The following is a 56,486-nucleotide window of genomic DNA, read 5'->3' on the forward strand; positions in this document are numbered from 1 at the left end:
TCCGAAGCCTGCAGCACCACCGCCAGCCCGGCCGCCGCCAGGGCGATCATCAGGGCAAAGGCGGCCAGCCGCCCTACTCCCGCCAGGCAGGAAGCGCGGAAGCCATAGGTGGTGGCATTGCGGATCGACAGCAGGTTGTTCGGCCCTGGCGCCATGTTCAGGGCGAAACAGGCCGGGAGGAAGAGCATCAGGGTGGCAAGGTTCATGGAGGCGTCCGTCGGCTGATGGCTTGAGTTCCACAGCAGCCGACCGGGCTGCCGCAGACCCACAAGCCTGCCCAATCCAGCGCAGGCCGTCGAGATTTTTTGTCGATGCAGGATTCGCTCAGTCCTCGATGGCGGCAAGCCCGGGCAGCAGCTTGTCCAGGGTCAGCGGAAACTCGTACACCCGGATGCCGGTGGCGTTGTAGACGGCATTGGCCAAGGCCGCTCCCGCCCCGCACACGCCCAGTTCGCCCAGGCCCTTGACGCCCAGGGGGTTGGCCTTGGTGTCGGGTTCTTCGAGAAACACCACGTCCATCGCCGCGATATCGGCATTGACCGGCACCAGGTACTCGGCCAGGTCATGGTTGACGAAGTGTCCGTGGCGGGTGTCGAGCAGGGTCTGTTCCATCAGCGCCGCGCCGACGCCCCAGGTCATGCCGCCGAGGATCTGCGAGCGCGCGGTCTTGGGGTTGAGGATGCGCCCGGCGCCGATCACCGCGAGCATGCGCCGCAGACGGACTTCGCCGGTGTCGATATCCACCGCGACTTCGGCGAAATGCGCGCCATTGGAATGCTGGGAAAACTTCTTATAGTCCTCCCCCATCGGCCCGACGTTGCCTTCGGCCTGCAACCCCGCGGGAGCCACCCGCAGCAGCAGGTCGCTGAGGCGTTCCGAGCGCTCGCCGGTGCGGATACGGCCGTCGGCGAAGCGCACCTCCGCTTGGTTGTAAGGCGCGCCGGCAGCCTGGATGATCCGCTGCTTCAGGGCCTGGCAGGCGGCCTCCACCGCCGAACAGGAACTGGCCGCCCCCCAGGAACCGCCAGAGCCCGAGGTCTGCGGGAAGCGGCTGTCACCCAGCTGCACCTGCACTGCCGACATCGGCACCCCCAGGCTTTGGGCCGCAACCTGGGTCAGGATGGTGTAGGTGCCGGTGCCGATATCGGTCATGTCCAGGCGCACCAGCACCCTCCCGGTCGGGCCCAGGCTCACCAGGGCCCTGGACAGCCCCAGGTAGTTGGGCCGGATCGCCACGGCCATGCCCATGCCGATCAGCTTGCGGCCCTCGCGCAGGCTGCCGGGCTTGGGCTTGCGGCGGCTCCAGCCGAAGCGCTCGGCGCCGGTGCGCATGCAGGCCAGCAGATTGCGCGAGGCGAAGGGCACACCCAACTCGGGGTCCAGCTCCGGCTCATTGCGCACCCGCAGTTCAATGGGGTCCAGGCCCAGGCGTTCGGCCAGATCGTCCATGGCGCTTTCGAAGGCGAGCATGCCCGGCGCCTCGCCCGGCGAGCGCATCCACTCGCCGCGATTGAGGTCGACCGGTACCAGCCGATGGCGGGTCAGGCGATTCGGCGCGGCATACAGCGAGCGGGCAAACACCGCGGTCTGCTCGCAGTACTCTTCGAAACGCGAGGTGCTCGACCAGACGTCATGCCCCAGGGCCGTCAGCTTGCCGCTGCGGTCCGCCGCCAGCCGCACCCGATGCTGCATGGTCGGGCGATAACCGGCGTTGGCGAACATCTGCTGGCGGGTCAGGGCCACCTTCACCGGGCGCTTGAGCACCCGGGCGGCGAGCGCCGCCAGCACCGCGTCGGAATGAATGATCAGCTTGGAGCCGAAGCCGCCGCCGATATAAGGGCTGACGATGCGCACCCGCGCCGGCTCGATGCCCAGGGTACTGGCCAGGCCGGCGCGAAAGTTCGCCAGGGTTTGCGCCGAGGTATAGAGGGTCAGGTCGTCCCCGGACCAGACCGCGATGGACGCATGGGGCTCCATCGACACGTGGCTCTGGTATGGGGTGCTGTAGATGCTGTCGAGCTTGACCGGCGCATTGGCGAACCCCGATTCGAAATCGCCGATGGCGCTGTCGGTCTGGAGACCGGCGTTGGTCCGCGGCGGGATGTAGGCCTGGGCCAGGCGTGAAGCGAGCTCGAAGTCGCCCTGCTCGGGGGTGTAGCTCACGCGAATCAGGCGCGCCGCCGCTCGCGCGGCCTCGAAGGATGCAGCGACCACCAGCGCCACCGGTTCGTCGTAGTAACGCACAGCATCGGTCGCCAACACCGGGCGCGATCGGCTGAACACCTCGGCCGTGGTCGGCGTCACCGCGGGGCCGAATGCCACCTGGGCGGGGGCGTTGCGGTGGGTCATGACATAGAGCACGCCAGGCGTCCGTTCGGCCTCGCGGGTGTCGATCGCGCTGATGCGGCCCCGGGCGATGGTCGCCCCGAGGATGTAGCCATAGACGGTGTCGCCCATTTCCCGCTGCTCGTAAGCGTAGGTCGCGCGGCCGGTGACTTTCAGCCGACCGTCGACCCGGTCCAGCGGTTGGCCGATGGGACCATTGGCGGAGGATGGGGTGGGTCCTGATGTGCTCATGCCGATGCTCGCTCTTGGGTGGCGCTGGCCAGCAGCTGGCGCAGGGTGCGTTTGGCCAGGGGAATCTTGAAATCGTTGCCGCCCTGCCCGCGCGCACCGGCCAGGGCGGCGTCGGCAGCACGCTGGTAAACCCTCATATCGGACGGTTGGCCGAGCAGCGCCTGCTCCGCCGCCGTGGCCCGCCAGGGTTTGGGAGCGACACCGCCGAGGGCGATACGGGCCGTGCGGACCTGCCCCGCGCCGACTTCAATCACCAGCGCCACGGCGACCAGGGCAAAGGCATAGGAAGAGCGATCCCGTACCTTGCGATACAGCTGTCGGCCCGGCGGTGGTGGCGGCAGCGTGATGGCCTCGATCATCTCGCCATGGGCCAGCTGGGTTTCGACCTCGGGCGTGGTCCCGGGCAGGCGGTACAGCTGATCCAGGGCCAGGGAACGGCGCTTGCCGTCGGGCAGGATGGTCTCCACCCGCGCCTCCAGGGCGACCATGGCCACTGCCATATCCGAGGGATGCACCGCGATGCAGGCTTCGCTGACGCCGAGAATCCCAAGCATGCGGTTGTGCCCCTGCAGGGCCGAACAACCGCTGCCGGGCGCGCGCTTGTTGCAGGCCATGCCCGGGTCGTAAAAGTACGGGCAGCGCGTGCGTTGCAGCAGGTTGCCCGCGGCCGAGGCCTTGTTGCGGATCTGCCCCGAGGCACCGGCCAGCAAGGCCTGGGACAGCAATGGGTAGCGCTGGCGGACACGGCTGTCGGCGGCCAGGTCGCTGTTGCGCACCTGGGCGCCGATGCGCAGGCCGCCGTCGGTGCTGTCCTCGATCGCCGCCAGGGGCAAGCGGCTGATATCGATCAGATGGCTGGGCCGCTCGATGCCCAGCTTCATCAAGTCGATCAGGTTGGTACCGCCGGCGATGAAACGCGCCTGCGGCTGCGCGGCCATCAGGCTGACTGCCTGCTGTACATCGCTCGCACGCTCATAACTGAAAGGCAGCATGGGTTCAGGCCTCCTCGGCGGCGTCGCGGATGGCGGCGACGATATTCGGATAGGCGGCGCAGCGGCACAGGTTGCCGCTCATGCGCTCACGGATCTCCGCGTCGCTCAGGGCGACGGGCTGGGTCTGCAGGTCATCGGTGACATGGCTGGGCCAGCCGGCGCGCACCTCCTGGAGCATGCCGACCGCCGAGCAGATCTGCCCCGGCGTGCAGTAGCCGCACTGGAAGGCATCGCGGGCGATAAAAGCGGCTTGTATGGGGTGCAGCAGATCGCCATTGGCCAGCCCCTCGATGGTGGTGATTTCGTCGCCGTCATGCATCACCGCCAGGCTCAGGCAGGCGTTGATCCGGCGGCCATTCAGCAGCACCGTGCAGGCGCCGCACTGGCCGTGATCGCAGCCCTTCTTCGAGCCGGTCATGCCCAGTTGATGGCGCAGTGCGTCGAGCAACGTGGTGCGTGGGTCGAGGTCCAACTGCTGGTCGCTGGCGTTGATGCGCAGGGTGATCGCCTGGGACGGCAATGGACGAGCGGGTGCGGATGGCGCTGGAGCGGACTGGGGCTGGGCCCTGCCAACGCCTACCCACAACAGGCTGGCGGCGGCCCCGGCTTGCAGCAGCGCGCGGCGCGACGGGCGCGGTGAATCCAGGTCTTCCATGGTGCTCTCCTGAAATGAACGGCTGGACGCGAGTATCGCCAAGGGCGTGGCGCCGTTCTTTCAGGTATCAGGAGGACTTTGTCAGGATTCTGGAAGCTTGCTGCCGGTAGGTATTCGGGGTGGTCCCGGTGATCCGCCTGAAGGTCGAGGTGAAGTGGCTCTGGCTGGAGAACCCCAGCTCCAGGGCCATGGCGCTGATCGGCATGCTGCCGGCCCGCAGCAGGCTTTCGGCGCGGCGCACCCGGCGCTCGATCACATAGGCATAGGGTGCCATGCCGGTCTCCGCCTTGAAGTGACGGGCGAAGGTGTCGACAGGCATGCCAGCGATCCGCGCCAGCTCGGTCAGCGAGAGGCTGCCGTCGATTCGCGCATCGATGTAGTCGCTCAAGCGCTTGAGCAACTGCGGCCCCAGACGCCCGTTGCCGGCGCTGCCGATATCGACCCGCCCCAAACGCAGCCCCACCAGCGCCACCAGATGCTCTATATAGCTGGCTTCCAGGACCTGCCCGCTGACCATCTCGGCACTGAGGGCGGCGAGCAGCGAGTGGATCACCCCATCGCCGCTGTTGAGGCGCATGGGCAGCTCGGCCAATTGCGGACAGCCTGGGAAATCCAGGGCAGTGTCGATCCACAGGGCGGTGTAGATCAGGTCGGCCTCGCGAAAATAGCCCTGACGCTCGACGCCGGCCGGCACGAAGCTGATCGAACCGGGTCGATCGCAGCCCTCGTAATTGAGCGTCGAACTGCTGCGGATGTGGGTCCTGGCCGTAGCCCCGCGCTCGGTGAGGATCACCACGTGCTGCGGCGCGGTCCAGCTGAGTTCGGCCTCGCGGCAGGCCCAGCGGCGATGATCGATGGTCACCAGGCCATCGAACAGCGATGCCGACTGCAGTACCGCACCCTCGGCGCCCTGCGCACGGATGCAGCCCGCCCCGACCCGAGGTTGCAGCGACAGGTTTGCGGATTCCCTTGATACGCTCATAAGCCAGGCACCTCCCATGGGGTACAGCGAGCGGCCAGCCTACCCCAGGATCAGTGACAACTTCCAAGCGAAAAAGAAGCGGCCTGGGGCAATCCCCGGCCAAACCGAACTGATTTACAATGCGGTTCCTTTGCCTGAGGCTGGCGTTCCGTGGATCCTCTGTCGCTTGTCTATCAGCACCTGATCGAGTGGGTGATCGCGCCCGTTACCCAGCAGTTTCTCGGCATTTTCAATCTGAACGGCCGCCTCGGCCTGTTGTTCCTGTGCTTCTCCTACGGCGTCGCCTATGGCCTGTTCCGTTTCAGGAAGCGCCGCGGCCTGAGCGACGCCCGCTCGTTCTGGCAATTCATCGGCGGCGGCCGGGTGCACCTGCATCCCTCGGCGCTGCTGGATTACCGCTACTACTTCGTGCGCGCCGTCCTCAAGGTCGCACTGGTGCTGCCCATCGTCCATCTGGTCGACCCTTACATCCTGCGCTCCGGGGACTACCTGGCCTTTTTCAGCAACCTCTGGGGCGAGCGCCCGCGCCTGGGGCAGAACCTGGGGCTGGCGCTGCTCTACGGGCTGGGGGTGTTCCTGCTCAAGGACTTCATCCATTACTGGGCGCACCGGGCCTTTCACTCCCGCTGGCTGTGGGAATTCCACAAGGTCCATCACTCGGCGCCGGTGCTGGTTCCGGCGACGGCGAGCCGGGTGCACTTCGTGGAAAAGATCGTCGAGAAACTGAGCATCAGCCTGTGCCTGGGCCTCTACGCCGGTGGTTTCTGGTACGCCTGCGGCGGCGAGATCAGCCGCTACACCCTGTTCGGCGTGACCTACCTGGTGTTCATCTTCAACAGCCTGGCGGCCAACCTGCGGCACAGCCATGTCTGGCTGTCGTTCGGCCCGCTGCTGGAGCATGTGCTGAACAGCCCGGCCCAGCACCAGATCCATCACAGTGACGCGCCCCGCCACTTCAACCGCAACTTCGGCACCAACCTGTCCCTGTGGGACTGGATGTTCGGCACGCTCTACGTCACCCGCTCGACGCCCGAGCCGCTGCGCTTTGGCACCGGGGAACCGGACCCGCAGCGTTACCTGACGGTCTACAGCCTGATCGTCACGCCCTTCGTCGAGACCGCCCGCAAGCTCCTGGCGAAACGCCCGCGCGGGGTGGCGCCGCAAACGCCCTATTCATAACCGGAGCGCCCGCTATTCCTCGAAACGACTGCTGGCATCACGATCGCGCTCGTAGCGCCTGGCGAGTGGAAACGCCGGCAACCAGGACTCGCGCCGAATAGTCCAGCTTTCGTAGGTGGGCTTGAGTTGATCGGGAGCGTCCAGGGCGCCCAGGTTCACTTCGATTTCGTCGGCGCTGCGGGCAAACACCGACGAGCCGCAGCAGGGGCAGAAAAACCGCCCGGCGTAATCGCGGGTTTCACCCTCGATGGTCACCGCGCTCTCGGGGAATATCGCCGAGGCATGGAACAGCGCGCCATGGTGCTTGCGGCAATCGAGGCAGTGACACAGGCCGACCCGATACGGGCGCCCCGCCGCGACGATCCGCACCTTGCCGCACAGGCAACCGCCAGTGAATCGCTCCATGCCGCACCTCCTCTTGGGTCAAGCGTGGGTAGTGGCCAGCCAAGGCCGCGGTCAATCATGGGACGGCTGTTGAGCGGCGCCGGCCCGGCCTGGTTCTTTCAGCGCCTCACGCTGCACCTGATTGCGCCAGACCCGATAAGCACGAATGCCGGCACGTACCGAGGCGAACAACAATCGCTGCTCCAGCTCGCGCGCCAGGCCCGAACGCACCAGCATCCGCAGGAATGTCCCGTGCGGCCGGGCAATGGCCAGGACTATGCCCCGGGCCAGCAGGGTGTCGCGCACCTCCCTCAAGGCCACGATGCCGCTGACATCGATCGAGGTCACCGCCTCGGCGACGAACAGCACGGCACGAGGCTCGGGCTCGCGCTCGACCGCTTCCAGCAGGCGCGCCTTGAAGTAGTCGGCGTTGAAAAACAGGATCGCGTCATCGAAGCGATACACCACCAGCCCCGCCAGCGTGCGCGCCTGCGGGTATTGGCTGATATCGACCTGGCCTTCGATCCCGCGCACCCAGCCCAGCACCGCATCGGTGGGCTGATAGATGCTTTTGAGCAACCGCAGGATCGCCAGCAGCACCGCGACGATGATGCCCGGCAGCACCCCCACGCCAATCACCCCCAGGGTGGTCAGCACACACAGCCAGAACTCGAAACGGCTGAGCTTGCGGATGACCCGCATCGCCTGGATGTCGATCAGCCCCCAGCCCGCCATCAACAGCACCGCCCCCAGCGCCGCCTGGGGGATCCAGGCCATCGGCGCGGTGAAGAACAGCAGGATCAGGGCAATCACCAGGGCCGCGATAATCCCCACCAACTGGCTCTTGCCCCCCACCATGCTGTTGACCGCCGTGCGCGAATCGGCACCGCTGATGGCGAAACCGCTGGAAACCCCGGCGGCGATATTGGACACGCCCAGCGCCAGGAACTCATGGTTGGCGTTGATTGTGTAGCCGTTCCGGGCGGCGAAGCTGCGGGCCGTCAGCATCGCGCTGCAAAAACTCACCGTGGCGATACCCAGCGCGTCGCGCAGCAGGCTTTTCAATTCGGCCAGGTTGGTCTGGGGCCAGCTCAACTGCGGCATGCCCGAAGGGATCGGGCCCAGTACGGAGACCCCGCGGCTATCCAGGCCCAGCACCCCGACGCACAGGGTGGCGATGGCCACCGTCACCAGCGCCGCGGGCAGCCTGGCGAAGCGCCGCGGCAACCAGATCAGCAGCGCCAGGGCGCCCGCCCCAATGGCCAGGGTCGGCAAATGGGTTTCGCCAAGCCGCTGCAGCATGTTCAGCAGGCTGAGAATGAAACCCTCACCTTCGATTTTGTAACCCAGCACCTTGCCCAGTTGCCCGGCCAGCAGGCTCAAGCCGATACCGTTCAGATAACCGATCAGAATCGGCCGCGAGAAAAAGCTGGCAATGAACCCCGCCCGGGCAATGCCGGCGCCGATCAGCATCAGGCCAACCAGCACCGTGACGATCACGGCCAACTGCGCCAGGCGCTCGGGATCGCCCAGCGCCAGGGGAGCGATCGCGCCGGCGACCATGGCGCAGGTGGCCGCGTCCGGTCCGACCATCAACTGCCGCGAACTGCCCACCAGGGCATAGACCATCATCGGCAGCACACAGGCATACAAGCCGTACTGGGGCGGCAGCCCGACGATCTGCGCGTAGGCGATGGCAATCGGGATCTGCACGGCCGCCACCGACAACCCGGCCTGCAGGTCGTACCTGAACCATTCGCGGCGGTATTGCAGGAGATTGGCCAAGCCTGGCAGCCAGCGGGCGAGCAGCATGGAGGTACCTTCGAGGAACTTTGACGGCGATTGATGGCGAGCGCGAAATATCGTGCCCTGGATGAGAGATAAGCAGAGTCGGTTTTCTTTTCAATAAAATATCAGCGGATCGAGCCCCCTGGTTTAACAAGCACTGCGGTTGCCTCCTGGCGAAACGCTTGCGAGGGCAGGCGCCCTGCCATCTCCGGTATCCGATGATCGGGCCTGGCAGCCGGCAGGCTCCTTTACTAGGGTCTATCCAACAACAGCCGAACCGGTTTTAACTGGCCTGAGTTCACTGTCCAAGCCGTACTCCTTCTCGAACAGTAGCCTGCTCACCTACTCGTTCCCCCCGGTACTCAAGGAGAGAACCATCCAGGAAGTGCAAGTGGCACTTCTTGCCTGCCAAGGGACATTCTGAAACGCATCAGGCTTTCAGCTAGAGGGTTTTACACCCGAGCGCCGAGGTGAAAAGAGGCGCACTCATCGAAAGGAGATCGAAGATGGCTAGCATAATGAAAGTTTTGGACATCCACTTGTCACTGCTCAAGTCCAACCCACCACAGCTGCATATATTGGCCCATGGCCTGGTGGGCTCTCCGGGCTGGACCAACCCAAGATTGCAACCGCGGTTTTACATCGACTTCCCGAAAGACGGGATTCAAGACTTCGACTTCGTTGCTGACCCGCCTCAGGGAGTTTCCATACTCCCCGTCTACCCCATCACCGCATCAGAGCACTGGGAAAACCCACCACTCAAGAAGCTCAAAGGCGTAAGGGTTCACTCTGCCAACAACTTCGTTGAAGAGTATATCCAGGGTGCAAAATCCGTAGCCTGTTAACCATCAAGAGGGATATGTGTCAGGTCCTGACCTGACACATTTCAGAGCAAGCCCAGCCCGATGTTTATTCCAGCCATTGCCTATTTTTTGCTGTTCCTGGGGTCGTCCGCCGGGTTCAGATAGGTGATCCCCCAGGGCCCCGTGCCGTGCAGCTGGAGCACGGCTTCCTGTTTGCGGGTGGCGGCGTACATCGGCATGCCGACGGGAATGATCAGGGTGTCGCCCGGGTGATAGGCCTTGGCCTTGGCCGCATCGAAGCTGTCGCCGGTGGCGAAGTAGAAGGTGCCCGAGATCACGGTGACACGCTCGGTCACAGGGTGGGTATGCACCCCGACTTTCGTGTTGGCCGGCAGCATCAGGCGCAGCGTGAAAGGCTCTGGTTTTTTCAGGTCGCCTTCGATCACCGACATCATCACCCCGGGCCCTACCGCGGGCGCGGGTGTCCATTTCAGTTCGGCCGGGGTGGCGGCAATCAACCCTGTGCCCTCGGCCACAGCGGCAGAGGCCAGGAAGGCCGCGCTGAGCAAGGCCAGTGAAACAGCGACAGCTTTATGGGCGCTCATCGTGATGTCCTCGCGTTTGAGAGCTCTGTGTGAATCGCAGCAGCGGCCAACATAGCGTCAACGCAAAAGCACAGCGGCTGCGCGATCGAGTCATATAGGGTGACGATAGCCGAACGCCGATGCGTGGATATATCCATTGCGAACAGCCTTGATAGCGCAGGGGTATTGCCGCACAGGCAACCGTCGGCGAATCGCCTCACCTCTGGAATCGAACATCCGTTGCAGCTCGACAAGGCCATCCTCCCGAGCGCCACGTTGACGCAGCCTTGCCAGCGACCAGCATCGGTGGGGATAAACACCGACGCCCGTCGACCTGGCAAAGAAGCCAAATTGCCATGTGTTTCCTTCGTTCTTTCATACGTCGCAGTTCTCATTGCCCGTTCCCCACGCCTGGAGTTCCCCCCGATGCCCTCTTCCCATCCCCTGCCCTCTGCCTTGCTGGGCCTGGCCCTTGTCTGTCCGGCCATGGCCGAAGCCCAGGGCCTGGAGCTGGGGCAAGTGCTGATCGGCGCCGAGGAACGCGGCGGCGAAGACGCATCGATCGAGGAAGCCGAGGCCCGGCTGGCTCAGGTGCCCGGTGGCAGCAATGTGGTGGACCTGCGCCGCCCGCTGCAGGGCCGGGTGGCCAGCAACCAGGATGTGCTGGCGTACCAGCCGGGGGTCTATGCCCAGTCGGCGGGCAACGAAGGGGTGAAGATCTCGATCCGTGGTTCGGGCATCAACCGCGCGCCGGGCGCCCATGCCTCGGGGCTGTACGCGATGCTCGACGGCCTGCCGCTGACTGGCCCGGGCGGCACGCCCTATGAGTTGCTGGAGCCGCTGTGGCTGGACCGGGTGGAAGTGCTGCGCGGCGCCAACGGCTTCGACCGCGGCGCCCTGGCCCTGGGCGGCGCCATCGACTACATCAGCCACACCGGCTACGACGCCCCAAAGTTGCAGGTGCGCTACGCCACGGGCAGCCACGGTTATCAGCAGCGCCAGGTCAGCTCCGGGCAGGTGCTGGGCGACTTCGACTACTACCTGTCCATGACCGACGCGCGCTCCGATGGCTATCAGGACCACAGCGCCAGCGAGAGCCAGGGGGTGATCGCCAACTTCGGTTATCGCTTCAACCCGAACCTGGAAACCCGCTTCTACATTCGCCATCGCCAGACCGACAACGACCTCGCCGGGCGGGTCACCAAGCGTTCCATCGAGCACGACCCACGGGCGGCCAACCCGGCCTACGTGACGCGCAACGACAGCCGCGACCAGCCGGGCAGCACCTTTATCGGCAACAAGACCACCTGGTACATCGACGACGATTCGAGCCTCCAGACCGGCCTGGTCTACCACGACTACCCCATGGACCTGCGCGAGGGCCCCAACCGCCTCAAGGTGGCCTATACCGACGTCAGCGGCACCTTCGACTACAAGCGCCGCGACACCCTCTGGGGCCTGGAAAGCCACAGCACCCTGGGCCTGCGGGTGACCAAGCACCTGCCCAACTCAGGGGCCAGCGAGCTGGTGCGTATCCCCAGCGGCAACACCGCGGGTTTCGCGCCGGGCACCCACATGCGCAACTTCACCTACCAGGGTTCGGACAGCGTCCTGCATGTCGGCAATGACCTGGAGATCGCCGACGACCTGTGGCTGACCACCGGCCTGGCCGCCATCTACACTCGCCGCGAAAGCGCCGTGACCTACCCCGAAGGCGGCGGCAAGACCAGCCTCGGCGACTGGGACTACGCGCCGCGCCTGGGCCTGCGCTACCAGCTGACCCCCGGCCTGCAACTGTTCGGCAACCTCAGCCGCTCGGTCGAGGCGCCACACCCCTGGTCGCTGATCTACAGCTCCAACCTGCGCTTCCCGGCCGGCAGCGGCGCGGCCACCGGCACCCAGCGCGACCCGATCAAGCTGCAAAACCAGACCGCCACCACCCTGGAACTCGGCGGCCGTGGCGACAGCGCCATCGGCCAATGGAGCCTGGCCTGGTACTACGCCCAGGTGCGCCACGAACTGCTCTCGGTGTTGCCGGACGCCAACGCCACCACGCCCTACGAACTCAACGCCAGCCCCACGGTGCACCAGGGCGTGGAAGCCAGCCTGCAGAGCACCCTGTGGTCGCGGGACGACGGCGGCCAGTTGAGCCTGCGCCAGAGCTACACCTTCAGCGACTTCCATTACCGCGACGATGAGCGCTTCGGCGACAACCGCCTGCCGGGCCTGCCGATGCACTACTACCAGGGCGAGTTGCGCTACGACTGGCCCCAGGGCTTCTTCGCTGCGCTCAACACGCAACTGGTGTCCAAGGTGGCGGTGGACTACGCCAACAGCTACTACGCCGATCCCTACGCGCTGTTCGGCGCCACCCTGGGCTACAACGCGCCCAAGGGCGACTGGCAGACCTGGCTCGACCTGCGCAACCTGACCGACAAGCACTACGCCGCCACCGTCACCCCGGGCTATGACGACAAGGGAATGGACGCGGCGCGATCCACGCCGGGGGAAGGCATGGCGATGTATGTCGGGGTGTCGTGGAGTCTGCGTTAAGGGCCAGCAGTGGACACGCGGTCCCGCGCATCTACCAGCACGAAGCCCTGCAGAAAAAGAGCGATATCGATCAGCTCTCAGGGGAAAGGATTGGCTCGGGGTTGGTTTCAGCAGCCAGCTTCAATCGGTCGGCCTTGCTGATGTATTTGGGCTTGCTGCGCGGGGCCAGCTTGGCACTGGCCTTTTTCGCGTGAGCCTTCAATAGCTGGTTTATTTTTTTACGACGGTTCATGTTTTTCTGCTCGGCCGGTAAGGGTTCGAATGATATCAGCTAAGGATATCGGGCCACTCCCATGGTGCGCACTGAGTGCATGACCTTGGAGCCCCTGGGCTCCCATCAGCAATAACTTGTTGTAAGTGCTATTCGAAATCACCTTGCGCCGGCCGACCAAACCGCCGGTGATAGCGCCCGCAACCATAAGCTCGCCTGGGTTGCCATTGAAGTGCCCGATCAGGCCAGATGCGCGGCTACTTCAGGATAAACAGGTCCCCTTCCACACTCAGATCGCCCTGTTTACGACGCGGCGCGACAGCGTCGTAAACGATTAGCAGACCTTCCCCGGCCTCCTCACCCACGTCAAACAGACACATACCCTCGGCATGATCGTCACCTTGCCCGAAAGGCACCTCCAGCACCCTCTCCAATTGCTCCGCAAAGACCACAAGCTCCTCATCAGATGCGAAGCCGCCACGCCAACGGAACACCGTTACCGGTCCGTCCAGGTCCATGGTCGGCCCCGCCAGAATCAACAGATCGTCGCCGCTGACGCACAGGTCTCGCACCCCCAGGCCATTGAGCGCGAAGAAGTGCTTGCGGTAGCGCCGCCCCTGCGGCCCGATCTTCTTGAGCACCAACGTCTCGGTGGAGTCACCATTGAGTTCAGGCTCGATCTCCAGCAGCACGGCCCATCCGCGCAGGACCGGCCCACGCAGCCCCAACAACAGCCGCGAGCCAATGACCGCCATCCCTTCGATATCGAAACCGTTGTCTTTACCCGGGATGGGCAGGAAGTCCCGTAACTGATCGTCTTTGGCAATTTCCCAGGTCAGGTCGTTGCCAAGCGCGTTGCCACGCAGCTGCGCCGCCGTACGTCCATCGGCATCCACCGCCCTGGCAAGTTCATAGCTGTCGCTCTGCCGTACTACCGGAATGCGGGCCAACAAAAAGCGATTGCCGTCTGCCTCTACCGTCGATAGCCGCTTGATGTTCTTTTGCGCCGGCTTGTCGGGCTCGGCCTTCTTGCGCTTGAGGCTATGGGAGCCCACCACCCAGAGGTAACCATCGTCATAGGCCAACCCCTCGATATCGATCTCGGCGTCTGGCTCCGGTATGGGCAGGTCCAGGTATTCCATGAGCGAGAACGATTGGTGCTCAGCGCAGATCACGGCGCCGCCTGGTGCAGTGCCCTGGATTTTCAGACGTTCCAGGCTCGTGGCTTCGTCGTTGGCCACCCACAGTGTGTCGCCAATCCGCTGAGCGACCGAAAGGCCATCGCGCAACGCTGCAAACGCCGGGGCAAAGCTCAGTATCACTACATTGATTCGCTCGCTCATGAGCACTCTCCTGCCAGACGGGGTGAAGCGAACAGGCTGTTGTCGAGGCTAGTGGCTGCCCAACGACAAGCAAGGTTATTGTCTAGCACGTTTTTTCACAGGCGATAGAGCGGTGGCGCATAACATGAGAGAAGGCCTGACCAGACTCCTCGGCGAATGTGATGAGCGACTTGTATTCAGGGAGAGAAGATTGCGGATCTACATCACAGGCGCTTCGTGTGCAGGCGTGACGACATTGGGTCATACCCTCGTATCTTTGCTGGGGTAGCCGATGTCGATCTGGTCGTGTTCGTGATGACGGCAACGGCTGTTCGCCTTGAGAAGCTGGCCGCACGTGAAAAGGCGCGCTTTGGCGATCGCATCGCACCCGGTGGCAATATGCATGACATACCCGTGGTCTTTCGCGAATGGGCTTCGCAATATGACAACCCGGATTTCTCCGGACGCAGCAGGGCCCGACACGAGGCGTGGATAGCGGAGCAAACGGCGCAGGTTTTGCGCGTTGACGGAGGGCCATTACCCCGCCCTCAATCATTCAATCTCCACGCTGCGGGAGGCTAAAGCATGGGTGTCTGCTACCCTTTAGCGGAGTCATCGAGGTCGGCCGTTCTCACTCCCTGACATTGATCCAGTCCTCTCAAGCCTGCCTGACCACATGAGGTGGGGCGATGCGCATTTCATTACTTTACGCGGTGTCGGCTGTACTGGTTCTAAGTGGATTTTCTTGCCTGGCGCAGACCCAGAATGCGCCTGCAAACGCTGCGGCTACAGCGCCCCTGACGGCACCGGCCAAGGATGTCGTGTTTACCCAAGAGCAGCTGGATCAGATGCTGGCTCCCATTGCGCTATACCCGGACCCACTGTTGGCACAGGTATTGATGGCCAGTACCTACCCCGGGGAAATCGCCGAGGCGGTCACCTGGTCCAAAGCGCATCCGGGCGCCAAGGGCGATGATGCGGTCAAACAAGTGTCGAGCCAGACCTGGGACCCGAGCGTACAGGCGCTGGTTGCCTTCCCGCAGGTCCTGGCAACGCTGGGACAAGACCCGGTCTGGGTACAGCGTCTGGGCGATGCCTTTCTGGCGCAACCCGACGATGTCATGGACGGCGTACAACGCTTGCGGCATCAGGCGCAAGCAGCAGGCAACCTGCAGAGCAACCAATATCAGAACGTGACGGTTCAGACTGCACCGGCACCGACACCGGCAACCCCTGCCCCTGCCAACAGCTCCACTACCATCGTCATCGAGCCTGCCGACCCGCAAGTGGTCTACGTCCCCACCTACAATCCGACCACTACCTATGGCACCTGGGCCTACCCTGCTTCGCCGCCCGTCTACTATCCACCGCCCCCCGCCTATTACCCCGGATCGGCCTTGATGGCCGGGCTGGCGTTTGGGACCGGCGTGGCGATCGTCGCCTCGCTGTGGGGCGACTGTGACTGGGACAACAACGACATCGACATCGACGTCGACCGCTACAACAACATCAATCGCAACACCCAGATCAACAGGAACCAGAACAAGTGGCAGCACAACTCCCTTCATCGCGATGGCGTTCCCTATAGAGACAGCAGGAGCCGTGAACACTACGGTCGACAACTGGACGGTGCCAATCAGCGTGAGGCCTTTCGAGGGGATAATGCCCAACGCGCCCAGGCGCGTGAAAAAGCCCGCAGTTCAATGGACAGGCACGGTATCGAACGACCGGCCACCACCAATCTCCAGGCCCGTGATCAAGCGCGCAGAGCGCAGGTCGATAATCGCATGCAAGCCGGGGCAGACAGACCGAGAGCCTCTGACAGGAACCAAGGCACTGGCGGAAACATCCGGGAAAATCAGCAGCCCAGACAGCAGAACGCTCAGACGAATCAGCGCCGCCAGGAACTCTCCCAAACGCGCCAGGGAACGCCAAAACGCCCGACCGCCAGCCCCGGCAGTGCACGCAATAACGCTTTTGCCGGCGCGCGCTCGCCGTCCCAGTCGAACGCCCAGGCCCTCCGTGGTCGAACCAGCCAGGCATCCGCCACGCGCCCCAGTGCTGCGCGATCCGCCGGCCATCAGATCAGCAGGCCGTCCAGTGCTCCCATGCGACAAAGAGGGGGGGGCCGGCGTTGAACACACTTCCTCGAGTGAAAGCATTCATGGGCTCGCTCCCTCGCATCCTGATGATCAGCGCCAGCCTGGCATGGTCATGCACGGCTACGGCACAGCAGGCATTTCCAACCCCGGAAAAGGCCGCTCAGGCGTTCGTCGAAGCCCTGGGTACACAACACGCCGATCAGGCACGCCTGATACAGCTGCTGGGTGAAGACTGGCGCAGTTTCATCCCGCGAGGTGGCGTCCAGCGCAGCGACGTGGATGCGTTTTTGAAGCTCTACCGCGAGCGACATTCCATCGAGAAAACCAGTGACCGCAAAGCTGTCCTGTCGGTCGGCAGTGACCACTGGACACTGCCGATACCCCTGGTAAAAGCCGAAAAGGGTTGGCGCTTCGACATCAAGGCCGGTAGCGCCGAAGTCCGTACGCGGCGAATCGGCAGCAACGAACTGGCCGCGGTGCAATCGGTGCTGACCTATCACGACGCCCAGATGGACTATGCGTCAGTGGATCGTAACGGTGACGGCGCCCTCGAATATGCGCAGAAAATCTTCAGCACTCCCGGCAAGCACGACGGACTCTATTGGGCGGATGACGATAGCGGTCAACTCAGCCCCTTGGGTCCGCTGTTCGGCAATGCCATCGCCGATGAAGACTGGCATGGCTACCACTTCCGCATCCTCGCGGGACAGGGTCCCTCGGCACCGGGTGGCGCCTACAGCTACCTTATCGGCGACAAGATGAGCCGTGGCTTTGCCCTCATCGCCTGGCCGGCGAAATACGAGGACACCGGGGTGATGAGTTTCATGATCAGCCATGAGGGCCAAGTGTTCGAGAAAGACCTGGGACCCGAGGGTTATAAATTGGCGCAATCGATGAAGCGGTTCGATCCCGATGACAGCTGGCAGGAGGTCACCCTGGATCAGAAGCCGTAACAGTTGCCTGGCTGCAGTCGTTCGTTAGCGGGTCGTAGAGGGCATGCTTCGCCTCTCATTTCAACAGGCGGTAATCGGCTGTGGATTCAACCGGTCGAAGGGACGGATGCTTTGCTGCCCAAGCGGATGAGTTCATTGGAGAAACACAGGCCGACGATGATCAGTGCCGCTCCCGCGTACAGGCTTTCGCGCGGTACTTCATTGAGCGCCACAAACGCCAGCAGCGCGGCGAACAGTGGCTCGGTCAGCTCCAGCGCTTGCACTTGGGATGGCTTGAGATACTCGATGGCCTTGGTGGTGCAGAAGAAGCCCAGGATTGTCGGCAGCGTGGCCAGCGCCAGCAGCGCGGCGATCGCCAGTGGCGACAGCTCGCCCATCGCGAAACCATCGGCCGCCGCCGGCATCAGCAGGTACAGGCTGCCAAAGAACAACAATTGTCGGGTGAAGTGCAGCCCTCCCGACACCCCCATACGCTTCATGGCAACCGAAAAGGCCCCATAGCCGCAGCCGGCCATGGAGGCGAGCGCAGCACCTTGCAGGGTAAAGCCCTGCTGCAGGTCGCCGCCGAAGATCACCGAGATCCCAGCGATAGCCAGTGCGGCGCCAACGGTAGCGTTCGCGGTGATGGCATCCTTGAGGAAAATGCGCCCCAGAATGATCGAGGAAATTGAGGCACTGGCCATCAGCACCACCACCACACCTGCCGCAGCGTAGTATTGATAGGCGGACGTTTCGAAATAGAACAGCACAAAGATGCCAAGGAATGCGCAGATAGCCGCCTGAGTCCATTTGGTCGACGCCGCCGGGCGCTTGAGGAAAAACAGTAAGATCGAGAGAAGCACGCAACCCAGTAGGGTCTTGATGACAGCGACACTGCTGGCGGTGAAACCATTACCCATGACTACTTTGCTGAGTACACCGATCGTTGCGTTCAGTACCGCAGCGGAGAGTGCAAATATGACGCCTTTGCTGAAAGTAGATTGCATTGATGACGATCTCTGTCGCTGAATGGCCGTTCGATAGAATGCCGCCCTACATCGACGGCGCAAAATTTGAGAATACGAAGATCCCACCAACACTTACCTTAGGAAAGTCCATTTAATCGGGACTAACGACTTTGTCGCCCCCAAGGAAGAAGTCAGAGGGCCTGGCCCTTGGCTAGGCAATATGAGTTGACGAACGTTGCAGTGTGCTGCAAAGACTGACGTATATCCGGTTTGGCTATTCCATGCTTGTTGGCAAATTGCTCGACCGCTGCCGTATCAAAACGAGTGGTCTGGATAAAGTCCAAGGCCTCGGGTTTTGTATTCAAAAGCCGCGCGACGGGGGGAATACTCAGTAGCCACCTCAACAATCGGAGTGGAATGTAATGCTTGGGAGACTTTAAGCCCAAAGGTTGTGCCGCCTGTACCAGCAGTTCTCGCAAGTTGGGAGTCTGGTCATCAAGCGCCAGCAGTTCCTGGCCTGCCATGGCAGGATCAAAAGCACAAACCGCCACCAGCTCAACCAGGTAATCCACGGTGACCAGTGGCAGCCAGTGCTCGGCGGTACCGGGCACTGCGGCCAGCTTTCCCTGCACAAGGTTGCGGATCAGCTCCACCAGCGGCTGACCGTCAAGGATATGCCCCGTGCGGCTGTGGCCACAGACCGTCGCGGGGTGGACAACGGTAATCTCCCCGCCCTTGGCGGACATGACCTCCAGGGTCGCAAAATGCGCCTCCAGCTTGCTCCCCTCGTAACCACCGACCTGTCGGTAGACGGCAGGCCAATTCGTCAGCTCCGGATAACGCGGATCAATTCCGATGCGTTGCAGATGTTCATGATTTTTCAGCATGTAGCCGCCGATCATCACTAACCGGCTTTTTTGCTCAGCCGCCAACAGCGCCACGCGCTTTGCCCCTTCCACATTCACCGCACGAGAATGCTCCACTGAAAGCCCCCATGCGAAGTGGGCGCCCAGGTGGAATATGACCCTGGCGTGCCTTAGCACTTCTCGGTCAGCAAGACTCAGCCCGAGGTTGTCCCGTTCCAGATCGCCAGCTACGGCAAATACCCGGGTTGCGCACCCTCCCAAATTGTCGACTTGCTCCCGCAGTGCAGCTAGTCGCTCTGGGCGACGCATCAACACCCGAATGGTGTGACCTTTTGCACTCAGGTACGCCACCAGATGTTGACCGATGAAGCCGGTACCCCCCGTGACAAAGCACTCCACGCTCATTTCCCTGTTCCTTGTTTAAGGTGAGAAATCAAGCGTAAACTATCGACCCAACTCTATAGTCAAGCGGTGTTTTCATGAAAATCGGCGAACTCGAGGCCCGCAGCGGCGCCAGCCGCCATACGCTGCGTTACTACGAGCAAATCGGCCTGATCTCACCGCTGCGGCAAACTAACAACTATCGCGTTTACACAGAGCAGACTCTGCAGGATCTGGACTTTATCCAGCGTGCGCAAAGCATGGGGTTTGCCCTGGGGGAAATAGGCGAGATTCTGGACGCGCAGCGGAACAAGCTGATCGATTGTGCTGACGGCGCCAAGCTGATTGAAAAGAAGATGGCAGAAATCAAACAGAAAATCGCCAACCTCCAAAGCATTTATCGGTATCTGGATGAAGAGCGTGCAAACCTCGAAGCCAGTGCTGCCAGGCAACTTGAGCTTCAGCAGCTGAACAACTCTTCCAACTGAACTTCCAGTTTCAAGCATCCGCTGTCTCTACGAATTTCAGGTTGACTCAGAGCCCCCCGACTCCTACTACCCTGGACCACGCTCAAGCCAGCAACTCGCTGATCCATCGGGCCTGCCGGGCGATGTCCTGGACCTTCTCCTCGGGTACGGCCTGCCGTGCCCGGGCGAAGTGGGCCAGGGTCTTCTGTTTCAGGCGCAGCATGCGTTGCCACTTGGCCAGGAAGGCTGGCTGCGGGCCTGCAGTTGCAGCGGGCCGAAGTACAGTTCCTCGGCGGTGTAGCTCACCGGCCCGGCGCGCTCGGCGACGATGATTTCGTAGAAAAAGCGATTTTCCCGCAGCACTTCCTCGCAGAGGATGCGGTAGCCATGGTCCATCAGCCATTGGCGCAGGGGTTGCTCGCCGCCGTTGGGCTACAGGATCAGGCGTTCCTCGCCACTCAGGCGCGCCTTGCCGCTGTCGAGGATGTCGCGGATGGTCTCGCCGCCCATGCCGCAAATGCTGATCGCCGTGATTCCGTCGCCCGGCTCGATCGCCGCCAGGCCGTTGGCCAGGCGCACGCTGATGCCCGAGTCCAGGGCGTTTTCGCGCACGCTGCGTTGGGCCGCGTGGAACGGCGTCAACGCCACCTCGCCGGCCACCGCCGCGGCGATAAGGCCACGGCGCAGCAACGCCACCGGCAGGTAACCGTGATCCGAGCCGATATCGGCCAGGCGCGCCCCCGCTGGCACATGCGCCGCCACGCGCTCCAGGCGCATGGACAATGTCTGTTGGTTCAACTGCCGCCCCTTTTCACCATGAACGTCCGGCGCCTGTGGCCGGATCGGGGCGCGATTCTGTCGGGCAATGCCGTGCATTTCAAATTTATGCGACCAGGGCCCTGGCTCGCCCCGTCCTGCCGGGCACCGCCCGCTAGCCGCCTCAGTCGTCGAAGCCGTAAAGGACCGCCGGGTTATCCGCCAGGATGCGCCGGCGCCAGGCGCCGTCCGTGGCCCAGTGGGACAGCAGGTCGAGCATGGCGCTGTCGCTCGGCCTCGGGTCGCGCCCCGGGTGCGGCCAGTTGCTTGCCCACAGGCAACGTTCCGGGTGGCTGTTGATCAGCGTCTGGGCCAGTACGCCGACATCCTCGTACAGCGGCGCGCCGACCCGGGAGGTTTCGTAAGGCGCGGAAAGCTTGACCCAGGTATTGCCGCCGTCCAGCAAGCGCAACAGGGTCTTGAAGGCAGCATGGCCAACGGGGACCGGCTCGAGGAACTTGCCCACATGGTCGATGCTCAGCCGGCTCGGCAACGCCAGCAGACGCTCCTGATAATCAGGCAGGTCGCGGCCGTCGAGTTGCAGATTGATCACCCAGCCGAGTTCGGCAATACGCCAGGAAATCCTTTCCAGCGCGTCCCAGGGCAGCACCCCGCCCGCCCCCGGCACCATCATGAAACGTACGCCGCGCACGCCTTGCTGATGCAGGCGGGACAGTTCGCTCCAGCGCGTTTCGGCCTTGATCACGGCGATGCCCCGCGCTGCCTGGCCGGCCTGGACCAGCGCATCCAGCAGGCAGGCATTGTCAAAGCCGTACCCCACTGGCTGGACCAGCACCGCGCGCTGCAGGCCCAGTTGCTGTTGTACCCGCGCGTAGTCGCTCCAGGTCGCGGTCGGGACCGGCGATGGCGCCGCAAAGCGCGCGGGGTCGTACACGTGCACGTGGCAGTCGGTGGCGTGGCTGGGCAAGGTCATAGTCGCGGGTACTCCTGGTTAGTGGGATTGAAGCCGGAATACATCCCGGGCGCGGTCAGCGCACGCCAGGTTCACCGCCCCCTGCGGAACTCGTCCTGCGAGCAGGGCCTGGACCTGGCGCACGGTGTCCATGGCCTGATGCTCGCTGGCTTCGGGTGTCAGCCCACCGATGTGCGGGCTGGCAATGACCTTGGGATGAGCGGCCAGCAGCGGCCCGGGCATCTGGTCTGGCGCGCGGCCGACATCCAGCGCACAGCCGCCGATCAGCCCCTGCTCCAGCGCCTCGAGCAGGGCAGCGTCGTCCACCAGTTCCCCGCGCGAGGCATTGATGAAGAACGCGCCGGGGCGCATCGCGCGAAAGGCCTCGCGCCCGAACAGGTTGTAGGTCCGCTCGACCGCCGGCGCGAGGCAGACCACGTAATCGGCGCCGCCGACGACCTGCTCGAACGACACCTGTTCGATGCCGGGCTCATCGACCCGGGCATTCGGGTCATTGACCCACACGCGCATCTGCAGCAGCCGAGCAATGTCGGCCAGGCACTTGCCAATGAAGCCGTAACCGATGATCCCCAGCGTCGCCCCGCGCAACTCCCGCCCCATGAGCACCTGCGGCGCCCTGCCCTGCCAGTAATCGGCGGCCGCGCGGCTGATGCCCCGCGCCAGGTCGATCATCACGCCGATCACCCATTCGCTCACCGAGCGGTCGAACCCCGGCGTCGCATGGGTGACCAGCACGCCGTGACGGCTGGCGGCTTCAACATCGATGTTGCGGATGTCCACCGCCACCCGGCAGATCGCCGCAAGCTGTGGCAGGCGTTCGAACAGTTCGGCGGGCGCGGCCGCCTCGCGGCTGGCGACAATGATCGAGCAGCCCTGTGCCCGATCGACCAGTTGCTCCAGCGACAGCGGATCGGGCGACTCGTTGAGCCGGACATTGCCCAGGGCCTGAAGCTGCCTGAGCGGCTGCTCGGCGTAGTAATTGGCGCGCACACCGGGGGCATGGGTCAGGAAGATCTCAGTCATGGTCACGCTCGCTTGTCGGCGCCGGGCCGGGCCACCGAATGTCGGGAAATCAGCATTGGCTGGAACACCAGATTGACGGCGGGCAGCTGTGGGTCGCGGGAACGCTCGACCGCACGCTGGACCATGATGTCGGCCATCTCGGTCAGCGGCATGGCCACCGACGTCAGGCTGGGGTTGCTGAACGCGGCAATGGACAGGCCGTCCATGCCGACCACCGAGATGTCCTCGGGCACCCGCAGCCCCGCCTGGATGAGCCCGGACATCAGGCCCATGGCGAGCATGTCGTTGACGGTAACGACACCGGTCGGCCTGGGCGTCATCGCCGCCAGATCGGCCGCCATGGCGAATCCCAGGTCGGCAAGCTCCGAATCGCCGAACGTCTCGAGCACCGGGCCTTCGATGACGGTGGCGCTGACCTGCGCGCCCTCCTGCGCGGCGCGCTCGCGAAAGCCCTCGATCTTCGCCGTACGACTGATGGTCTTGCCGCTGGGCACCAGAAACGCCAGGCGCCGATGACCGTGTTCGATCAAGTGCGCGGCGGCGATATAGCCCGCCTGGAAGTTATCCGGCGACACATGGTCCACCCGCGAGTCGCCGTCCTCGGTGGTTTGCCGGTCGTAACTGACGACCGTCAGCCCACGCTGTACCGCGGCCTCCAGGTGACGCTCGTCGTCCTGGGACGAGACCACGATCACCGAACGCACGCCGAACGACAGCAGGTCATCGAACATCCCGGCCTCCTGCTGCTTGTCGCGATGGGTGTTGCCCAGCAGCAACCGGTAGGAAAACTGCGCCCGGGCGGCGGCCTCGATCTTCAGGGCGATCTGCCCGTACATCGGGTTGGCGGTGGACGGAACCAGCAGGCCGAGCATCGGCGTATGGCCAGTCTTGAGCTGCCGCGCCACCCGGTTGGGCTGGTAGCCGAGCTTGAGAATCGCCGCTTCGACGCGAGCGAAGGTGTCGGCGCTGAGCTTGTCGGTGCGCTGGTTGAGCACATTGGACACAGAGCTGACCGAAACCCCCGCCAGAGCGGCCACATCGTGAATCGTTGTCATGTTTTGCATTAACCCATATTGAAAGTGCGCGGCAGCCACAGGGAAATCGATGGCACCAGGACAATCAGAATCAGCATCGCCGCCAGCAGGCAGAGGTATTTGACCATCCGCCGGGAAACCTCCTCGACCCGCGTGCCGGTCATCGCGCAGGTGGCGAACAGCCCCAGGCCGAACGGCGGCGAGAACAACCCCAGGCCCATGGCGATCACCGCGACGGTGCCGAAGTGAAAAGGACTGACGCCCACCTGCACCGCGATCGGCACCAGCAGCGGGCCGAAGATGATCAGCGCCGGCGCGCCTTCGAGCACCGCGCCGAACACCACCATGATGATCACCGAGGTGATCATAAACGCCACGGGGCCATAGTCATGCGCCAAGGCCAGCATGAAGTCGGAAATGATCGACGGAATCTGCAGGATCGTCAGGGCGAATGCCAGGCTGGAGGCGGCGGCGATGATGAACAGGATACCCGCGGCCATCGAGGCCGAGCGCACGAACAGCCTGGCGATGCCTTTGAACGTCAGCTCGCGGAAGGTCAGCCCGCCCACCAGTAGCGCGTAGACCACCGCGAACGCCGACACCTCGGTGGAGGTGGCCACGCCGGAGGTCACGCCCTTGCCGATCATCGTCACCATGATCAGCGCCACCAGTGCGCCCCCCAGCAGACGCACGACCGGCCGGCGCGAGGGGAAAGCCAGGTCGGGGTCGACCTTGCGTCCGAAGATCACCGCCAGGGTCGCCAGGCCCAGGGCGAGCATCGCCGCCGGCACGATGCCGGCGAGGAACAGGCCGCCGATCGAAATGTTCGCGACGAAGCCCATGATGATCATGTTGATGCACGGCGGGATGGTTTCCGCCATCACCCCGGAGGCCGCCAGGACCGCCGCGGTCTCCGCCGGGTCCTGTCGGGTGCGGCGCACGGCGGGCACGACGATCCCGCCTACCGCGGCGATATCCGCCAGCTTCGAACCCGACACGCCGGAGAAAAATGCCGTGGCCAGGATGGCGATCAGGTTCATCGAGCCCCGTACCCGGCCGAAGAGCCGCACCAGCAGTTCGATCAGGCGCGAGGACATGCCGTTGGCTTCCATCAGCAGCCCCGCCAGCACGAAAAACGGAATCGCCAGCAACACAAAGTGATCCATCCCGGCCATGACCTGCTGCGAGTAGATCACCATCGGCAGCGACGGATCGCCGATGAAGTACAGCAAGGCGCACAGGGCCAGGACGAAGGCAATCGGTACCCCCGCCAGCAGGCCACCAAAGAAGCCGCCGACCAGCAGCCCCCAGGGTTGCAGGGCGTAAGCCTCGACCTGGGTGTTCCAGGCATACACCGAGCCGCCGACCAGCAGGCAGCCGAGCAAGGTCAGCCAGGTGACGGGAGTGGCGCCGTTGACGGCATTGGCAATGCCCACCGCCGTCATCAGCAGCGCGCCGACGAAGACCGGCAGCACATTCAGCCACTGCGGCAAGCCCATCGGGGTCACGACGTTGACCGAGTCTTCCAGCAACAGCCAGGACGAGAACGCCAGCCCTGCCGCCGTGCCCGCGACCAACCAGCCCCCGGTCTGCTGCGCGGCCTGCTGCCAGCCGGCGGGCAACAGCGCGCGGAAGAAGTCCACCTGTACATGTTGCTTGCGGGCCAGCACCGTAGCGCCGCCGAGAAATACCAGCATGACCATCAGGCCACGGGCAACTTCCTCGGCCCAGTCCACCGGGTGATGCACGAAATAACGCAGGATCACCGAGACGAACACCACCGCCACGTCCAACGCCAGCACCACCGCGCACAGGCGTTCGACCCACCGACACAGCGGCGCCAGCAAGCTGCCACTGCCCGGCGTTGTGGCAAAGCCCCAGTCGTCGGCCATGGCGGCCGCTGCGTGGGTGTGCCCGGGATGTTCCTCTACCACTTGATCCGCGACAGCGAGAGCGTCGGATGAACTCATGGTGTCTGTCTCCTCTTGTTATGGGGGCTGGCCTGGATCACGCCCTGGCCGCGTCGATAAGCCCCAGCACCGAAGCCATGGATGGCGTGGTCCGGGTGAACGGCAGCCAGAGTTTGTCGCGCATGAGGGTACGGACGCTGGCGCGCTCGGCGTCAGCCATGGGGAAGAAGGTCATGCCGCCCTTGCCCAGCGCGGCGATGGCTTCGGCGCCTTTGATCGCGGCCGCACGGCGCTGGGACACGCTGGCCTCCCGGGCAGCCGCCATGAACACCGGTTGCAGGTCGGCGGGAATCTTCGCCAGCCCGCGCTTGCCGATCACGGCAATGCAAGGGCTGAACAAATGGTCGGTCTGCCAGCAGTGGCTCACCACTTCGTCGAGCTTGTTGGCCAGTACGCTGGCGGCATCGTGTTCGAAGCCTTCCACCACCCCGGTCTGGATGGCGGTGTAGACCTCATTGAAGGCAATGGGGGTCGGGATCGCGCCCAGCAGCTTGAAGGTTTCGATGAACGCCTGGGTCGGCAGGACCCGCAGCTTGGTATTCCTGATGCTCTCGAGATCCTTGATCGGCGGCTTGGTATAGACGCTGCGCGCGCTGAAATGCGCACCCCAGCCCACGACCGAGCAACCGGTGCGCTCGCGCAGCAGCCCGTTGTAGATCTCGCCGACGCCGCCATCCACGGAGCGGGCGACATGCTCGTAGCTGTCGAACAGGAACCCCAGGTCCAGCAGCGCCAGTTCCGGCAGGGCCGTGGCCCAGATCGAACTCCCGGAGACCATCAGGTCGATCGACCCCAGGCGCACCTGTTGCACCACATCGGCCTCTTTGCCGAGTTGGCCGTTGGGGAAAAAATCGATACGGATGCGGTCGCCCACGGACTGCTTCAGGTTCTCGGCCAGGCGTTGGTAGAACAGGTAGTGCGCCGAGTTCTCGTCCGCCGTCATGGTCGAGGACAAGCGCAATACCGAAGGGGCGGCACGGGCGATGGAAGGCAGGGCCAGTGCGCCGGCACTGAGGGCGGCACACTGCACGAAGCGACGTCGGGTCAGAGGCATGAGGCTGTTCTCTTTTGTTGTTGTTTTGCGACATTTGTGCGGATTTAGTAAAACGTTTTACTAAATCGTTTTACAAACTACCTCCAATGACCCGGATCTGGCAATGGAAATTTGCCCACGCAGCAGACATTGCCTTCGAGCAAAGCGTCCTACGGGGCCACGGCGCGGTCGAAAACCGTCGCCGGTCCGGACACACGAACGGCGTCGTGCCCTGCCACGGCTATCCGCGGGGACTCGCGGGCTACGTCATGTATCGCACTGTATCTACCGCCCTCCCCGGTACACGCGCTTGCATCCACCCCGGGATCCGGACACAGGCCAGATACGTCGCGGCCGTCAAATGCAACCCAGGTTGAAGGGGATCAGCCAGGTCCCCGCCCCACGGTTTGCAATCCAATGGAGAGATCAGCATGAAGATGACACTGCGCAACCCCACAATCGGCGCGTCGATCCTGGCCCTCAGCCTGTTCGGCCTCCTCGGCGCGGCCCAGGCGCAGACGCCCGCAGCGGCGCAACCCGACGCGGGCAGCGGCACCACTTATGCCGCCCCCTCGCCGTTCGGCCCGCTGAAGCATGTCAACGCCGGGCTGCTGGACGTGGCCTACGCCGAAACCGGCCCCGCCGATGGCCCGGTGGTGATTCTGCTGCACGGTTGGCCGTACGACATTCACAGCTTTGATGAGGTCGCGCCCTTGCTGGCCGCCAAGGGTTATCGGGTGCTGATGCCCTATGCCCGCGGTTACGGCGATACCCGTTTCCTGTCGGCGAAAACCCTGCGCAATGGCCAGCCGGCCGCGCTGGCCAGTGATGTCATCGATTTCATGGATGCGCTGGAGATCAAGCAGGCGGTGCTCGGCGGTTATGACTGGGGCGCGCGTTCGGCGGATATCGTCTCGGCGCTGTGGCCGGAGCGGGTCAAGGCGCTGGTGTCGGTCAGCGGCTACCTGATCGGCAACCAGGCGGCCGGGCAGAACCCGCTGCCGCCCAAGGCGGAATTGCAGTGGTGGTACCAATTCTATTTCGCCACCGATCGCGGTCGTGCCGGCTATGAGAAAAACACCCATGATTTCGCCAAGCTGATCTGGCAACTGGCCTCGCCGCAATGGAAGTTTGACGACGCCACCTTCGAGCGCAGCGCCAAGGCCCTGGACAACCCCGACCATGTCGACATCACGGTGTTCAACTACCGCTGGCGCCTGGGGCTGGTTCAAGGCGAGAGCCGCTACGCTGCCCTGGAGCAGAAACTGGCCACCGCGCCTGCCATCGGCGTGCCCACCATCACCCTCGAAGGCGATGCCAACGGCGCGCCGCACCCGAACTCCGAGGACTATGCCAAGCGCTTCACCGGCAAGTACCAGTTCCGCCTGATCAGCGGCGGCATCGGCCACAACCTGCCGCAGGAAGACCCGCAGGCGTTCGCCCAGGCGGTGATCGATGCGGATCGTCTTTGACCAGGGTTCTGCTGCCAGCCCCCTAGCATGAGGGGGCTGGCGTTTTGCTCTAGGCTACAGAAGGCTGGATACCCTCTTGATCCGCATGCCATAGCAAGGAGCGCTGCTCATGTCCGATTTCCAGAACGCCAGGACTATCGATGGTTTCACCATGAAACTCTGGCGCGGCGAACGCATGTGCCTGATCGGTTTCGATGTCGAGAGCCCACCCGCGGACCTCGTGGGCTTTGCCATCGAATGCAGGTTTCCCGGCACCGACGAGTTCAAGCCCCTGCCCAACCGTATCGCCTTTGCCTACGACCAGCCCACCCACAGCGCGGTCGACGGCCAGCGCAAGTATTCCTCGCTGGAAGCGCCCTTCCAGAAGTTTCGCTGGGTTCACGTTCCCCATGAGGTCGAGCAAGGCACGTTCACCTACCGGGGCCGGATGATGCACATGGCCAACGACGGCCAGCTGGTGCCCGGCACGGCCATCGAACTGGCGATCGACCTCGACCCCATCAGCTACGAAGGCATCCTCGACATTGGCTTCACCCGGGGCTTCACCTCTTCCCAGGCCTTTCGCGACCGGGTGCCCGCGGGCGTCAAGGTCAATGATTATGGCAAGAGCCTGATTCCATCGAAAACCAAGGACGGGCTCGACCACCCGAAGACCGAAACAGCCATGTACCAGTGGCTCGGCTTCGAGGCGGTTTCGATGATTTTCGCGGTGCTGGATGAAGTGCTGCAGCAGCCGGACACCAGCCTCGATGTCTTCGCCTACGACTTCAACGAACCGGACATCCTCGCCAGACTGGAGGCACTGGGTAATCGCCTGCGCATCATCATCGATGACGCCGGCGATCACGCCGCCGCCGACAGCTGCGAGACCCGGGCCGCCAAGCGCCTGGTGGCTTCGGCCGGCGCAGAGCGGGTTCGGCGCAGTCATTTCAACGGCCTGCAACACCACAAGGTGCTGATCGCCCGGCGCAACGGCAAGCCCTACCAGGTGCTGTGCGGCTCCACCAACTTCAGCTTTCGCGGCTGTTATGTACAGAACAACAATGCCCTGCTGTTCAAGCACCCCGAAGTGGCGGAGCTGTTCGGCCGGGTCTTCGAGGCCGGCTTCAACGACCCGAAAAACTTCGAGGCCAGCGACCTGGCGCAGAAATGGCACGTCATCGAAACCGCCACCGCGACAGCGCCAGGCCCGCGCCTGCATTTCTGCTTCTCGCCGCATGACCACAGCGAGCTGTCGCTCAGTCCGATCGGCGGCGCAATCGACCAGGCGAGCCGCTCGGTGCTGTTCAACATCGCCTTCCTCAATCAGATCACCAGCGGGCCCCTGCACGACTCGATCAGCCGCCTCTACAAGCGCCCGGTGTTCAACTATGGCGTGACCGACAAGGCCTCGGGCATGGATGTGATCAAGCCCGACGGCACCTCGGCCGAGGTGGATTTCGCCTATCTGGCCAAGTACGCACCGGAGCCTTTTCGCAGCGAGTGGTCGGGCGGCACCGGTATTTCCGTGCACAACAAGTTTGTCGTCACCGACTTCAACCTGCCGAGCGCCAAGGTTTTCACCGGTTCCTCGAACCTGTCTATTTCGGGGGAAGAAAAAAACGGCGATCACCTGATCCTGATCGAGGACCAGAAAATCGCCGTGGTCTATGCCATCCAGGCCCTGCTGATATTCGACCACCTGCATTTTCGCAGCCTGATGCAGAAGGCCTTCAGCAGCGCCGATGAGACCCAGGGGAAGCAGCCACCGCCACTGTTGCTGAAAAAACCCACGGCGATCTCGGGCCAGCCCGCCTGGTTCGAGGCGTACTACGCCGAAGGCTCGCAAAAACAGGGCGACCGGCAGTTGTTCTCTCACTAAGGGCGCGAACTGTCGAAAGCCGCCAGGCGCCAGGAAGGCCTCATGCCCGGCTGGCGCCTGCGCGGGTCAAACCGTGACGATCATGCAGCCAATCGCACCGGACTCATGGTAGATGGCATGGCCGTTGTTCTCCGCAGTGAACCCGCGCAACGAGCGTTTGGCCACGTCGCTATAGGCCAGGGAAACCACCCAGCGGGCATCGACCGGCTCGGTGTATTTGGCAATCTTCTCGATGTCCTTGCGGGTTTCCGCCAACAGCTTATTGCCGGCATTGGTAGCGCTTTCGACTTTCACTTCGATGGCATAGCTCTCGACGTTATGCCGGGCCAGCACGTCGAGGTGAAGGGTCTGGTTCGGCGGTGGGTAAGGTACTTCGCGAGCGACCCCCAGGTGGGCTGCGCGCAGCAGCATCAGAAACTCGACCTGGAACCAGACTTCCCAGGCCGCGCCGGTACTGATGGCGGCCTCGATACGCGAGTGGTCACTGAGGATGAGGTGGCTGAGTTCGGTGTTATTCATCGTAGGTTCCCTCTGTTGGATGATAGAGAGAGGAACGAACCAACAGCGCCGTTGTGAATAATCAGCGCAAAGCCGGCATGCCTGCGCATGCCGGCCTCGCGGTTTTATTTCTTGATGGAAAGGATAGTGGCCGCACCGCCCTCCAGGCGGAATGCGAAAGTCACCTGGTCGCCAACCGCCAGCCCCGCCAACTGCTCCGCGGTCGCGGCGAAGGCCATGGTCATCGGCGGCCATTGCACGGCGGGAACGGCGCCGTGGGCGATGGTCACCCGCTGCTTGGCGGTATCGATGGCCTTGATCCTGCCCTCGGCGGTGGCCTGTTGAGCCTGCTGGGCTTCCTGCTTCATCGGCATGCCGTTCATGTTCATGTCGTCCATTTTCATGCCGGGCATGTCCTCTGCGTGGGCGGCAAGGGATAGCGCGGCCAGGGTGCCAGCAACTACGATCTGGATCAGTTTCATGGGTTTTTTCCTTGAGTGATGGAGACAACGGGAAGGTGCCGACGACGCATCAGGCGATAGGCCGCCGGGATGACAAACAGGGACAACAGGGGCGCGGTGAGCATGCCGCCGACCATGGGCGCGGCGATGCGGCTCATCACTTCGCTGCCGGTGCCGCTGTCCAGCAGGATCGGCAGCAGGCCGGCGATGATCACCGCCACGGTCATGGCCTTGGGGCGCACGCGCTGCACCGCGCCTTCGCGAATCGCCGCGAGCAGCCCGCGCTCGCTGCCCTCGCCGGACTCCTGGCGTTCGGCCCAGGCGTTCTTCAGGTACAGCAGCATGATCACGCCGAACTCGGCGGACACCCCGGCCAGGGCGATAAAACCGACGCCGGTGGCCACCGACAGGTTGAACCCCAGCCAGTAGAGGAACCACACCCCGCCCGTCAGGGCGAACGGCAGCGTGGCCATGATCAGCAAGGCCTCGTCGAAGCGGGCGAAGGTCAGGTACAGCAGCACGAAGATGATCAGCAAGGTGGCCGGCACCAGCCAGGTGAGCCGGGCGTTGGCCCGTTCGAGGAACTCGAACTGCCCGGAGTAGCTCAGGCTCATGCCCGGCTGCAAGCGCACCTGCTCGCTGACCGCCCGGCGCAGGTCGGCGACCACCGAGGCGATATCCCGCCCGCGCACATCGACATACACCCAGCCCGAAGGCCGGGCGTTTTCGCTCTTGAGCATCGGAGGACCCTCGCTGACCTTGACCCTGGCCACCGTGCCGAGGGTGATCTGGCTGCCCAGCGGGGTGTAGATCGGCAGCTGCTCCAGGCCCCCCAGCGAGTCCCGCCAATCCCGGGGGTAACGCAGGCTGATCGGGAAGCGGGCCAGGCCTTCGATGGTCTCGCCGATGTTTTCCCCGCCGATGGCGCCACTGACGATCGACTGCACGTCGGCGATATTCAGGCCGTAGCGCGCAGCCGCCTGGCGATCGATGTCCACGTCGATGTAGCGGCCCCCCGTCAGGCGTTCGGCCAGCGCCGAACTGACCCCGGGCACCTCCCTGGCCACCCGCTCGACCGCCTGGGTCACCGCATCGATCTGCTGCAGATCGCTGCCGGCCACCTTGACCCCGATCGGGCTCTTGATGCCGGTGGCGAGCATGTCCACGCGGTTGCGGATCGGCGGAATCCAGATATTGGTCAGCCCCGGGACCCGCACCACCCGGTCCAGCTCGGCCACCAGCTTTTCCGCGGTCATGCCGGGGCGCCATTGTTCGCGGGGCTTGAACCGGATGGTGGTTTCGAACATCTCCAGGGGCGCCGGGTCGGTGGCGGTTTCCGCGCGGCCGGCCTTGCCGAACACATGCTCGACCTCAGGCACGCTCTTGATCAGTCGGTCGGTCTGTTGCAGCAGTTGCGCCGCCTTCTGCGCCGACAGCCCCGGCAACGCCGAAGGCATGTACAGCAGGTCGCCTTCGTCCAGCGGCGGCAGGAACTCGCCGCCCAGGCGTGAGATCGGCCACAGCGCACTGAGGAACACCAGCAAGGCCACCAGCAAGGTCGCCCTGGGCCTGCGCAATACCGCGTCCAGGGCCGGTTGATAGAGGCGGATCAACCAACGATTCAACGGGTTCTGCTGCTCGCTGGGTATCCGCCCGCGAATCCAGTAGCCCATCAACACCGGCACCAGGGTCACCGACAACCCCGCCGCCGCGGCCATGGCATAGGTCTTGGTGAACGCCAGCGGACCGAACAGCCGCCCTTCCTGGGCCTGCAGGGTGAACACCGGGATAAACGACAGGGTGATGATCAACAGGCAGAAGAACAGCGCCGGCCCGACCTCGGTCGCCGCCTCGGTGATCACCTGCCAGCGCGGTTCGCCCTGCAGGGTTTGCCCGGGGTGAGCCTGGTGCCAGGCCTCGAGTTTCTTGTGGGCGTTCTCGATCATCACCACCGCCGCGTCGACCATGGCCCCGATGGCGATGGCGATGCCGCCCAGGGACATGATGTTGGCGTTGAGCCCCTGGTGGCGCATCACCACAAAAGCGATCAATACCCCGATCGGCAAGGAGATGATCGCCACCAGGGAGGAACGCAGGTGCCAGAGGAAGATCCCGCACACCAGGGCGACGACTATGAACTCCTCCAGCAGCTTGTGGCCGAGGTTGTTCACCGCGCGGTCGATCAGCTGGCTGCGGTCGTAGGTGGTAACGATTTCCACCCCCGCCGGCAGGCTGTGCTTCAGCTCTTCGAGCCGAGTCTTCACCGCCGCGATGGTTTCCCGGGCGTTCTTGCCGCTGCGCAGAATCACCACGCCGCCCACCGCCTCGCCCTCGCCGTCGAGCTCGCCGATGCCGCGGCGCATTTCCGGGCCGAGCTGGACAGTCGCGACCTCGCCCAGGGTCACCGGCACCCCGCCCGCCCCTAGCTTGAGCGGGATCGCGCGAAAGTCATCGAGGCTCTTCAGGTAGCCGGAAGCCCGCACCATGAACTCCGTCTCCGCCATCTCCAGCACCGCGCCACCGGTTTCCTGGTTGGCCTTGCCGATCGCCGCGCCGACCTCGGCCTGGGTGATGCCGAGGCTGGCCAGTTTCAGCGGATCGAGCAGCACCTGGTACTGCTTGACCATGCCGCCCACCGTGGCGACTTCCGCGACGTTCGGCAGGGTCTTGAGCTCGAACTTGAGGAACCAGTCCTGCAGGGCCCGCAGTTGCGCCAGGTCATGCCCGCCGCTGCGGTCCACCAGGGCGTACTGGAAAATCCAGCCGACCCCGGTGGCATCCGGCCCCAACGCCGGCTTGGCGCTGGCCGGCAAGCGGCTCTGGACCTGGCTCAGGTACTCCAGCACCCGCGAGCGGGCCCAGTACAGGTCGGTGCCGTCTTCGAACAGCACGTAGACAAAGCTGTCGCCGAAGAACGAATAGCCGCGCACGATCTTGGCCCCGGGCACCGAGAGCATGGTGGTGGCCAGCGGATAGGTCACCTGGTTCTCGACAATCTGCGGCGCCTGCCCCGCATAGGGCGTGCGGATGATCACCTGCACATCCGACAGGTCCGGCAGCGCGTCGACCGGCGTGCTCTGCACCGACCAGACACCCCAGGCGCTGACGAACAGGGTCGCCAGCAACACCAGAAAACGGTTGGCCACCGACCAACGAATCACGGCCGCGATCATGGCTGGCTCCCCGCTTTTTCCAGGCGCTCGACACGCAAATCATTACCGCTCTGGCTCAGCGCCACTCGCACCTTGTCGCCCACCTTAAGGCCCTGCATCAAGCCGGGGTTGGCGAGGGGAAAGGTCATGGTCATGGCCGGCATGCCCAGGCTCTTGAAGGGACCATGGGCCAGCGTGACTTCCTGACTGTCGATGGCCAGGATCTGCCCTTCGGCTTCATGCAGGACGGCTGCGGGCTCAGCCAACGAAGCAGCGACTATGCCCTTGAGGCTGGCTTCCGAGTCCAGCAAAAACTGCCCGGAAGCCACCACCTGCTGCCCCTCCTCCAGGCCTTGCAAAATCGCCGTCTGGCCGGCGTTGTCCGGCCCTGGCTGCACCTCCACCGGGCGGTAACGCCCCCCGTCTTCGGCAAGCATCACCAGGGCCCGATGGCCGGTGCGAATCACCGCCTCGCTGGGCACCCACAACAGAGATTGCTGGGTCGAATGCTTGAGGCTGACCTGGGCGCTCATGCCCGGCCGCAGTCGCCCCTGCGGGTTGGCCAGCTCGACCCGCACCCGCAGCGTGCGGCTATCGGCATTGGCCTCTGGAAGGATCGCGTCGACCCTACCCGCGAAGACCTCTCCCGGAAACGCCGGCAAACGAGCCTCGGCCAGCTGCCCCGGGACAAGCGAGCCCGCCTGCGACTCCGCAACCGCCACCGCCAGCCAGACGCTGTTCAAGCCGTTGACCCGGGCCAGGGTCTCGCCGGCGGCCACAGTCATGCCCTGGCGGACATTCAGCTCTTGCAGCACACCGCCAATGGGGCTGGTCAGGGTCAGGTTCGGCTGGACCTTGCCACTGCGCTCGACCTGGGCGATCAAGGTCGCCGGCATCCCGCTGAGGCGCAGTCGCTGGCGTGCGGCCGCCAGCAGAGCGGCATCGCCACTGGCCTTGAGGGCGAGGAATTCTTCCTGGGCCGCTGCCCATTCCGGCACCAGGATATCCGCCAGGGCCGCATTGGCCTTGAGCAGATCCCCGGGAGCGCGGGCATACACCCGTTCGACAAAACCCGCGGTACGCGGTTGAACCACCGCCACCTCGCGCTCGTTGAACGCCAGCACCCCGACGGCATCGACGCTGCTGGCCAACACCCCACGCGTGACAGTGGCCAGGCGCAGACCAAGATTCTGGGTCAGGCTCGGGTCGATGCGCACTGCCGCGTTCTCCCCCTGTGCTCCCTCGCCCTCGGCGTAGCGTGGAACCAGCTGCATATCCATAAAGGGCGACTTGCCCGGCTTGTCGAACTTCTGCTGCGGGTACATCGGGTCGTACCAATACAGCGCCTTGGGTTCGCCCGCGGCTCCCTGTCCGACGGCGGCAGCGGGTACTTCACTGAGGCGCGGTCGGGCCAGCCAATAACCGGCCGCGATACCTACGGCAATCGAGACGCCGACCACCGCTGCCACTTTCCATATCGATGCCTTCATTGCGCGGTCTCCCCATAGGCGAAATACAGCCGAGCGTTGGTCAGGGCGCGCTGCTCCTCGACGTCGATCTGCTTGAGGCGGGCTTCGATCAGTTCGCGGCGGGCGGCGACCACCGCCGCCAGGTCGCCCTTGCCGGCGCGGTAGCTGGCCAGACTCAGGTCGACCTTTTCCCGGGCCAGCGGCACCAGGCTTTGCTGGTTGCGGCGCACCGCGCGATCCAGGCGCTGGTAGTCGGCCAACTGCGCTTCCAGTTGCTCGGCATGCTCGCGGGACAGGGCTTCGCGCTCGGCCTCCAGCTGGCTCAGCTCGGCCTGCCGGGCGGCGATTCTGGGGTTCTGGCGCGAGCCGGGAAACAACGGCAAATCCCAGGAAAACTGCACGCTGACCATGTCGCCGAACTCACGGCCACGGCGCTGGTAGTCCAGCTCCCAGCTCCAGTCCGACTGCTTGTCGGCCTCGGCTTCATGCACCCTGGCTTGCGCCTCGCGGGTCATGGGCGCAAACGCCGCCAGTTCGGGGTGGTGTTGCAGCTTGTGGGAGTAGCCTGCGCTGTCCACTGGCCACTCGGGCAAACGTCCCTCGGGCCGGTCGTTGGCGGCGGCGCCTATCCAGCGCTTGAGCGCAGCCCGGGCCTGGGCCCGCTGGCTGATCAGTTCGTCCTCGCGCTCGGCCAGTTGCGCGGCTTCCTGGCGGGGTGTCACCGCATCCGCCGGCAGCGCCCGGCCGCCGGCGATCTGTGCGCGCACGGTGTCGCCCAGCAGGCGGTTTTCCTTGTAGAAGTCCTGGAGCAGCGCCGTCTTGCGCTCCACCGAATAGCTGCCGATCCAGGCCAGGGCCGTGGCCTGGCGCACGTTCAGCAACTCCACCCGACGCTCGGCGGTGGCCCGCTCCACCGCCCCGGCAGCAACCTCGACGCGGGCCTTGCGCTTGTCGCTGTTGGGTATTTCCTGGCGGATCCCGACCATCTGCATGGTCATGAAGTCCTGGTCGAGGCGCCAGCGATCCGGGCCGCCAATGGGGTAGTTCTGCACCCCCAGCAACAACTTGGGGTCGGGCAATTCGCCGGCGGGGATGGCCGCGCTGCTGGCGGCCTGGATTTTCGCGTCTTGGGCGCTCAGCGACGGTGCGTTGTTCTCGGCCAGCCGCAACGCCTCATCGAGGGTCAAGGCGCCAGCGAGGCTCGGCCAGACCAGCACGCCTGCCGCCAGGCCGGCCACGAGGGACCAGCCGGTGCAATAGCACTTGGGGTTCATGTTGACGATTCCTGTGATGATCCACCGCGCGCCCGAAAGACAGGCGCGCAGCCATGTCATCCCGCTAATACGGAATGAGGTTCAGGGGATACAGGAATCAGGCCCGGGGCGGTCGCCACACCCCGGAAGGTTTTTGCGCGGGCAGGAAATCGCTGGAGAAGGACAGGACAACGGGGTGGGTCAGGGTCACGGCAGGCTTGACGATCGAGACTTGCAGCATGCCGCCGGTCTTGCATTCCTGGCCCGGCTTGCAGGGTTTGCCGTGCTCGACCGGGCTTTTCATGTCGTTACAGCAGTCCATGCCCATGTCGTCCATCATCGCCATGCCCATGCTCTTCATCGGGCAGGGTTCGGTCGGCGCCTGGACGCCCGCCATCCCGCTGAGGGGAAGCGCCAGGCTGATCAGGAGGACAAGACAAAACCGCAGGTAGCGTTTCATGGGAATGGAGTCTAGTGGTGGAGAGCAGCTCTTACAATTGGATCGAGTGCATAAACCGGCGCCGAAAAAAACCGGCTGCGCGCGATATCAACGGAGCTGGATTAAGCCAGGATTAGCCCACGGAAAAAACCGCTACAAAGACCGCTCGAACACCCCCGCCGCCTCCAGCATGTGCACCAGCGATTCCGGCCAGACAATGGCCTCGGTGGATCGCAGATCGTCGGCCGACCACCAGTGATGATCGGCCATCACCTGGACCTCGGACGAGGTCCAGCCCGCACGGGAGAGCGGCTGGTCTGGCGCGTGCACCAGAAAATACTGCTCGACGGAGGTGACCCACTCGCCACTGGGCAGCTGCATGGGGAACCTGCGACCGGCCACCGGTTCTCCGACCGTGCCGACCCGGATGCCAGTTTCCTCGTGCAATTCACGAATCGCGGCGAGCTGGAAGGTTTCTGCCCCTTCAAGCCCGCCACCGGGCGTGGCCCAATAGTCATCCCCCGCCAGCGCCCCTTCCTTGTGCAGGAACCGGAACAGCAGGACCTTTCGCGAAGGGCTGATGACCAGCAACCTTGCCGACTTTCGTTCACGCATCGCTATCTCCCTGAAGTGTTTGACCTGTTCGCCGGCGCGCCTCACAGCGGCAGCGAACGATCCTGAATCACCCGTTTCATCACCAGCGTCGAGGTCAGGCGCTGGACGTTGGGCAGTTTGGACAGGCGATCATCGTAAAGCTGCTGGAAGGCCGGCAGGTCGCGGGTGATCACGTGTAACAGATAGTCCGGCTCGCCAAACAGCCGTTGCGCCTCGACGATCTGCGGGATCGGCGCCAGCGCCGCTTCGAAGGCGGCAACCGCCTGGTGGTCGCCTTCGCGCAGCGTGGCAAAGACCATCGCCGAGAACGTCAGGCCCAGGGCGCTGGGCGACAGCTGGGCGCGATAGCCCTGGATCACCCCCGACTCTTCCAGGGCTCGCACGCGACGATGGCAGGGCGACAGGCTGAGGCCGACCCGCTCCGCCAGCTCGGTCACCGACAAACGCCCGTCCGCCTGCAGCTCGGCAAGAATCTTCTGATCAATTCTATCCATATGGAAGGATCTACCCGAAAACCTTATTCAAGCTGGAATAATAGAGAAAATATTCTAACCGCACTTCATTAATCTTTCTGCAAACCCGATGTTCGCGAGAAAGAACCATGCCCTCCCCGATTAACACCACCCTCGACCGGCCAGAAACAGCATTCGCCCAGCAGCACAAGGCAGGACGGCCATGAGCCTGAGTATTTTCGCGGCGTTCTGGGCAGTGTCGCTGCTGTTCGTGATTACGCCCGGGGCGGATTGGGCCTACGCGATATCGGCGGGTTTGTTCGGGCGGGTGGTGATACCCGCGGTGGCCGGCCTGTTGATCGGTCATCTGCTGGCCACTGTGATAGTGGCCGCCGGTGTCGGCGGGTTGATCGCCAGCAATCCCCTGGCCCTTTCGCTGCTGACCCTGGGTGGCGCCGGCTATCTGCTCTGGTTGGGTATCAATATGCTCCGGAACCCGTCCGTGCCGCGCGCCGGGGACGCCCAGGCCTCGGCGTCCTGGGCCTGCTGGACACTCAAGGGCGCCTGCGTCAGCGGCCTCAACCCCAAGGTGTTCCTGCTGTTCCTGGCCTTGCTGCCGCAATTCACCGACCCGCTGGCCGCCTGGCCGGTACCGCTGCAGATCGTCACGCTGGGGCTGCTGCACGCCTTCAGTTGCGCGGTGATCTACCTGCTGGTGGGCTTTGGTTCGCGCGCCGTATTGCGCACACGCCCAGTGGCTGCGCAAGCGGTCAGCCGCCTCTCGGGGGCGTTGATGATCGTCATCGCCGTGCTGCTGTTGATCGAGCAGATCCTGCGCTGAGCCTGTATGTTTCACGGGTATTGCAAGGGCCCGAATGCATCTTAGCCGGATGATCCAAAGGACGAGGAACCCCAATGAAAAGCTTCAGACAGCGTGCCGCCGAAGGGCTTCAGGCAGGCGATCGCTTCACCCTCTCCCGCTGCTTTTCGCAAGCGGACATCCAGGGCTTCGCCAGGCTTTCCCGCGACTACAACCCGGTGCATTTCGATGCCGAGTTCGCCAGCGCCCGGCGCTTCAGGGCTCCGGTTTCCCACGGCCTGCTGACCGCCAGCCTGCTCACCGAAATCGGCGGGCAGATCGGCTGGCTGGCCTCGGCCATGACCTTCCAGTTCAAGAAACCCGTGTATGCCGGCGACACCATCACCTGCCACTGGGTCATCCAGGAGCTGGATGACCAAGGCCGGGCCACGGCGGCGATCAGCATGACCAACGAAGACGGCCTCACCGTGCTGGAAGGCCAGACCAGCGGCCTGGTGCCGGGGGCGAAGGAGCGGGAAATCCTGGTCCGCATGCTGGCCGAGGGCGATCCTACAAATGGCGCGAGGGAATAACGGGCGTTGAGTGAACCGCGCCTCGGATTCGCCCCTATCGATGTTCGACCTGGGCCTACTCTTGCATGACGATGTCGACCGAGATCTCCCGCGCCGGAACCGTTCCTTTGTTCTCAAGCCAGTGCGTAGTGTCCCTGTCCTCAGGCCACCCCACTCCGGGACCATAGTCCGTGTCACCGCCATTGCGATGGTCAGTGATGGTGCCTTCCAGTATGTAGACGACGCCTGGCCGGTCTTTATGGTTATGAATCGGCCCGAATACCCCTCCAGGCTCGATGGTCACCAGACGCATTCTGAGTTGGCGCCCGGTCATACCTTCGATCTCGGGACCCAGGTCAATGGTTGCCAGTACCTGCACGGCAACGCCTTTGGTTTCAGGTGCCACCTGTTCATTGCTCATGGTGCTCTCCTCTCTGTACCTACAGAGCCTCACTAGCAGTAGACACCCCTGAAAGGTGAGAGCTGCCGATAAGCGACAAAGGGTCGGAGTCGGTTTTCATGGCCGGGAAAAATCGGTCGGAAGCGGGTGCTCGATGCGGGCAAGGATGGATCGACATCCTGCTCTCGGCTTCTGGCACCACACTGGCAACTCAAGTTTCATTGCCAGTGCGGTGGCCCCCGCTATCAACCTTTGACTGGCGCTGCAAAACCTGCACAATCGCCGGCTTTTTTCGCGACAGGAAGTTCCCATGCAACGGATTGTAATTCTGGGTAATGCCGGGAGCGGCAAATCCACCCTCGCCCGCGCCCTCGGCAAGCGCCGGAACCTGCCCGTGGTCCACCTGGACAGGCTGTTCTGGGAGCCCGGCTGGGTCGAACCCGACGCCGAGCAGTTCCGCGAACGGGTCCGCGCAGCGGTCGCACCGGCTGCCTGGGTGTGCGAAGGCAACTATGCCCGACGGACCTTCGACCTTCGCCTGCCCCGGGCCGACCTGATCATCTGGCTCGACACGCCGCGGCTCACCTGTTTCACCCGGGTGATCATCCGCAGCCTGATGAACCGAGCCCGGCCTGACCTTGCCGCAGGCTGCACGGAAAAGCTCGACCGGGCATTCCTGACCTTCCTGAACTTCGTGTGGAATTTCGACCGTGGCTACCGCCCGGGTATCGAGGCGGTGCGCCTGGCCATAGGCCCGCAGATTCCTACCCTGCACTTGCGCGGCCACCGCCAGATTGCCGCGTTCCTCGATAGCTTGCCGGCGACGCCTGAAGCCTGCCTTGATTGAATACAAGGTCGCCATCCCGGCACAACCGCTTTGGGCCGATAGCGACCCGTCACGCCTGACTGCTTAGACCCTTTGCGGTCGTTCGAGGGCGCCCAGGAAGTCAGGGATGATTCAAAGTTTGATTTAGCCTCCCTTACTTGCCAAAGGAGGGAATATCCCTGGCTGAACCCTTGGAGGGATTGGCTATATAAACAAACGCACATTGATATTATGAAGCGCGATTTTCGAACTATATGTAATACATTCGCGATCACTCTCACGGAGGAACTTTATCTTTAATAAAAAACATAACAATGCACTTGAATCGCTCGCTTCGTTTGCAGGGACGAGCTAAAGCCCGCCCCTGAGCTTAATCGTCAGGTAGGGTGTTGAGATCCCCCCCGCGACTCAACGCTTATCATCTCTCGGGACAGTCGAAGGGAATTGCCATGAACAGATCATCGGATGTTATTCACTTGAGTAGCGTGACGTGCGAAGACGTTGAATTGCTATACAAGGAAAAGGAGAGGCATCTTCATGAGAAAATTGATGCGACCAGAGATGCTTATTTCGGATTCATCTTCCCGATAAATCGCTCCGATCTTTCAGCGGTTTCAGAAGCATTCGAACTGGATTACAAAGTTGCGCAGCTGATCCATAAGAAAAGCAAGGACTTTTCTACCTTCAAGGTTCCTGGCAGAAAGTTTGGCCAGCTCACCAATCATATATACGGCGCATCCGTACTCGCCCTGAGAGGAAAAAGCCTCGATACAGGCCTGGAGTCGGTCTCTGATCGCAGCATCAACGAACTTGTCGCAGTAAACGAGGATGTAATTCTAGAAGTTGCAGGAGTGAGAGCATCCTGGTTTGGAAGAATCTTCTTCCCTGCGCAAGCATTTTCAAATGCAATCTCTGTTTTTGGCGGCAACGTAAGTCCGGAAGCGCTTTATGCCCTGGCCAAGGATTACGGTTATGCCAGTGCCGCGGGCAGTCGCAATACGATCAGGGGCGACTTCGGTATTGCGCTGTGGTTGACCCTGCTTGCCCGAGCGCCTTGAGCGTTATCAGCCGTTCGACATCCTCAACAGCGACTGCTTAAATGGGCGCCCTTTCGTTTCAAGGGGCGCCCTTAAATGACTGACACCTTCCAGGGCAGCTGCCTGTGCGGCGCCGTCAAATACCAGCTCTCGTCGCGCCCCAAAGCGCTTTCCCACTGCCATTGCAGCCAGTGCCGTAAAAGCCATGGGGCGGCATTCGCCAGTTATGCCAGTGTGTTGCGCAGTGATCTGCGCATCGTCCAGGGTGCCGAGAGCCTCCAGTCCTATCGATCCTCCGAGTCGGTGCTGCGCCGGTTTTGCGGGCAGTGCGGCTCGTCGCTGTTCTGGTCCAGAGACCAGGGCGAACACGCCGACTGGATCTCGATCGCCCTGGGCACCCTGGATACGCCCTTCACTGCGGATAAACAGAAACACATTCAGGTGGCGTTCAAGGCAATCTGGTACGAAATCCAGGATCATTGGCCGCAAGAACCATGACTGCAATCAGGTAAAAACCGATGGCAACCGACGCAAGGCACACCCAGGCGCCTCCACTCCGCCAGACGGCTCCAAGGCCGGGCGCGATCCCCTCTAAGCTGAATAGAGCAGCACTGCAAACAGGCTTCTACCCTCTTGATACAGGTGAACCGGGATGACCAGAACAGCAGCACGCCACTACTCGTCATGGATCCTGCTTTCCCTGCTCGCCATCAACCTGGCGCTGCTAGCGGGATGTTCAAGCAAAGCCTCCAAGTATCGTTATTCGACCGCCAGCCTCGGCTCAAACTGTTACGCCAAAGCGCTCCCCACTTCCGGCGAGGGCGGCCTGGCCTGGGGCTCCACCCTGGGCGTGGCGCGCCAGAAATCCCTGAATAACTGCATCCGTTATGCCGGCCGCTCCGGCGGCACGCCCAGCACCTGCAAGGTGGTGTTGGCGGAGTGCAAGAAATAGCAGTGCAAAAGAAATAGCAGAGAGGCAGCGAAGCGGGCCGTTCGCTTCTCAGGCCATTCGTTCATCCGGATGCCCTACCCTCATCAGGTCGACAACATGGAGGTTGATATGGGCAACGCGGTAAACAAGCGAGTCGTGGTCATTGGCGCGGGCATAGTGGGCGCGTCCCTGGCGTATCACCTGGCCGGCAAAGGCGCCAAGGTCATTCTGGTGGAGGCTGAAGACATAGCGTCCGGGGTGACGGGACGCTCATTCGCCTGGATCAACACCTCCCACAGCGGGCCCGATCCCATCGCGTCATTGCGCGGTGCGGCGATCCAGGAGTACCGCCGGCTCGAAACCGAGCTGCCTGGCCTGAAGGTGCGCTGGACTGGCGCACTTTCTTACGGCGCAAGCCCGGGGGAAGCGCAGCAGGCCTCGGGCAACCCGCCTTCGCCAAACCTGGTGTCGCGCTCGCAGATCCTCGACCTCGAGCCCAACCTCAAGCATCCCCCACTGCAGGCCTGGTATGCGGCCGAAGAAGGCGCGCTGGACGCCGTGCAAGCCACCCATGCGTTGCTCGCCGGTGCCCAGGCTCATGGCGCGCAGGTGCTCACCCAGACTCGGGTGCTCGGCTTTACCACCCAGGGTGCACAGGTGACGGGCGTCGAAACCACAGGGGGCAGCCTCGAGGCCGACATTGTGGTGCTGGCCGCCGGGACGGGCATCAATCAGCTTACCGAGCTGCTGAACCTGCCCCTTCCAATAGCGGCCTCCCCGGCCATATTCATCCGCTACGCCTCACAACCCGATCTCGTGCACACCATAATTTCCAACCCGGAAATGGAAGTGCGGCAAGGCACGGATGGCAGGCTACTGGCGGCGGAAGATTACCTGGACGACGCGCTGGAAAACCAGCCAGCCGCGATAGCGCTACGAACCGCCCAGGCCATCCAGCACGAACTCCACGGGGTTGCTTCCATAGAGCCGGAATGGGCCTGTGTCGGGCTCAGGCCCATGCCGGTCGATGGCACTCCCATCATCGGCTATCTGCCCGATATCGGCGGCGTATACGTGTGTGCGATGCACCCTGGCGTCACGCTGGCGGCGATAGTCGGCCGCCTGGCCAGCGAGGAGATCATCGACGACACGGCATCCCCTGACCTTGCCCCCTGTCGTCCCGGGCGCTTCTTCCAGGCGTAGGGAACAGGTGCCTGGGTCGAGCAAGGCGACAAGCTCTCCAACAAAACCTGGTTGAGCCACGCCGCTCGACCCCCTTCGCTCTGCTCTCCAAAAGCTACGCTTGATCATTGGCCGACTATTGCCCCCGGCCGCTCTACAGGACGCGTTGCTGGTAAGGAAACTGAGGAAACCATGATTGACCGCGAGCAACTCCATCGAGAGGGTTATGTGCTGCTGCGCCAAGCGATCCCGGCCGAGTGGCTGGATGACCTGCGTGCCGCGTTCGATGCGGGCGTGATGCCGTCGAGCCAATGGCCCGTGCCCCGCGGCATGGACTGGCGCCATTCGCTGCTGGACTCCGATTCGAAGGTTCAGGCGGTGTGTCGTCTGCCGCAGGTGCTGGCGGTGGTGGGCGAGTTGATTGGGGAACGCTTTTTCCTCTCCCAGGTGGAGGGTCGCGAGCCCCTGGCCGGTGGTGGTCATCAGCAACTGCACCGCGACCTGTCGGCCCAGCGGCCAGGCGACATCGCCAACGCCCTGGCTTTTTTCGACGACTATGGCCCCGAGAACGGCGCCACCCGCATCGTCCCCGGCAGCCATCGCCCCGGGCCGGGAGAGGCGCCATTCGACTTCACGGACGAGTCTCGGTCCGTGCAACTTTCAGGCGCCGCCGGGGACATCCTGGTGTTCGATGTCGATCTGGTGCATGCCGGCAGCCTGAACTCGATCGGCGCACGCCGTCGCTCGCTGCTGATCAGCTTTTTTTCCGAGCCTCTCTACGCGTCGCACCTGGAAACCCTGGGCCTGCGAAATATCCGGATGGACACGAGCGAACGCTTCGATCCCTCGGACTTTGCCCTCGGGGCCATATAGCCTGACCAGGCTGATAGGGACTCTCGCCACAAGCTGCGCAATTGCACGCCACTTGCCCCTCCGTTTGCGTGCGACCTGACCAGTCATTTGCATTCGTTCTGACTACTGTTTGCATCGAATCTGATCCTCATGCTTCGTCGCCATGACCGGCAGAGAATGGCCAGAAACGGGTGTTTCGCCCTGGCGCCAGAGTGCCGTTCAGCGAACGGTTGAGCCCACGATGAAAGTCATGCGCGTCGGCGCGAATATGGGCTTTAATGTCCGGGCAACTCACCTGTACCCAACATTGGGTTTCGACCGCATACGAGATGGGCCCAACAGCCTGCTGCAGATCGCTATGCGCTTGTCTGATCAAGGAAGATAACAACAATGAAAACAGCTTTCGGCGCCCTGTTTCTGATCTGCCTGACTGCCAGCGCACTCGCTGACAATAACCCTGTCGGCTTCCAGTCCTCCACGCTGCAGGACACGCACAATGACCGCTCGCTGGAGATGGTCGTCTGGTACCCCAGTGCAACTACCGCCACCACACAATTGATCGCCGATAATGTGGCATTTGTCGGTGCTTCTGCCGTTCGTAACACGCCACCGGCGGCCGGCGAACACCCATTGGTGGTGCTCTCCCACGGTTTCGGGGGCAACTGGAGCAACCAGACTTGGCTTGCCAGTGCTCTGGCTCATAAGGGTTACATCGTCGCCGCGGTCAACCACCCCGGCACCACGAGCCGTGACCGTAGCCCTCAAGCAGCGGCGCAGTTGTGGCAACGGCCCGTCGATCTGAGCCGAGCCATTGAAGCGGTCACGACTCAACCTGAAAAGTTTGGCCTGGTCGCGAAGCGCCGAATTGCTGTAGTGGGCCATTCACTGGGCGGCTGGACCGTCATGGAGATCGCCGGTGCTCGTTTCGATCCAGACCGATTCGCCCGTGACTGCAAAGCCCACCCGCAGTTGTCCAGTTGCACCGCTTATCAACAGATGAACCCCGCAAGCACCTCGGCATTGAAGGCCGGGTTGGCCGCCGACTTGCGCGATAAACGCGTCACCGCTGTGGTGACACTGGACCTGGGCCTTTCACGCGGGCTGACCGATGAAAGCCTTGCGGCGCTGCCGGTACCAGCGCTAGTGATCGCTGCCGGCGCACCCTCGCAAGAGCTTCCCGCCCAGTTGGAGTCCGCCAACTTGGCCAAACGCCTGCCCCAAGCATCAAGCCGCTACGTCGAAATCAGCGACGCAAGCCACTTCAGCTTCATGTCAGTGTGCAAACCTGGCGCGGTGGCATTGCTCGAAGAAGCAGTACCAGGCGATGGCATCATCTGCCGAGATGGCGACAACGGCCGCTCACGTGAGTTGATCCAACAGCAGATTGCATCGCTGATCACCGAGTTTCTGGCGCAGTCATCTGGCGACAGAGAGGACATTCTGTAGACCATCAGTATTAGGGTTGCCGGTGCTCGGTAAGAACAGCGCCGGAGCCGTTTCTGCATCCGCGTAATCTGTCGTATCGACCGGTTGAATCCACAGTAGATTGCTGCCTGTCGTGAAGGGTAGCTAGCGGCCAATAGCTGCCTGTCGTAATCGACTGAAATCGACTCAAAGCGGCCGTTGAGTCTTCGCAGAATATGAGCCCAAAGCAGCCAGATCTGCTCCAAGCGGAACAGAGATCATGGCAGTTCTTTAGCTTGTTCGCGCTGAGCGATGCTGGCGAGACACTGTTCGATGAACTGAAGCTCTTGGTCGAGCTCGACCGCGCGCTTTTCCAGAGCTTTCAACGCCGCTCGGTGCTCCTTCTGCACCTCTTCTGGCGCCTTGGCGAGTCTGGCAAGCTTGCGCTGCCTCCACGCGATATCACTGTTCAGGTCGGCAAGACATTTGACGCCTGATTCTCTCTTCTTAGCTGTAAATAGCTGGCACTCCAAATAGCGGATGGCATCGTAGATTTTAACGACCTCACTGCTAGTCTTGGAGTGCACGAAGTTCAGGCTACCCTCGTCGAAGGCGTGGTGCTCCTGGTTCTGCCCACCCCAGTTGACCAGGTCATTCTTGATGAAATTGAAGTATGACAGGTCATAGTCAATGAACGGTTCCACCAGTGAAAATGTGTGCTCCAGGCTGACCTGCAGGTACATGCTCTTCTTGAGCTGTGATTTATTAAAGTGTGCGGTTACTTTGACTTCATTTTCTATGCAGAACTCAAGCACCATGGATTCGAACCAGATACGACAATAGAGCAGCGCTTGACGCACATCGAATACCGAAAGCGCGGCAAGAATTTTCTCCTGGAAGCTGCCCACGTGATCAATGACTAGAATTCCTTTGTTCGTATAACTAAGAACATTACTGATGTACTGAACCTGCTGAGCATGACGCTGGGCAATAATACAGAAACGCTCCCAGAAAAGACGGTCATGGGTGGTGACGACCATTTGGATCCGGCGCAGGTAAACATCGGTGAAGAACAGGTCGATGATGTTCGATCGGTGATCGGTGTCGATCGCATTGACGACGTCATCGAAGACGATGAGCGGGAGGTTGTTCTTCTCAGCCATCGCCAAGAGGATGGACAAACCCAGCGCTCGCAGATGCCCTTCGCTGAGCACCGCAAACGCATCAAGGAATGATCCGTCCACGCTGGTGATCTTGATCCGATAGCTATCCGCCTGGCGGTCGAAGGTCAACGACGCGATCTGCTCATGGTCATCGTCGTGGTTGTTGATCGCGCGGTAGTACTCGGCAGCCTTGGCTTCTATCCCGGTGATTCGCGCTTTCTCCAGCTCAAGCTTGTAATCCAGCAGGTCGCGGTACAGCGTTCGGTATTCAGCTTCCAGATCCTTGAGCAACTGGTTGAAGTGACTATTGTCGATTGCATCGTTGAGCAATGCCGCTTTTTGCTTTATCAGGTCTGCCATCTGATCGTTGGCGACCTTGAACTCTCTTATCGCCAGTTTTTTTCTGTCGAACTGCAGCTTCAGCAATTCGTCAATTTCTTTCAGCTGCGTCACCCGTTCTTCGAGGCGGACTGCTTGGGCGTCTGCCTGGCCAATCTCCCGAAGTTTGCGCTCACAGGCGCGCAAGTAGTCCTCGATCTGATCTGCACTCTGCGCGCAGAGCTTCAGAAACGAGTCGAGAACGGACGGCGCCACTTCCGAGCGATCCGTAGCGGCATGGAACTTTGCAAGCTCCACCTCCAATTCGTCCATGTTCAGTGGGCAAGGAACATCGGCTTGCTTATTGCCTTTCACCGCGCCGATTCCGGTCGCGACTCGTGAAGCCCAGAGCGCAATCCGGGCGTCATTTCTCTGCCTGGATTGCTTGAGGGACTCCAGTGCACCCAACGCCTTGATCTGTTCTCGCGCCCTCTCGAACGGGTTCATCACCACCTGGTCGAGGGGCGTCAGGCATGCGGGACAAGTTTCCCCGACCTGCAACTGTTCGATGGCCACCAATGCCTCATATACAGCGCGATAATTGACCTCGCTGGCCCTCTGCAGAAACACCTTCTCGATATCGGCTCTGCGGTGGAGCAAGCGCTGAGCGATGGCACAGATACGTCTGACCTGCTTTAGCGGTATAGCGAACGGGGCCTTGGCGGCTCGCAGGCGCTCAGCGCCACGAATATGCATTTCAACCGTGTCGCGCAGCCGCAAGACCTTTCGGCGCACATCGAAGTCTTGGTTGGCCCTCAGCCCCAGCAGCCTACAACTCTCGGAAATCGATGCATGAAGGTCTGCCCTGTGATTACGCCGCAGCTGGCCCAGGCCTACCCGGGCACGTTCCAGGGTGTCCAGCACCTCGGCTTGATCAGCTCGCATGAAGGCTTTGAGCGAGAAGCTTTCAGGCCGGACGAACCGAGAAATGACCTCCTGGAGTTCTTCCAAACCAAACAAGGTGGCCAGGACATCACTCTCGGCACTGCCAGTATCTTTGGAGCCCAGCAACGAAAATTCTTGAAGACGGTTCCGATCAATGAAACAGCCCGACCAACTGATGCTTCGCTTGACTGGTAGCTTGTCTGTTCCCATCAGCATGAGCTTGGGCTTCACCTCTCCCCGGGCGATGTACTGATTGACCTTAGTCTTGCGCCTGGCCGCTTCTTTGATATCGCCAGTGGTGCCGATTTCCAACGCCTCGCACAACGATGATTTGCCGCCGCCATTGGGTGCGTAGAAGATGCTCTTCAGCTTGCTGAAGCGAATGAAGGTGCCTGTGTCATCAGGGCCAAATTCTCCGAAGCCCCGGAAGTTTTTTACGCGAAGGTAGTCCAACGTGCCGAGTCCGGAAGGCGGTATTCGATCCAGTTCCGGCTTGCTGTCGAGCACCTTTTTGAAGCGTGCGGCGATGCGCTGATAGTTGCGCCCCAGCAACTGGTCAGCTGCCACTGTGATGTGCGTTTTGATGTGGTCGGAATAGCGACCCTTGCCTTGGTTCGCCTGGTACATGCACCAGAGCAGCACGAGGTAAGCGTCACTGCGTCCTTCAAGATTCTGCCTGGCAAAACTCAAAAGGTACTGGCTCATCGTGCCACCTCCCTGATACGCATGAGCGTAGCCGGACTGAAATCAGAAAGCCATTATCGCCAAGCCAAGTGTCGAGGCCCTTTGCTATTGTTGAGCTCTGCCGATCTGGGCCTGATACCTCATAGGATTCAGCTCTGCTTCTTCATGATGTTGCTCGTTCCGGCCACGTCCCATCAAAACCAAGGGGACGACTAATAGACGCGACCTGCTAGGGGGAACGGGACGGAATCTGTGATGAACTATGCCGGGGAGCCATAAAGACTTGGCGTCTGAGCTTACACAGGCGATTGTCCGCTATGGGTCGTTCTCAGCCGGTCATGACCATAGTTTTCCAGTCCTGTCGTCCGCGCAGTTGCATCCGTATATCCGATTTGTACTGAGCATCCCTATCCTGGCCATTCTGTACGCTCAGCCGACTAAAGAAACGCACCTGGTCCGCTACTTTCGACATCACGCCTCCCCCTCAAAGACCATGAACCGCTGAACGATTGCCAGCACCAGATGGCATAATCCCAAATCGTTCATAACGGGGGCGTATCAATGACCACTGAAAGCTACGACCTGCTCGCGATCTTCGCCGCCGTGGCCCAGGAGCGCAGCTTTACCCGCGCCGCCGCCAAGCTCGGCATGTCGCAGCCCGCCTTGAGCCGGGCCATGCGGCAGCTGGAGGAACGCCTGGGCGTCAGGTTGCTGGCGCGCACCACCCGCAGCGTCTCCCCCACGGAAGCCGGCGAACATCTGCTGCAAGTGGTCTCCCCCAGGTTCGAGGAAATCAACGACGAGCTGGCCTTGCTCAGCAAGTTCCGCGACAAGCCGGCGGGCAAACTGCGCATCACCGCTGGCGAGCATTCGGCGATCACCGTCCTGCAACCGGCGCTGGAGAAACTGCTGCCCGAGCATCCCGACCTGAATATCGAGATCATCGTCGACTACGGCCTGACCGACATAGTTGCGGAAGGCTTCGACGCCGGCGTGCGCCTGGGTGAACAGGTGGCCAAGGACATGATCGCGGTGCGCATCGGCCCCGACATGCGCATGGCCGTCGTTGGCTCCCCGGCGTATTTCACCCGCTACCCCAAGCCAAAAGTGCCGAGCGACCTGATGCAGCACAACTGCATCAACCTGCGCATGCCGACCTACGGTGGCATCTTCTCCTGGGAGTTCGAGAAAAAGGGCCAGGAGCTGAAAGTGCGGGTCGAGGGCCAGCTGGTGTTCAACAACATCGCCATGCGCCTGGACGCCGCCCTCAAGGGGCTGGGGCTGGCCTATATGCCGGAAGACCTGGTGCAGGCCCATGTCGAGCAGGGTCGGTTGATCCGCGTGCTGGCGGACTGGTGCGAACCCTTCTCCGGCTACCACCTCTACTACCCGAGCCGGCGCCAGAGTTCACCGGCTTTCACCTTGTTCCGCGACGCCCTGCGCTACTCCGACTGATCGGCCGACGGGGCCGGCTCATGGCCGTCCGGCGGTTCCAGCCAGATGTTTCTCCAACGCCTCGCCGGCCCGCTTGGCCGCTTCGGCGTCACCCTGCTCGGCCAGTACCTGGACCAGTTGCCGCAATTGCCCGGCGCTCAGCCCTACCCTCATGCTGGCGGCCATGTGCGAGCGCAGTTGCGGCTCCACGCCGGGGGTGGCGGCCAGCGCGCCGAGCGTGGCCAGCTCACGACTCTGCCAGTCCAGGTTGTCGCGCTCGAAGATGTCACCGAACAGATGGGCCTGCAGGTACTGGTTGATGACCGGGGCGAAGTCGAACAGCGGGCCCTGCACCGGTGCGCCGGAAATCCGCGTCTGGTTGGCCTTGCCTGCCGCCAGCAGGGCGTCGCCGCTGGGAATGCCGGCGCTGGGCTCGCGCCCCGGAATGTCCTCGATGCCCCGTTGCTTGCGTGCCTCAAGCACTTTCATCAGCTCGCCGAGGGCATTGAGGCTGCGCGGAAAGCCGGTATAGGCGTAGAGCTGCACCAGGATTTCCTTGGCCTCGCTGACGCTCAGCCCGGCATCCAGCCCCTGGTTCAAGGCGGCATCGAGCCGGGGCATATTGCTGGTGGCCATGGCCGCCGCGATCAGCGGAATGGCCTGCTGCTTGCGCGACAGCGTCTCGGAAACGGCTGGTACTGAAGACATGGTGTGTGGCTCCACAGGATTCTGGGCGGCATGGCTCGGCGTAATTCCCTGCCCCAGGCTCAGCACAAATACCGCTGCCAGCCTGGCGCGCTTGTCACGTCTAGCGGGCGTTGTATTGGTCATCGGTGACTTTCTCCAGCCATTCCACACTCTTGCCATCCACCGCGCCGGTCACCGCCAGGTGGGTCATGGCGCTCGTCGACGCAGCGCCGTGCCAATGCTTGACGCCCGGCGGGCAGAGGATCACGTCTCCCGGGCGGATTTCCTGCACCGGCTTGCCCCACTCCTGCGTCAGGCCCACGCCGGAAACCACCACCAGGCGCTGCCCCGCGGGATGGGTGTGCCAGGCCGAGCGCGCGCCCGGCTCGAAGGTCACGTAGGCGCCGGAGGCGTTGATCGGGCTGCTGGCGGGAAACAGCGGATCGACGCGCACCCGCCCGGAAAAGTAATCCGCCGGGCCCACGGCCGAAGCCTGGGTGCCTGCACGACTGATCTGCTGGGCAGCGAAAGGCTCGCCGGGGTTTGCAGCCTGGCCGGCCGCGTCAACCAAGGGCGCCGCGGCGCATACCGCGAGCCCTAACAGGGTCTTGTTCATGATGGGTTCCTTGCGGGTCGAGCCTATTTAAAGTGGCGGGCCGTTGCGGCGCCCGAATCACAGCGTCCTGGCGTAGAACGCCGTCAGCTTGCCTATCGCCAGGTCCACATACTGGGGCACCCAGTAGGTTTCGATATGGGTGGCGCCGTCGATCTTGAACAGCTCCTTGTCCTGGGTGCCGGTGGCCTTGGCGAACGCATCCTCGGTCATGTAGAGGCTGTCGGCCTTGCTGCCGGCGATCATCAGCAATGGCTGCCGGATCAGCTCGATCTGGTTGGTCGCGTCGAAGCGCATCAGGTCCAGCAGGCTGCTGGTGGTGTATTTGAAGGTCGAGTTGGGGTGCGCATGGGTCTTCCAGTAGTACTCGTAGCCCTGCCGATACAGCGCGAACGGCAATTTGGCGATCTGCTCGTCGGTCAGGTTGGCATCCCCCGAATACAGCACTTCGCCGCCGGCCGCTTCCTGGGCACGGGCCGCCGACGCCTGCTGCAGGCGTTGCTGGATGCTGTCCAGTTGCGAGTCGTTGTAGCCATTGCGGCGAACCCGCCCGGAGTTGAACATGCTCACCGTCGCAATCGACTTGAAGCGCTTGTCGGTTTGCGCCGCGGCCAACGAATAACCACCGCCGCCGCAGATGCCGAGCAGGCCCAGGCGCGTGTTATCGACGCCGGGATAGCGGGCGATGAAATCCGCCATGCCATGGATATCCTCGATGCGATACGCAGGCTTGTCCGCGCTGCGCGGCTGGCCGCCACTGGCGCCCTGATACGCCGCGTCCGCAGCGATGGTGATGTAGCCCTGGTCCGCCAGGCGCTGGGCATACAGGCCGGCGACCTGCTCCTTCACCCCGCCATTGGGGTGCGCCACCACCACGACCGGGTATTTTTTGGCCGGGTCGTAGTTCGCCGGGGTGTAGACGTTGGCGGAGATGTCCAGGCCATTGAGCCTGTAGCTGACCGGATGGATGTTGACCCTGCCCGGCTCGTTCTTGCTGATCGCCCCCTCGTAGACCAGGGTGAACGGATTCTGCCTGTAGTCCGCAGCCTCGGCGGCTGACATCCCGACCATCGCGGCCACGAGAGTGGCCTTTAACCTTTGCTTCATTTGAATACTCCTGCCCTGCTTCTGAAGGACACGGCAACCAGCTCCGTGCCCATGGTCAATCCAGCGCTTTTTCTGCGAGAAACTTCGCAACCAGATCCGCGATCTCGAGGTTGTTGAGGTCCGAGAACGGGAAGTGGCTGTTGCCCTTGATCCCGATCTCCGGCAAGTGGATCAGCCGGGCATCACCGCCATGCCGGTTCACCGCGTCGCGCCACAAGCGCGCCATCTCGAGCCGGGCACGCCAGCTGTCCTGGGCCGGCAAACGCACCGGCTGGGCCGGGATGTTGTCGCCATAAAGGATCAGGATGGGGATGCGCGTCAGCGCCTCGAACTGCGCCTGGGTCACGACCTGCGCAGAGAGGGTGTCGAACGCGCTGGCAATCGGCGCCGGCGCCTCGCCCTCGGGAAACACGAAGCTGCTGCCCGGTTCGAACGCGACGATGGCCCGCACGTTGCGGCTCTTGATCGCCGTCAGCCAGCCGGGTCCGCCACCCTGGGAATGGGTGAACAGGATCGCCGGTCCGGTCTTTTCCAGCAGCGCGGCGACGCCATCGGACACCACCTCAATGTCGTAGGGCCCGGTGTTGGGCGTCATCGAACGGAAGAACTGCTCCTGCGCCTCCCGCCCCGGTGGAAACTGGCTGCCCGCGAAGGTCTCGGGCCACAGGCCGATGCGGAACTGGTTGAACCACAGCTGCTCGTCCGCCACCGGCTTGATCGTCGTCTCGACCAGGCTGCGCCCCGCATCGCCACGGCGCGGCTGGTCGATCAGGTAGGTGGAGAAACCGCGACGCAGGAAGATGTTCTGGAAACCTTCACGCCCATCGGCCGTGGTCTCCCAGGACTTCGCCGACTGCCCCGCGCCATGCCACATGACAATCGGCAACGGCCGTGCATCGACCGGCTTCTGGTAGAAGGCATACACATGGTCGCCGTGGTAGGTCTGGCCACTGGGATTCATCGGGTTATAGGGATCGAAAGTCCCCGGCTGAGTGCGCACCCCACCGCCCGCGATCAGGCTGCCCTGATCCTCGATCACCAGCGGACTGCGCTCACCCGCCTCGGCAAACGCAGCGCTGCACAGGGCAAAACAAAGGGTGCCCGCCCTGGCGGCGGGCATGCACTTGCGGATCAGATGCGGGGTCATGAAGGGCTCTCGATGGGGAATCGCAGAGCCCAACTTACCCTTCGGCTATTGATTGATAAATGGCACGGATTGGATAGGACTGATACCAGAAATGCATAGACTTGACTTGCAACTCACACAGCCGCTGTAAGCGACACTGAGCACTTCAGATCTTAATTCGATACAGGTTCCGCTGAAGCCCGCGACTTCATAGACACCAGTTTCCCACGGCCTGCCGACAGTCAGCCTGCCCAAAAGATGCTTGCGGAAAGTGATCCTACAAATGGCTCAGCAGGCGTTGGTGAATGACTGCCGTGGGGCGAAGCCGCCATTTACGAGTCGGTCACAAGAAGTCCCTCAGAAGCGCCACCAAACCAGCGGGCAATTCAGATCGTAATCTCACTCAATTAGAAAAATGGTCATCACCCAACCTGTCACGCAAACGTGCTGGGTACTTTGATTGCTGAACTGGTAGGTCATGAGACAGGGCAGATTACATTTGGGACAAAAACTTAGGGCTTAAGCCCCTAAAACGTCCAAAAAAACCTTTTGAATGTCCATATTGGACATGGTAATGTCCAAAAACAACATATTCCCCAAAGGACGTCATCATGCTCACCTACGCGGTTTGGAATAACAAAGGCGGTACAGGCAAGACCAGCTTGACATTTCAGGCAGTGTGCCGCTTCGCCGAACTGAACCCAGAAAAGCGTATTCTCGTCGTCGATATGTGCCCACAAGCCAACCTTTCCGAGCTTCTACTCGGTGGATTGGCTAATGGCGGTAGCGTAAAACTACTCGAACGCCAAGGGTTGGTTCCACGATGCAGTATTGGCGGCTACTTCGACGCCCGACTACCCGCTCCTTTCGCACCGCCCCCGTTTGATGCGTGGGACTTTCTCACCAGTCCAAAAGACTACAATGAGATGGTCCCAGAGAATATTGACCTACTTTGCGGTGATCCACTTCTGGAACTCCAGGCCATTGCGATGAATACCCTTGCAAACGCAGACCTACCTGGAGTTAACGCCTGGTTTGGGGTAATCAATTGGATGGGCGATTTCTTGGATCAGATCCGAGATGAATTTGATTATGTATTCATCGATACGAACCCAAGTTTTTCGATGTACACCCAAATTGCCCTTGCTTCAGCAGATCGGGTCATTCTACCTGTGATGGCCGACGACTCCTCTCGAAGAGCCATTCAGAACGCGTTCTCATTGATTTACGGAGTGAAGCTTCCGTCTGAGGTATATGCGAAATATACATTTGCGACAAAGATGCAAGGTGCCAATAGAGAACTTCCAAAGGTTCATCTAATTCTGAAAAATCGTCTCACACAGTATATGGGATCAGCATCTGCCTTTGCTGCCGTCTTGTCAGGGATCGATAGTGATTTGAAAGGTTTAATCAAGTCACACCCTCACTTCTTCACATTCAATAATGTAAGGGACGGTGTTATCGACATCAGAGACTTTGGCACCACAGGCGTAGTTGCATTTGCTCGTGGCTGTCCTTTCTCAACCATGCAAACGGGAAAACTAACAATAAGCGGTCACAGAGTTCAAGTTAAAACTGATTACAGGGACCATGCTGTTTCAGCGATTGACGAAATCGTTGAAAATCTCTGACAACAATAGTTCCGGGTTAACTCCATAACTCATTTGACCACACATTGGCTTATCACGAATCCAATGTGTGGCATACGGAAATCATATAGAGCCCAAGACTATGTAGTTAAAAGTATACAGCGAAACTGAGCCCCTAATTACTGGGCTATCTTACCTAACACGCACTCCAGTGACGCTTCACCGCCTTGCAATCTATATTCGCTTCTCATGTATCTTTTCAGCTGCATGACAAAGGGCCATGCCAACCTTTTCGATCCTCCCCCACCACCGACAGCCCAATACCTGACAACTGCCTCCCCATCAAACGAAATATCTCCATAGCCAGGCAGATTTGATGCAAGCCGTGGCGCGATCTCCAGTACCTGCTGCGACTGATCGACGTAAGGCCCCATGATCTGTTCATGACTCGCTAGTACGCGTGGGGCTCCCCAATCAGCGTCGGCGAACCTCTCCTTCGGCAAGGACTTCTGCTCCTCTATCGGCAGTTGGAGCCCCGTTGCAAACTCAAGAATGGATCCATTAAAAACCTTAACAAAAACTAAAAGTC

General features: G+C 62.5%; 50 protein-coding genes and 2 pseudogenes (1 of these 52 only partly in view). 20 read left to right on the forward strand and 32 right to left on the reverse strand.

Annotation, left to right across the window (positions count from 1 at the left end):
* The 5 genes from J4D52_RS09795 to J4D52_RS09815 form a co-directional block, all read right to left on the reverse strand.
* Positions 1-206 carry the 5' end (the start) of a LysE family translocator gene (locus tag J4D52_RS09795; RefSeq protein WP_102676502.1) on the reverse strand. The gene continues 415 nt to the left of window position 1, outside the view, so the window shows 206 of its 621 coding nt (coding positions 1-206); it begins with the start codon at positions 204-206; the stop codon falls past the left edge of the window.
* 118 nt (positions 207-324) lie between these two features.
* Positions 325-2,577, reverse strand: a complete 2,253-nt coding sequence (locus J4D52_RS09800; protein ID WP_102676503.1) for a xanthine dehydrogenase family protein molybdopterin-binding subunit — start codon at positions 2,575-2,577, stop codon at positions 325-327.
* Positions 2,574-3,569, reverse strand: coding sequence for a xanthine dehydrogenase family protein subunit M (locus J4D52_RS09805; RefSeq protein ID WP_102676504.1), 996 nt, complete (start codon positions 3,567-3,569; stop codon positions 2,574-2,576). Before J4D52_RS09805 ends, J4D52_RS09800 begins: the two co-directional genes overlap by 4 nt.
* A gap of 4 nt (positions 3,570-3,573) precedes the next feature.
* Positions 3,574-4,224 (reverse strand): 2Fe-2S iron-sulfur cluster-binding protein, encoded by a 651-nt coding sequence (locus J4D52_RS09810; protein ID WP_102676505.1) that lies wholly within the window; start codon positions 4,222-4,224, stop codon positions 3,574-3,576.
* 67 nt (positions 4,225-4,291) lie between these two features.
* The gene (locus J4D52_RS09815; protein ID WP_102676506.1) at positions 4,292-5,206 is read right to left on the reverse strand and encodes a helix-turn-helix domain-containing protein; all 915 of its coding nucleotides are present in this window, start codon (positions 5,204-5,206) and stop codon (positions 4,292-4,294) included.
* Positions 5,207-5,356: 150 nt separating this feature from the next.
* Here J4D52_RS09815 and J4D52_RS09820 point away from each other — a divergent pair, with 150 nt between their 5' ends.
* On the forward strand, positions 5,357-6,385 hold the full coding sequence (locus J4D52_RS09820; protein ID WP_102676507.1) for a sterol desaturase family protein: 1,029 nt from the start codon (positions 5,357-5,359) through the stop codon (positions 6,383-6,385).
* Positions 6,386-6,397: 12 nt separating this feature from the next.
* On the opposite strand, the gene J4D52_RS09825 is transcribed toward J4D52_RS09820, so the two are convergent.
* Together J4D52_RS09825 and J4D52_RS09830 are read right to left on the reverse strand one after the other, a co-directional pair.
* Positions 6,398-6,790: a GFA family protein gene (locus J4D52_RS09825; protein WP_102676508.1), complete on the reverse strand. Its 393-nt coding sequence runs from the start codon at positions 6,788-6,790 to the stop codon at positions 6,398-6,400.
* 51 nt (positions 6,791-6,841) lie between these two features.
* Positions 6,842-8,581: a SulP family inorganic anion transporter gene (locus tag J4D52_RS09830; RefSeq protein ID WP_102676509.1), complete on the reverse strand. Its 1,740-nt coding sequence runs from the start codon at positions 8,579-8,581 to the stop codon at positions 6,842-6,844.
* A gap of 482 nt (positions 8,582-9,063) precedes the next feature.
* On the opposite strand from J4D52_RS09830, the gene J4D52_RS09835 reads away from it, so the two are divergent.
* Complete coding sequence (locus J4D52_RS09835; RefSeq protein ID WP_025809326.1) at positions 9,064-9,402, forward strand: hypothetical protein; 339 nt, start codon at positions 9,064-9,066, stop codon at positions 9,400-9,402.
* 80 nt (positions 9,403-9,482) lie between these two features.
* On the opposite strand, the gene J4D52_RS09840 is transcribed toward J4D52_RS09835, so the two are convergent.
* Positions 9,483-9,965, reverse strand: a complete 483-nt coding sequence (locus tag J4D52_RS09840; protein WP_063430119.1) for a cupin domain-containing protein — start codon at positions 9,963-9,965, stop codon at positions 9,483-9,485.
* A 405-nt stretch (positions 9,966-10,370) separates the two neighbouring features.
* Here J4D52_RS09840 and J4D52_RS09845 point away from each other — a divergent pair, with 405 nt between their 5' ends.
* The gene (locus tag J4D52_RS09845; RefSeq protein WP_102676510.1) at positions 10,371-12,497 is read left to right on the forward strand and encodes a TonB-dependent receptor domain-containing protein; all 2,127 of its coding nucleotides are present in this window, start codon (positions 10,371-10,373) and stop codon (positions 12,495-12,497) included.
* A 70-nt stretch (positions 12,498-12,567) separates the two neighbouring features.
* On the opposite strand, the gene J4D52_RS09850 is transcribed toward J4D52_RS09845, so the two are convergent.
* Entirely contained in the window at positions 12,568-12,729 is a 162-nt protein-coding gene (locus J4D52_RS09850; protein WP_080684181.1) for a DUF2986 domain-containing protein, read from the reverse strand.
* Positions 12,730-12,965: 236 nt separating this feature from the next.
* A complete protein-coding gene (locus J4D52_RS09855) occupies positions 12,966-14,051 on the reverse strand; it encodes a DUF3616 domain-containing protein (RefSeq protein WP_102676511.1) in 1,086 nt (361 codons plus the stop codon).
* A 190-nt stretch (positions 14,052-14,241) separates the two neighbouring features.
* Here J4D52_RS09855 and J4D52_RS30500 point away from each other — a divergent pair.
* The 3 genes and pseudogenes from J4D52_RS30500 to J4D52_RS09865 all read left to right on the forward strand — a co-directional run bounded on the left by J4D52_RS30500 (position 14,242) and on the right by J4D52_RS09865 (position 17,085).
* Positions 14,242-14,612: pseudogene (locus J4D52_RS30500) on the forward strand (hypothetical protein).
* Positions 14,613-14,719: 107 nt separating this feature from the next.
* Positions 14,720-16,168, forward strand: a complete 1,449-nt coding sequence (locus J4D52_RS09860) for a DUF3300 domain-containing protein (RefSeq protein ID WP_102676512.1) — start codon at positions 14,720-14,722, stop codon at positions 16,166-16,168.
* A gap of 26 nt (positions 16,169-16,194) precedes the next feature.
* Positions 16,195-17,085: a DUF2950 domain-containing protein gene (locus tag J4D52_RS09865; protein WP_102676513.1), complete on the forward strand. Its 891-nt coding sequence runs from the start codon at positions 16,195-16,197 to the stop codon at positions 17,083-17,085.
* An 86-nt stretch (positions 17,086-17,171) separates the two neighbouring features.
* Here the strand turns inward: J4D52_RS09865 and J4D52_RS09870 are convergent, their stop codons facing one another.
* Entirely contained in the window at positions 17,172-18,071 is a 900-nt protein-coding gene (locus J4D52_RS09870) for a DMT family transporter (RefSeq protein ID WP_102676514.1), read from the reverse strand.
* Between the two features lie 152 nt (positions 18,072-18,223).
* Positions 18,224-19,303 carry an SDR family oxidoreductase gene (locus tag J4D52_RS09875; RefSeq protein WP_102676515.1) on the reverse strand — a complete coding sequence of 360 codons (1,080 nt, stop codon included), beginning with the start codon at positions 19,301-19,303 and terminating at the stop codon, positions 18,224-18,226.
* Between the two features lie 74 nt (positions 19,304-19,377).
* Between J4D52_RS09875 and J4D52_RS09880 the strand changes: the two genes are divergently transcribed.
* Entirely contained in the window at positions 19,378-19,767 is a 390-nt protein-coding gene (locus J4D52_RS09880; RefSeq protein ID WP_102676516.1) for a MerR family transcriptional regulator, read from the forward strand.
* An 82-nt stretch (positions 19,768-19,849) separates the two neighbouring features.
* Here J4D52_RS09880 and J4D52_RS09885 read toward each other — a convergent pair.
* The 6 genes and pseudogenes from J4D52_RS09885 to J4D52_RS09910 all read right to left on the reverse strand — a co-directional run bounded on the left by J4D52_RS09885 (position 19,850) and on the right by J4D52_RS09910 (position 26,577).
* Positions 19,850-20,544, reverse strand: a pseudogene (locus tag J4D52_RS09885) (tRNA (adenine(22)-N(1))-methyltransferase).
* 142 nt (positions 20,545-20,686) lie between these two features.
* Complete coding sequence (locus J4D52_RS09890) at positions 20,687-21,496, reverse strand: amidohydrolase family protein (protein WP_102676517.1); 810 nt, start codon at positions 21,494-21,496, stop codon at positions 20,687-20,689.
* An 18-nt stretch (positions 21,497-21,514) separates the two neighbouring features.
* Positions 21,515-22,519 carry an NAD(P)-dependent oxidoreductase gene (locus J4D52_RS09895; RefSeq protein ID WP_102676518.1) on the reverse strand — a complete coding sequence of 335 codons (1,005 nt, stop codon included), beginning with the start codon at positions 22,517-22,519 and terminating at the stop codon, positions 21,515-21,517.
* Positions 22,520-22,521: 2 nt separating this feature from the next.
* Positions 22,522-23,574, reverse strand: coding sequence for a LacI family DNA-binding transcriptional regulator (locus J4D52_RS09900; RefSeq protein WP_037005878.1), 1,053 nt, complete (start codon positions 23,572-23,574; stop codon positions 22,522-22,524).
* Between the two features lie 8 nt (positions 23,575-23,582).
* Positions 23,583-25,523: a TRAP transporter large permease subunit gene (locus tag J4D52_RS09905; RefSeq protein ID WP_207272124.1), complete on the reverse strand. Its 1,941-nt coding sequence runs from the start codon at positions 25,521-25,523 to the stop codon at positions 23,583-23,585.
* 37 nt (positions 25,524-25,560) lie between these two features.
* The gene (locus tag J4D52_RS09910) at positions 25,561-26,577 is read right to left on the reverse strand and encodes a TRAP transporter substrate-binding protein (RefSeq protein ID WP_025809339.1); all 1,017 of its coding nucleotides are present in this window, start codon (positions 26,575-26,577) and stop codon (positions 25,561-25,563) included.
* A gap of 410 nt (positions 26,578-26,987) precedes the next feature.
* Between J4D52_RS09910 and J4D52_RS09915 the strand changes: the two genes are divergently transcribed.
* Together J4D52_RS09915 and J4D52_RS09920 are read left to right on the forward strand one after the other, a co-directional pair.
* Positions 26,988-28,028, forward strand: a complete 1,041-nt coding sequence (locus tag J4D52_RS09915) for an alpha/beta fold hydrolase (RefSeq protein WP_102676520.1) — start codon at positions 26,988-26,990, stop codon at positions 28,026-28,028.
* 109 nt (positions 28,029-28,137) lie between these two features.
* The gene (locus J4D52_RS09920; protein WP_102676521.1) at positions 28,138-29,889 is read left to right on the forward strand and encodes a phospholipase D-like domain-containing protein; all 1,752 of its coding nucleotides are present in this window, start codon (positions 28,138-28,140) and stop codon (positions 29,887-29,889) included.
* A gap of 66 nt (positions 29,890-29,955) precedes the next feature.
* Here J4D52_RS09920 and J4D52_RS09925 read toward each other — a convergent pair whose 3' ends face one another.
* The 8 genes from J4D52_RS09925 to J4D52_RS09960 form a co-directional block, all read right to left on the reverse strand.
* On the reverse strand, positions 29,956-30,408 hold the full coding sequence (locus tag J4D52_RS09925; RefSeq protein WP_102676522.1) for a hypothetical protein: 453 nt from the start codon (positions 30,406-30,408) through the stop codon (positions 29,956-29,958).
* A 104-nt stretch (positions 30,409-30,512) separates the two neighbouring features.
* A complete protein-coding gene (locus J4D52_RS09930; RefSeq protein WP_102676523.1) occupies positions 30,513-30,869 on the reverse strand; it encodes a copper-binding protein in 357 nt (118 codons plus the stop codon).
* Entirely contained in the window at positions 30,866-34,021 is a 3,156-nt protein-coding gene (locus J4D52_RS09935) for an efflux RND transporter permease subunit (RefSeq protein WP_102676524.1), read from the reverse strand. The genes J4D52_RS09930 and J4D52_RS09935 overlap by 4 nt, the downstream gene beginning before the upstream one ends.
* The gene (locus tag J4D52_RS09940; protein ID WP_102676525.1) at positions 34,018-35,490 is read right to left on the reverse strand and encodes an efflux RND transporter periplasmic adaptor subunit; all 1,473 of its coding nucleotides are present in this window, start codon (positions 35,488-35,490) and stop codon (positions 34,018-34,020) included. The genes J4D52_RS09935 and J4D52_RS09940 overlap by 4 nt, the downstream gene beginning before the upstream one ends.
* Entirely contained in the window at positions 35,487-36,743 is a 1,257-nt protein-coding gene (locus J4D52_RS09945; RefSeq protein WP_102676526.1) for a TolC family protein, read from the reverse strand. Before J4D52_RS09945 ends, J4D52_RS09940 begins: the two co-directional genes overlap by 4 nt.
* A 97-nt stretch (positions 36,744-36,840) precedes the next feature.
* Complete coding sequence (locus J4D52_RS09950) at positions 36,841-37,182, reverse strand: hypothetical protein (RefSeq protein ID WP_102676527.1); 342 nt, start codon at positions 37,180-37,182, stop codon at positions 36,841-36,843.
* A 132-nt stretch (positions 37,183-37,314) separates the two neighbouring features.
* Complete coding sequence (locus tag J4D52_RS09955) at positions 37,315-37,776, reverse strand: NUDIX hydrolase (RefSeq protein WP_102676560.1); 462 nt, start codon at positions 37,774-37,776, stop codon at positions 37,315-37,317.
* A 41-nt stretch (positions 37,777-37,817) separates the two neighbouring features.
* On the reverse strand, positions 37,818-38,270 hold the full coding sequence (locus J4D52_RS09960) for an Lrp/AsnC family transcriptional regulator (RefSeq protein ID WP_102676528.1): 453 nt from the start codon (positions 38,268-38,270) through the stop codon (positions 37,818-37,820).
* A 181-nt stretch (positions 38,271-38,451) separates the two neighbouring features.
* Between J4D52_RS09960 and J4D52_RS09965 the strand changes: the two genes are divergently transcribed.
* Both J4D52_RS09965 and J4D52_RS09970 read left to right on the forward strand, forming a co-directional pair.
* Positions 38,452-39,069, forward strand: coding sequence for a LysE family translocator (locus J4D52_RS09965; protein WP_102676529.1), 618 nt, complete (start codon positions 38,452-38,454; stop codon positions 39,067-39,069).
* A 74-nt stretch (positions 39,070-39,143) separates the two neighbouring features.
* On the forward strand, positions 39,144-39,620 hold the full coding sequence (locus tag J4D52_RS09970; RefSeq protein WP_102676530.1) for a MaoC family dehydratase: 477 nt from the start codon (positions 39,144-39,146) through the stop codon (positions 39,618-39,620).
* Between the two features lie 55 nt (positions 39,621-39,675).
* Here J4D52_RS09970 and J4D52_RS09975 read toward each other — a convergent pair whose 3' ends face one another.
* Complete coding sequence (locus tag J4D52_RS09975) at positions 39,676-40,020, reverse strand: cupin domain-containing protein (RefSeq protein WP_025809352.1); 345 nt, start codon at positions 40,018-40,020, stop codon at positions 39,676-39,678.
* A 289-nt stretch (positions 40,021-40,309) separates the two neighbouring features.
* Here J4D52_RS09975 and J4D52_RS09980 point away from each other — a divergent pair, with 289 nt between their 5' ends.
* The 7 genes from J4D52_RS09980 to J4D52_RS10010 all read left to right on the forward strand — a co-directional run bounded on the left by J4D52_RS09980 (position 40,310) and on the right by J4D52_RS10010 (position 46,273).
* Complete coding sequence (locus J4D52_RS09980) at positions 40,310-40,846, forward strand: AAA family ATPase (RefSeq protein WP_102676531.1); 537 nt, start codon at positions 40,310-40,312, stop codon at positions 40,844-40,846.
* 428 nt (positions 40,847-41,274) lie between these two features.
* Positions 41,275-41,883 (forward strand): hypothetical protein, encoded by a 609-nt coding sequence (locus J4D52_RS09985; RefSeq protein WP_063430075.1) that lies wholly within the window; start codon positions 41,275-41,277, stop codon positions 41,881-41,883.
* Positions 41,884-41,958: 75 nt separating this feature from the next.
* Entirely contained in the window at positions 41,959-42,360 is a 402-nt protein-coding gene (locus tag J4D52_RS09990; RefSeq protein WP_102676532.1) for a GFA family protein, read from the forward strand.
* Positions 42,361-42,514: 154 nt separating this feature from the next.
* Complete coding sequence (locus J4D52_RS09995; RefSeq protein WP_102676533.1) at positions 42,515-42,814, forward strand: DUF4189 domain-containing protein; 300 nt, start codon at positions 42,515-42,517, stop codon at positions 42,812-42,814.
* Positions 42,815-42,922: 108 nt separating this feature from the next.
* Positions 42,923-43,996: an FAD-binding oxidoreductase gene (locus J4D52_RS10000; protein ID WP_102676534.1), complete on the forward strand. Its 1,074-nt coding sequence runs from the start codon at positions 42,923-42,925 to the stop codon at positions 43,994-43,996.
* A gap of 171 nt (positions 43,997-44,167) precedes the next feature.
* On the forward strand, positions 44,168-44,848 hold the full coding sequence (locus J4D52_RS10005) for a phytanoyl-CoA dioxygenase family protein (protein ID WP_102676535.1): 681 nt from the start codon (positions 44,168-44,170) through the stop codon (positions 44,846-44,848).
* 369 nt (positions 44,849-45,217) lie between these two features.
* A complete protein-coding gene (locus tag J4D52_RS10010; protein WP_102676536.1) occupies positions 45,218-46,273 on the forward strand; it encodes an alpha/beta fold hydrolase in 1,056 nt (351 codons plus the stop codon).
* Positions 46,274-46,509: 236 nt separating this feature from the next.
* Here the strand turns inward: J4D52_RS10010 and J4D52_RS10015 are convergent, their stop codons facing one another.
* The gene (locus J4D52_RS10015; RefSeq protein WP_102676537.1) at positions 46,510-49,362 is read right to left on the reverse strand and encodes an AAA family ATPase; all 2,853 of its coding nucleotides are present in this window, start codon (positions 49,360-49,362) and stop codon (positions 46,510-46,512) included.
* A gap of 540 nt (positions 49,363-49,902) precedes the next feature.
* Here J4D52_RS10015 and J4D52_RS10020 point away from each other — a divergent pair.
* Entirely contained in the window at positions 49,903-50,796 is an 894-nt protein-coding gene (locus J4D52_RS10020; RefSeq protein WP_102676538.1) for a LysR family transcriptional regulator, read from the forward strand.
* Positions 50,797-50,814: 18 nt separating this feature from the next.
* Here J4D52_RS10020 and J4D52_RS10025 read toward each other — a convergent pair whose 3' ends face one another.
* From J4D52_RS10025 to J4D52_RS10040, 4 genes are read right to left on the reverse strand one after another with little or no spacing between them, the layout of a single operon-like run.
* Positions 50,815-51,606, reverse strand: coding sequence for a carboxymuconolactone decarboxylase family protein (locus tag J4D52_RS10025; RefSeq protein ID WP_102676539.1), 792 nt, complete (start codon positions 51,604-51,606; stop codon positions 50,815-50,817).
* Complete coding sequence (locus J4D52_RS10030) at positions 51,584-52,078, reverse strand: cupin domain-containing protein (protein WP_080693535.1); 495 nt, start codon at positions 52,076-52,078, stop codon at positions 51,584-51,586. The genes J4D52_RS10025 and J4D52_RS10030 overlap by 23 nt, the downstream gene beginning before the upstream one ends.
* Positions 52,079-52,135: 57 nt before the next feature.
* Positions 52,136-53,182: an alpha/beta hydrolase gene (locus J4D52_RS10035; protein WP_063430059.1), complete on the reverse strand. Its 1,047-nt coding sequence runs from the start codon at positions 53,180-53,182 to the stop codon at positions 52,136-52,138.
* A gap of 55 nt (positions 53,183-53,237) precedes the next feature.
* Complete coding sequence (locus J4D52_RS10040) at positions 53,238-54,329, reverse strand: alpha/beta fold hydrolase (RefSeq protein ID WP_025809364.1); 1,092 nt, start codon at positions 54,327-54,329, stop codon at positions 53,238-53,240.
* Between the two features lie 590 nt (positions 54,330-54,919).
* Here J4D52_RS10040 and J4D52_RS10045 point away from each other — a divergent pair.
* Positions 54,920-55,939 (forward strand): ParA family protein, encoded by a 1,020-nt coding sequence (locus tag J4D52_RS10045; RefSeq protein WP_063430057.1) that lies wholly within the window; start codon positions 54,920-54,922, stop codon positions 55,937-55,939.
* The last annotated feature ends 547 nt before the right edge of the window (positions 55,940-56,486 follow it).

This window comes from Pseudomonas sp. GW460-12-10-14-TSB1, from assembly GCF_017349775.1.
In the GTDB taxonomy this organism is placed as follows: domain Bacteria; phylum Pseudomonadota; class Gammaproteobacteria; order Pseudomonadales; family Pseudomonadaceae; genus Aquipseudomonas; species Aquipseudomonas piscium.

What these genes read in the sequence shown, in the direction of transcription:
- J4D52_RS09915 (WP_102676520.1), top strand. Translation starts at nt 26,988, where the DNA reads ATGAAGATGACACTGCGCAACCCCACAATCGGCGCGTCGATCCTGGCC.
- J4D52_RS09880 (WP_102676516.1), top strand. Translation starts at nt 19,378, where the DNA reads ATGAAAATCGGCGAACTCGAGGCCCGCAGCGGCGCCAGCCGCCATACG.
- J4D52_RS10005 (WP_102676535.1), top strand. Translation starts at nt 44,168, where the DNA reads ATGATTGACCGCGAGCAACTCCATCGAGAGGGTTATGTGCTGCTGCGC.
- J4D52_RS09855 (WP_102676511.1), bottom strand. Translation starts at nt 14,051, where the DNA reads ATGAGCGAGCGAATCAATGTAGTGATACTGAGCTTTGCCCCGGCGTTT.
- J4D52_RS09815 (WP_102676506.1), bottom strand. Translation starts at nt 5,206, where the DNA reads ATGAGCGTATCAAGGGAATCCGCAAACCTGTCGCTGCAACCTCGGGTC.
- J4D52_RS09810 (WP_102676505.1), bottom strand. Translation starts at nt 4,224, where the DNA reads ATGGAAGACCTGGATTCACCGCGCCCGTCGCGCCGCGCGCTGCTGCAA.
- J4D52_RS09825 (WP_102676508.1), bottom strand. Translation starts at nt 6,790, where the DNA reads ATGGAGCGATTCACTGGCGGTTGCCTGTGCGGCAAGGTGCGGATCGTC.
- J4D52_RS09870 (WP_102676514.1), bottom strand. Translation starts at nt 18,071, where the DNA reads ATGCAATCTACTTTCAGCAAAGGCGTCATATTTGCACTCTCCGCTGCG.
- J4D52_RS10030 (WP_080693535.1), bottom strand. Translation starts at nt 52,078, where the DNA reads ATGAACAAGACCCTGTTAGGGCTCGCGGTATGCGCCGCGGCGCCCTTG.
- J4D52_RS09975 (WP_025809352.1), bottom strand. Translation starts at nt 40,020, where the DNA reads ATGAGCAATGAACAGGTGGCACCTGAAACCAAAGGCGTTGCCGTGCAG.
- J4D52_RS09945 (WP_102676526.1), bottom strand. Translation starts at nt 36,743, where the DNA reads ATGAACCCCAAGTGCTATTGCACCGGCTGGTCCCTCGTGGCCGGCCTG.
- J4D52_RS09995 (WP_102676533.1), top strand. Translation starts at nt 42,515, where the DNA reads ATGACCAGAACAGCAGCACGCCACTACTCGTCATGGATCCTGCTTTCC.
- J4D52_RS09980 (WP_102676531.1), top strand. Translation starts at nt 40,310, where the DNA reads ATGCAACGGATTGTAATTCTGGGTAATGCCGGGAGCGGCAAATCCACC.
- J4D52_RS09805 (WP_102676504.1), bottom strand. Translation starts at nt 3,569, where the DNA reads ATGCTGCCTTTCAGTTATGAGCGTGCGAGCGATGTACAGCAGGCAGTC.
- J4D52_RS09875 (WP_102676515.1), bottom strand. Translation starts at nt 19,303, where the DNA reads ATGAGCGTGGAGTGCTTTGTCACGGGGGGTACCGGCTTCATCGGTCAA.
- J4D52_RS09890 (WP_102676517.1), bottom strand. Translation starts at nt 21,496, where the DNA reads ATGACCTTGCCCAGCCACGCCACCGACTGCCACGTGCACGTGTACGAC.
- J4D52_RS09860 (WP_102676512.1), top strand. Translation starts at nt 14,720, where the DNA reads ATGCGCATTTCATTACTTTACGCGGTGTCGGCTGTACTGGTTCTAAGT.
- J4D52_RS09990 (WP_102676532.1), top strand. Translation starts at nt 41,959, where the DNA reads ATGACTGACACCTTCCAGGGCAGCTGCCTGTGCGGCGCCGTCAAATAC.
- J4D52_RS09900 (WP_037005878.1), bottom strand. Translation starts at nt 23,574, where the DNA reads ATGACAACGATTCACGATGTGGCCGCTCTGGCGGGGGTTTCGGTCAGC.
- J4D52_RS09845 (WP_102676510.1), top strand. Translation starts at nt 10,371, where the DNA reads ATGCCCTCTTCCCATCCCCTGCCCTCTGCCTTGCTGGGCCTGGCCCTT.
- J4D52_RS09850 (WP_080684181.1), bottom strand. Translation starts at nt 12,729, where the DNA reads ATGAACCGTCGTAAAAAAATAAACCAGCTATTGAAGGCTCACGCGAAA.
- J4D52_RS09960 (WP_102676528.1), bottom strand. Translation starts at nt 38,270, where the DNA reads ATGGATAGAATTGATCAGAAGATTCTTGCCGAGCTGCAGGCGGACGGG.
- J4D52_RS09950 (WP_102676527.1), bottom strand. Translation starts at nt 37,182, where the DNA reads ATGAAACGCTACCTGCGGTTTTGTCTTGTCCTCCTGATCAGCCTGGCG.
- J4D52_RS09910 (WP_025809339.1), bottom strand. Translation starts at nt 26,577, where the DNA reads ATGCCTCTGACCCGACGTCGCTTCGTGCAGTGTGCCGCCCTCAGTGCC.
- J4D52_RS09830 (WP_102676509.1), bottom strand. Translation starts at nt 8,581, where the DNA reads ATGCTGCTCGCCCGCTGGCTGCCAGGCTTGGCCAATCTCCTGCAATAC.
- J4D52_RS09895 (WP_102676518.1), bottom strand. Translation starts at nt 22,519, where the DNA reads ATGACTGAGATCTTCCTGACCCATGCCCCCGGTGTGCGCGCCAATTAC.
- J4D52_RS10045 (WP_063430057.1), top strand. Translation starts at nt 54,920, where the DNA reads ATGCTCACCTACGCGGTTTGGAATAACAAAGGCGGTACAGGCAAGACC.
- J4D52_RS09930 (WP_102676523.1), bottom strand. Translation starts at nt 30,869, where the DNA reads ATGAAACTGATCCAGATCGTAGTTGCTGGCACCCTGGCCGCGCTATCC.
- J4D52_RS09840 (WP_063430119.1), bottom strand. Translation starts at nt 9,965, where the DNA reads ATGAGCGCCCATAAAGCTGTCGCTGTTTCACTGGCCTTGCTCAGCGCG.
- J4D52_RS09955 (WP_102676560.1), bottom strand. Translation starts at nt 37,776, where the DNA reads ATGCGTGAACGAAAGTCGGCAAGGTTGCTGGTCATCAGCCCTTCGCGA.
- J4D52_RS10020 (WP_102676538.1), top strand. Translation starts at nt 49,903, where the DNA reads ATGACCACTGAAAGCTACGACCTGCTCGCGATCTTCGCCGCCGTGGCC.
- J4D52_RS10000 (WP_102676534.1), top strand. Translation starts at nt 42,923, where the DNA reads ATGGGCAACGCGGTAAACAAGCGAGTCGTGGTCATTGGCGCGGGCATA.
- J4D52_RS09905 (WP_207272124.1), bottom strand. Translation starts at nt 25,523, where the DNA reads ATGAGTTCATCCGACGCTCTCGCTGTCGCGGATCAAGTGGTAGAGGAA.
- J4D52_RS09925 (WP_102676522.1), bottom strand. Translation starts at nt 30,408, where the DNA reads ATGAATAACACCGAACTCAGCCACCTCATCCTCAGTGACCACTCGCGT.
- J4D52_RS09935 (WP_102676524.1), bottom strand. Translation starts at nt 34,021, where the DNA reads ATGATCGCGGCCGTGATTCGTTGGTCGGTGGCCAACCGTTTTCTGGTG.
- J4D52_RS09800 (WP_102676503.1), bottom strand. Translation starts at nt 2,577, where the DNA reads ATGAGCACATCAGGACCCACCCCATCCTCCGCCAATGGTCCCATCGGC.
- J4D52_RS09865 (WP_102676513.1), top strand. Translation starts at nt 16,195, where the DNA reads ATGGGCTCGCTCCCTCGCATCCTGATGATCAGCGCCAGCCTGGCATGG.
- J4D52_RS09965 (WP_102676529.1), top strand. Translation starts at nt 38,452, where the DNA reads ATGAGCCTGAGTATTTTCGCGGCGTTCTGGGCAGTGTCGCTGCTGTTC.
- J4D52_RS09970 (WP_102676530.1), top strand. Translation starts at nt 39,144, where the DNA reads ATGAAAAGCTTCAGACAGCGTGCCGCCGAAGGGCTTCAGGCAGGCGAT.
- J4D52_RS09835 (WP_025809326.1), top strand. Translation starts at nt 9,064, where the DNA reads ATGGCTAGCATAATGAAAGTTTTGGACATCCACTTGTCACTGCTCAAG.
- J4D52_RS10035 (WP_063430059.1), bottom strand. Translation starts at nt 53,182, where the DNA reads ATGAAGCAAAGGTTAAAGGCCACTCTCGTGGCCGCGATGGTCGGGATG.
- J4D52_RS10025 (WP_102676539.1), bottom strand. Translation starts at nt 51,606, where the DNA reads ATGACCAATACAACGCCCGCTAGACGTGACAAGCGCGCCAGGCTGGCA.
- J4D52_RS10015 (WP_102676537.1), bottom strand. Translation starts at nt 49,362, where the DNA reads ATGAGCCAGTACCTTTTGAGTTTTGCCAGGCAGAATCTTGAAGGACGC.
- J4D52_RS10040 (WP_025809364.1), bottom strand. Translation starts at nt 54,329, where the DNA reads ATGACCCCGCATCTGATCCGCAAGTGCATGCCCGCCGCCAGGGCGGGC.
- J4D52_RS10010 (WP_102676536.1), top strand. Translation starts at nt 45,218, where the DNA reads ATGAAAACAGCTTTCGGCGCCCTGTTTCTGATCTGCCTGACTGCCAGC.
- J4D52_RS09940 (WP_102676525.1), bottom strand. Translation starts at nt 35,490, where the DNA reads ATGAAGGCATCGATATGGAAAGTGGCAGCGGTGGTCGGCGTCTCGATT.
- J4D52_RS09985 (WP_063430075.1), top strand. Translation starts at nt 41,275, where the DNA reads ATGAACAGATCATCGGATGTTATTCACTTGAGTAGCGTGACGTGCGAA.
- J4D52_RS09920 (WP_102676521.1), top strand. Translation starts at nt 28,138, where the DNA reads ATGTCCGATTTCCAGAACGCCAGGACTATCGATGGTTTCACCATGAAA.